Origin of the sequence: Luteibacter sp. OK325 (assembly GCF_003050935.1) — a bacterium.
Classification (GTDB): domain Bacteria; phylum Pseudomonadota; class Gammaproteobacteria; order Xanthomonadales; family Rhodanobacteraceae; genus Luteibacter.
The window spans coordinates 805,431-863,101 of the sequence record NZ_QAOX01000001.1; the positions used below are offsets into that span (position 1 = coordinate 805,431).

General features: G+C 64.8%; 39 protein-coding genes and 1 pseudogene (1 of these 40 only partly in view). 21 read left to right on the plus strand and 19 right to left on the minus strand.

Going from position 1 to position 57,671, the window contains the following annotated elements:
• The first annotated feature begins 91 nt into the window (after positions 1–91).
• Positions 92–1,642 (plus strand): nitric oxide reductase transcriptional regulator NorR, encoded by a 1,551-nt coding sequence (gene norR, locus C8J98_RS03530; protein WP_107910895.1) that lies wholly within the window; start codon positions 92–94, stop codon positions 1,640–1,642.
• A gap of 7 nt (positions 1,643–1,649) precedes the next feature.
• On the opposite strand, the gene C8J98_RS03535 is transcribed toward norR, so the two are convergent.
• On the minus strand, positions 1,650–3,044 hold the full coding sequence (locus C8J98_RS03535; protein ID WP_107910897.1) for a sugar porter family MFS transporter: 1,395 nt from the start codon (positions 3,042–3,044) through the stop codon (positions 1,650–1,652).
• A 288-nt stretch (positions 3,045–3,332) separates the two neighbouring features.
• Between C8J98_RS03535 and C8J98_RS03540 the strand changes: the two genes are divergently transcribed.
• Entirely contained in the window at positions 3,333–4,088 is a 756-nt protein-coding gene (locus C8J98_RS03540; protein ID WP_199229788.1) for a helix-turn-helix domain-containing protein, read from the plus strand.
• A 2-nt stretch (positions 4,089–4,090) separates the two neighbouring features.
• Here the strand turns inward: C8J98_RS03540 and C8J98_RS03545 are convergent, their stop codons facing one another.
• From C8J98_RS03545 to C8J98_RS03555, 3 genes are all read right to left on the minus strand, one after another.
• Positions 4,091–4,516 (minus strand): VOC family protein, encoded by a 426-nt coding sequence (locus C8J98_RS03545; protein WP_233260092.1) that lies wholly within the window; start codon positions 4,514–4,516, stop codon positions 4,091–4,093.
• Positions 4,517–4,568: 52 nt separating this feature from the next.
• Complete coding sequence (gene pbpC / locus C8J98_RS03550; RefSeq protein WP_107910900.1) at positions 4,569–6,935, minus strand: penicillin-binding protein 1C; 2,367 nt, start codon at positions 6,933–6,935, stop codon at positions 4,569–4,571.
• Positions 6,936–7,053: 118 nt separating this feature from the next.
• Entirely contained in the window at positions 7,054–13,086 is a 6,033-nt protein-coding gene (locus tag C8J98_RS03555) for an alpha-2-macroglobulin (protein WP_107910902.1), read from the minus strand.
• 361 nt (positions 13,087–13,447) lie between these two features.
• Between C8J98_RS03555 and C8J98_RS03560 the strand changes: the two genes are divergently transcribed.
• The 6 genes and pseudogenes from C8J98_RS03560 to C8J98_RS03585 form a co-directional block, all read left to right on the plus strand.
• Complete coding sequence (locus C8J98_RS03560; protein WP_107910904.1) at positions 13,448–14,500, plus strand: HWE histidine kinase domain-containing protein; 1,053 nt, start codon at positions 13,448–13,450, stop codon at positions 14,498–14,500.
• 46 nt (positions 14,501–14,546) lie between these two features.
• Positions 14,547–14,978, plus strand: coding sequence for a YciI family protein (locus C8J98_RS03565; protein ID WP_107910906.1), 432 nt, complete (start codon positions 14,547–14,549; stop codon positions 14,976–14,978).
• Between the two features lie 24 nt (positions 14,979–15,002).
• On the plus strand, positions 15,003–15,434 hold the full coding sequence (locus tag C8J98_RS03570; protein ID WP_107910908.1) for a VOC family protein: 432 nt from the start codon (positions 15,003–15,005) through the stop codon (positions 15,432–15,434).
• A 13-nt stretch (positions 15,435–15,447) separates the two neighbouring features.
• On the plus strand, positions 15,448–16,218 hold the full coding sequence (locus C8J98_RS21985; protein ID WP_158272585.1) for a YciI family protein: 771 nt from the start codon (positions 15,448–15,450) through the stop codon (positions 16,216–16,218).
• Positions 16,219–16,269: 51 nt separating this feature from the next.
• Complete coding sequence (locus C8J98_RS03580; protein ID WP_107910910.1) at positions 16,270–17,532, plus strand: RNA polymerase sigma factor; 1,263 nt, start codon at positions 16,270–16,272, stop codon at positions 17,530–17,532.
• A 19-nt stretch (positions 17,533–17,551) separates the two neighbouring features.
• Positions 17,552–17,923: pseudogene (locus C8J98_RS03585) on the plus strand (VOC family protein); the annotation flags it as partial.
• Positions 17,924–18,077: 154 nt separating this feature from the next.
• Here the strand turns inward: C8J98_RS03585 and C8J98_RS03590 are convergent.
• The 7 genes from C8J98_RS03590 to glgX form a co-directional block, all read right to left on the minus strand.
• Entirely contained in the window at positions 18,078–18,554 is a 477-nt protein-coding gene (locus C8J98_RS03590) for a T6SS immunity protein Tdi1 domain-containing protein (protein WP_158272586.1), read from the minus strand.
• A gap of 69 nt (positions 18,555–18,623) precedes the next feature.
• Positions 18,624–19,760, minus strand: a complete 1,137-nt coding sequence (locus C8J98_RS03595) for a serine hydrolase (RefSeq protein WP_233260105.1) — start codon at positions 19,758–19,760, stop codon at positions 18,624–18,626.
• Positions 19,761–19,765: 5 nt separating this feature from the next.
• Entirely contained in the window at positions 19,766–20,710 is a 945-nt protein-coding gene (locus C8J98_RS03600) for a YbhN family protein (RefSeq protein WP_107910916.1), read from the minus strand.
• A gap of 45 nt (positions 20,711–20,755) precedes the next feature.
• Positions 20,756–21,448 carry an ATP-binding cassette domain-containing protein gene (locus C8J98_RS03605; protein ID WP_107910918.1) on the minus strand — a complete coding sequence of 231 codons (693 nt, stop codon included), beginning with the start codon at positions 21,446–21,448 and terminating at the stop codon, positions 20,756–20,758.
• The gene (gene modB / locus C8J98_RS03610) at positions 21,445–22,119 is read right to left on the minus strand and encodes a molybdate ABC transporter permease subunit (RefSeq protein ID WP_107910920.1); all 675 of its coding nucleotides are present in this window, start codon (positions 22,117–22,119) and stop codon (positions 21,445–21,447) included. Before modB ends, C8J98_RS03605 begins: the two co-directional genes overlap by 4 nt.
• Positions 22,120–22,125: 6 nt before the next feature.
• A complete protein-coding gene (gene modA / locus C8J98_RS03615) occupies positions 22,126–22,872 on the minus strand; it encodes a molybdate ABC transporter substrate-binding protein (protein WP_107910921.1) in 747 nt (248 codons plus the stop codon).
• Positions 22,873–22,938: 66 nt separating this feature from the next.
• On the minus strand, positions 22,939–25,041 hold the full coding sequence (gene glgX / locus C8J98_RS03620; RefSeq protein ID WP_107910923.1) for a glycogen debranching protein GlgX: 2,103 nt from the start codon (positions 25,039–25,041) through the stop codon (positions 22,939–22,941).
• A gap of 154 nt (positions 25,042–25,195) precedes the next feature.
• Here glgX and C8J98_RS03625 point away from each other — a divergent pair, with 154 nt between their 5' ends.
• Genes C8J98_RS03625 through C8J98_RS03645 form a run of 5 tightly spaced genes read left to right on the plus strand, consistent with a single transcriptional unit; the run spans position 25,196 to position 32,026 of the window.
• Positions 25,196–26,191 carry an HlyD family secretion protein gene (locus C8J98_RS03625; protein WP_107910924.1) on the plus strand — a complete coding sequence of 332 codons (996 nt, stop codon included), beginning with the start codon at positions 25,196–25,198 and terminating at the stop codon, positions 26,189–26,191.
• Entirely contained in the window at positions 26,188–27,615 is a 1,428-nt protein-coding gene (locus C8J98_RS03630; RefSeq protein WP_107910926.1) for an efflux transporter outer membrane subunit, read from the plus strand. Before C8J98_RS03625 ends, C8J98_RS03630 begins: the two co-directional genes overlap by 4 nt.
• Positions 27,612–29,249: an MFS transporter gene (locus C8J98_RS03635; RefSeq protein ID WP_107910928.1), complete on the plus strand. Its 1,638-nt coding sequence runs from the start codon at positions 27,612–27,614 to the stop codon at positions 29,247–29,249. Before C8J98_RS03630 ends, C8J98_RS03635 begins: the two co-directional genes overlap by 4 nt.
• Positions 29,250–29,298: 49 nt before the next feature.
• A complete protein-coding gene (locus C8J98_RS03640; RefSeq protein ID WP_146171504.1) occupies positions 29,299–29,682 on the plus strand; it encodes a DUF2946 domain-containing protein in 384 nt (127 codons plus the stop codon).
• A 46-nt stretch (positions 29,683–29,728) separates the two neighbouring features.
• A complete protein-coding gene (locus C8J98_RS03645) occupies positions 29,729–32,026 on the plus strand; it encodes a TonB-dependent receptor (RefSeq protein WP_158272587.1) in 2,298 nt (765 codons plus the stop codon).
• Here C8J98_RS03645 and lanKC read toward each other — a convergent pair.
• From lanKC to C8J98_RS03670, 5 genes are all read right to left on the minus strand, one after another.
• Positions 31,996–34,686: a class III lanthionine synthetase LanKC gene (gene lanKC, locus C8J98_RS03650; RefSeq protein ID WP_158272588.1), complete on the minus strand. Its 2,691-nt coding sequence runs from the start codon at positions 34,684–34,686 to the stop codon at positions 31,996–31,998. The two genes, C8J98_RS03645 and lanKC, sit on opposite strands and share 31 nt — an antisense overlap.
• A 351-nt stretch (positions 34,687–35,037) precedes the next feature.
• The gene (locus C8J98_RS03655; protein WP_158272589.1) at positions 35,038–36,456 is read right to left on the minus strand and encodes an ATP-binding protein; all 1,419 of its coding nucleotides are present in this window, start codon (positions 36,454–36,456) and stop codon (positions 35,038–35,040) included.
• Between the two features lie 10 nt (positions 36,457–36,466).
• The gene (locus tag C8J98_RS03660) at positions 36,467–37,843 is read right to left on the minus strand and encodes a sigma-54 dependent transcriptional regulator (protein ID WP_107910938.1); all 1,377 of its coding nucleotides are present in this window, start codon (positions 37,841–37,843) and stop codon (positions 36,467–36,469) included.
• On the minus strand, positions 37,840–40,242 hold the full coding sequence (locus tag C8J98_RS03665; RefSeq protein ID WP_107910940.1) for an ABC transporter permease: 2,403 nt from the start codon (positions 40,240–40,242) through the stop codon (positions 37,840–37,842). Before C8J98_RS03665 ends, C8J98_RS03660 begins: the two co-directional genes overlap by 4 nt.
• The gene (locus C8J98_RS03670; RefSeq protein WP_107911173.1) at positions 40,239–40,970 is read right to left on the minus strand and encodes an ABC transporter ATP-binding protein; all 732 of its coding nucleotides are present in this window, start codon (positions 40,968–40,970) and stop codon (positions 40,239–40,241) included. The genes C8J98_RS03665 and C8J98_RS03670 overlap by 4 nt, the downstream gene beginning before the upstream one ends.
• A gap of 419 nt (positions 40,971–41,389) precedes the next feature.
• Between C8J98_RS03670 and bglX the strand changes: the two genes are divergently transcribed.
• From bglX to C8J98_RS03700, 6 genes are all read left to right on the plus strand, one after another.
• A complete protein-coding gene (bglX, locus tag C8J98_RS03675; protein ID WP_107911175.1) occupies positions 41,390–43,567 on the plus strand; it encodes a beta-glucosidase BglX in 2,178 nt (725 codons plus the stop codon).
• Positions 43,568–43,570: 3 nt separating this feature from the next.
• A complete protein-coding gene (locus C8J98_RS03680; protein ID WP_107910942.1) occupies positions 43,571–44,347 on the plus strand; it encodes a 3-hydroxybutyrate dehydrogenase in 777 nt (258 codons plus the stop codon).
• 142 nt (positions 44,348–44,489) lie between these two features.
• Positions 44,490–46,157: an alpha/beta fold hydrolase gene (locus tag C8J98_RS03685; protein WP_158272590.1), complete on the plus strand. Its 1,668-nt coding sequence runs from the start codon at positions 44,490–44,492 to the stop codon at positions 46,155–46,157.
• A 110-nt stretch (positions 46,158–46,267) separates the two neighbouring features.
• Complete coding sequence (locus C8J98_RS03690) at positions 46,268–47,971, plus strand: alpha/beta fold hydrolase (RefSeq protein WP_107910946.1); 1,704 nt, start codon at positions 46,268–46,270, stop codon at positions 47,969–47,971.
• Positions 47,972–48,162: 191 nt separating this feature from the next.
• Positions 48,163–49,656: an alpha/beta hydrolase gene (locus tag C8J98_RS03695; protein WP_158272591.1), complete on the plus strand. Its 1,494-nt coding sequence runs from the start codon at positions 48,163–48,165 to the stop codon at positions 49,654–49,656.
• A gap of 77 nt (positions 49,657–49,733) precedes the next feature.
• Positions 49,734–51,305 (plus strand): alpha/beta fold hydrolase, encoded by a 1,572-nt coding sequence (locus C8J98_RS03700; RefSeq protein WP_158272592.1) that lies wholly within the window; start codon positions 49,734–49,736, stop codon positions 51,303–51,305.
• Between the two features lie 60 nt (positions 51,306–51,365).
• Here the strand turns inward: C8J98_RS03700 and glnA are convergent, their stop codons facing one another.
• Positions 51,366–52,778, minus strand: coding sequence for a type I glutamate--ammonia ligase (gene glnA, locus C8J98_RS03705; protein ID WP_046965754.1), 1,413 nt, complete (start codon positions 52,776–52,778; stop codon positions 51,366–51,368).
• A 245-nt stretch (positions 52,779–53,023) separates the two neighbouring features.
• Here glnA and C8J98_RS03710 point away from each other — a divergent pair, with 245 nt between their 5' ends.
• On the plus strand, positions 53,024–54,580 hold the full coding sequence (locus tag C8J98_RS03710; RefSeq protein ID WP_107910952.1) for a DUF4034 domain-containing protein: 1,557 nt from the start codon (positions 53,024–53,026) through the stop codon (positions 54,578–54,580).
• A 22-nt stretch (positions 54,581–54,602) separates the two neighbouring features.
• On the opposite strand, the gene C8J98_RS03715 is transcribed toward C8J98_RS03710, so the two are convergent.
• Positions 54,603–55,295 carry an alpha/beta fold hydrolase gene (locus C8J98_RS03715; protein WP_107910954.1) on the minus strand — a complete coding sequence of 231 codons (693 nt, stop codon included), beginning with the start codon at positions 55,293–55,295 and terminating at the stop codon, positions 54,603–54,605.
• Positions 55,288–56,106, minus strand: a complete 819-nt coding sequence (locus C8J98_RS03720) for a hypothetical protein (protein WP_146171506.1) — start codon at positions 56,104–56,106, stop codon at positions 55,288–55,290. Before C8J98_RS03720 ends, C8J98_RS03715 begins: the two co-directional genes overlap by 8 nt.
• A 161-nt stretch (positions 56,107–56,267) precedes the next feature.
• Here C8J98_RS03720 and acpA point away from each other — a divergent pair, with 161 nt between their 5' ends.
• Positions 56,268–57,671, plus strand: the 5' portion of a protein-coding gene (acpA, locus tag C8J98_RS03725; RefSeq protein WP_107910958.1) for an acid phosphatase. 300 nt of this gene lie beyond the right edge of the window; 1,404 of the gene's 1,704 nt are visible here — the first part of the coding sequence; it begins with the start codon at positions 56,268–56,270; its stop codon lies off the right edge, out of view.

Below are 57,671 nucleotides of genomic sequence, written 5' to 3' on the forward strand. Positions count from 1 at the left end.
CGACATGGCTGGAAGTTCATGGAGTTAGAATGGGCAAGGGTCAGAGTGACCCGCATCGCATGTGGGTCACTCTGACCCTACAGAGGTCGAAATGACTACATCGCCCGCCGATCTGGATGCCCTCCTGCCCCTTGTCGACGACCTTTCGCGGGAGCTCCCGGAATTCGAACGCTACCGGCGCCTGCTCGGGACCCTGCGCTCACTGGTGCGATGCGACGCCAGTGCTCTTCTTCGTCTCGACAACGGCGAACTCGTACCTCTGGCAGTCGACGGTCTCACCGAAGACACCCTCGGTCGTCGCTTTCCCGTAGCGGACCACCCCCGGTTCGCCGCCTTGCTGGCCCACGAGGGGCCGACACTGTTCCCGGCCGACAGCAGCCTGCCCGATCCGTACGACGGCCTGGTCGAAGCCGAGCTCCCGCTGGATGTTCACGACTGCATGGGGTGCCCCCTACTGATCGACGGCAAACCGTGGGGCCTGGTGACACTCGATGCGCTGGAAGCCGGACGCTTCGAACCCTCCGACCTCGCCACCGTACGCGCCTTCGCGAGCCTCGCCGCCGCGACGGTCTCCGCTGCCGAGCGCATGCGCGGTCTCGAGCGATCCGCCGAACACGAACGTGCACGTGCCGAGGGCTATCGTCTGGCGGCCGGCCAGGCACCGGGCCGTGTGCTTGCCGGCCGCAGTCCGGCCTTCCGGCGGCTGACCGATGACATCGCCACCGTCGCCGGCAGCGACCTGACGGTATTGATCCGGGGCGAGACGGGCGTCGGCAAGGAGCTGGTCGCCCAGGCCATCCATTCGGCCTCGCCACGCGCCGACCGGCCGCTGATCGCCGTGAACTGTGCGGCCCTGCCCGAACACCTGGTTGAGAGCGAACTGTTCGGCCATGTGCGTGGCTCCTTCTCCGGTGCCACGTCCGACCGGCGTGGCAAGTTCGAGCTGGCCGATCACGGCACACTGTTTCTCGACGAGGTGGCCGACCTGTCGCTCGCGGCCCAGGCCACCCTCCTTCGCGTCATGCAGAGCGGCCAACTGCAGCGGGTCGGCTCCGATCGCGAGCACCGGGTGAATGTGAGGATCGTCGCCGCCAGCAATCGCGACCTTGCTGACGAGGTGCGGGCGGGTCGTTGTCGCGCGGATTTCTACCATCGCATCAGCGTGTACCCGCTGCGCGTGCCGGCCTTACGCGAACGTGGGAACGACGTGCTGTTGCTTGCCGGAACCTTCCTCGAAGAGAACCGGGGACGCCTCGGCCTAAGTGGATTACGTCTGGCCAGCGACGCGCAGGCGGCGCTACTGGGGTGGACGTGGCCGGGCAATGTGCGGGAGCTCGAACACACCATCGGCCGAAGCGCACTGAAGGCGCTGTCGCGACAGGGGACCAGGGCCCGGGCGGTGACCTTGTCGGCTGCGGATCTCGATTTACCGGTGGTGCAGGCCGCAGCGCCCGGGCCGGTCGCATTCGCGGAGGAAGCCAGGGGGCTTTCCCTGCGCGCCGATGTCGATCATTACGAGCGCTCCCTCATCGAGCGCAGCCTTAAACGACATGCCAATAACTGGGCCGCGGCGGCAAGGGAGCTGGGGATGGACCGGGCGAACCTGCGACGATCCGCGGCCCGCCTCGGCATCCCCAGGTAGCACGTGCCTAGCGTCCGATCCTGCGCAGCGGCTTGCCACTCATCAGGTTGCTCTCGATCTGCTCCAGCGTGACGCCCTTCGTCTCCGGCACGAGCAGGAAAGTGATCACGATGAACACCGCGTTGAGTCCGCCGTAAAGCCAGAAGGTCTGCGCATTGCCGATGCCGCTGAGCAGACTGAGGAAGGTGACACCCACCACCCAATTGGTCGCCCAGTTGGTGAAGGTGGATGCGGCGATACCGAAATCGCGCCCTTTCAACGGCTGCACTTCCGAGCACAACGTCCAGATCAGCGGGCCGGCCGACATGGCGAAGCCGACGATGAAGAGCAGCAGCATGCCGACGGTGAAGAACTGCTCACCGCGCGAATGGATACCGAGGCCCATCATCGTGCCGACGACGCCAAGGCCAATCGCCATGATGGTGAAACCCGCATACAGGATGGGCTTGCGGCCCAGGCGATCGACCAGCCCGAAGGCAATGAGGGTGGCCAGTACATTGGTCAGGCCGACGGCGGCGGTAAACCACATCTGCGCGTGCGTGTCGTAGCCCATGTCCTTGAAGATGCGCGGCGCGTAGTACATCACCACATTCATGCCGGTAAATTGCTGCATCGCCTGCAGCAGCACGCCCAGTCCCACCGAACGACGGAAGTTGCCGTTCTGCGAGAACATGCTCCAGCCGTGCTGTTTCGTCTTCAACTGCTCATCGATGGCCGCGATTTCCTTCTTCACCACCGCCTCGTCGCCGCGCAGCTTCGCGAGCACCACCTGCGCGTCCTCGCGCCGGCCGCGCATCAGCAGCCAGCGCGGGCTGTCGGGAAGGAAGAAAAGGCCAATCAGGAACAGGACGCCGGGCGCGGCGATGATGCCAAGCATCCACCGCCAGTTGCCCGTCGAGCTGAATGCCGTGTCCGAGAGGAAGGCGAGCAGGATGCCGGTGGTGATCATCAACTGGTAAGTGGAGATCATCGCGCCACGAATCTTCTCCGGAGCGACTTCGGCGAGATACAACGGTGCGGTGAAGGTGGCCACGCCAATGGCGATGCCCAGCACGCAGCGTGCGACGATCAGGATGGCAGGGGACCCGGCGACCGCGCAGAACAGCGATCCGCCGATGAAAACCACACCGGCGAAGATAAGCGAACGCTTGCGTCCCAGTGTGGCGGACATCCAGCCAGCAGCCAGCGCACCGACACACGCACCCAGCATCATGGAACTGACAATCCACTCGACGACGCTGTCCGATACCTTGAAGTCGGACTGGATGAACTGGGTTGCCCCCGAGATCACGCCAATGTCCAGGCCGAACATGAGGCCAGCGAGCGCGGCGAGGATACACGTAGTGACGATAGCCGCCTTCGGGTGGGCAGTTTTTACTTGTTGTTCGACGACGGCATCCATCGGATCGGTTCCTTCACGACAAAGTAGACGCCCGGCATTGAATGCCTCGACATGTATCCGACTCGTATGCGATGTGTCGCCAGAAAGTGAGTCCGCAAGAAAGTGCGCGGATTCGGCAAGGTCGAACGGCTATCTGCGGCCATCCGGCCCGGATAGCTTGTAGCGTCATTACCGCGTCGCGATGCACGTTTTCCGACATTGCCCACCGAAAAACGCGAGCGTTGCCAAGCGTGACAAGCATTACCCTGTGTTAGCGTCAATACGTTAACCCTTACGCACGTTGCCGCCTTGGTCATACATTCTGTTAGCTCCTTAAAAGACGATCCCACGCTCACCACGCGTGACGCCGCGCGCCTGCTTGGTATTTCCGTCAGCACCGCGCAGAAATGGATCGAAAGCGGTGCGCTCGAATCCTGGAAGACGCCCGGCGGTCATCGCCGCATGCGCCAGAGCGCGGTCATTGCCCTGCTCGAAGAGCGAACGGCCATGTCGGCCGACGCCCTTCAGTCGATGCCCCAGGAGCTGCGCGCCGAACGCGCGCCGCCTTACCCGGTGCCGCACGATGAGGGGGCACGGTTGCGCATGGTGGGTCGGACAGGCTTGCTCGACACGACCGCCGACCCCGCCTTCGATCGCATCACCTGGCTCGCGGGCCTGATCACCGGTACGCCGATATCCGTTATTTCGCTGCTTACGGCGAAGCGCGTGTGGTTCAAGTCGGCACTCGGAACTGATCTTACGGAGACGCCTCGCGAGCAGGCGTTCTGCAACCACGTCATCCTCGGCGAGGACATGATGATGGTGGAAGACGCGCGCGCAGACACACGTTTCAGCGCGAACCCGCTGGTCACAGGGAGCCCGCACATTCGCTTCTACGCCGGTTGCCCCCTACGCGGTCCGGATGGCCATGCACTGGGCTCGCTATGCGTGATCGACCGCACGCCGCGCCGCCTGGACGCAGCGCAGAAAGAAGGTCTTCGCGCGCTGGCGGACATCGCCGAGGACGAGATTCGTCTGTACATGGCGGAGCACGGTCGCCGCTGAAGTCAGCCCGGCTGCGGGGCCCACGGGTCGTAACTTCCGAAGTACCAGAGATGACCTTCAGGATCGCGGGCGGAGTAACCCGCGCCGCCGTATTCCTTTTCTTCGTAATCGTCCACGATGCGCGCGCCATGGGCCTTCGCGGTCTCGTAGTGCGCGCGTACATCGCTCACGATGACGCAGGGGCATTGCGTCTCCCGACCATTGACGTCGTCGGGTTGAACCATGTGCTGGCTAAAGGGCGTGTCGTCACGTACCGAACCCAGCATGATCATGCCGCCGCCCAAGGTGAGCTGCGCATGGTCGACGACGTGCTGGTGCTCCGCATTGACGTATACCGCCTGCTTTTCGAAGCCAAAGGCGGTGCAGAGGAAATCGATCGCCTCGAGGGCACTGCGATAGCGAAGACAGGGAATGATCGTGCTGTTCATGGCGCGGCTCCTCGTCAGGAAGCCCATACATTACGCCATCCCGCGTCCGTTCTTATTCGACGGCGCCGATGCTCAGGTCGCGCGAATCCGTGCGGCCGTGATCGTCCACGACGCGGATGAGAAAACGGCCCGTCCGCTCCGGTGCCCACATCAACGGTTGGCCTGTGGCCACGCTGCCCAGGTAAGCGTCGTCGACGAACCAGTAGAGCGTGCGTGCGCCGGCGTCCGTCGTCGCCGAAAAGCCGATGCGTTCATTGCCAAGGCGCGATACGCGGATCTGATAGGTGCTTCCCTTGAGCGGTGATGTGATCTTTGGGGGATCGCCCGCCAGCTGGCCGCCCCCCTGGCAATCCGGTAACGGCGGCGGAATGCGGCGTGCCATGCCCGCCTGGGCGAACACGCGAGCGAGATCGGACGGCCAGTATTCGTATACGTCGGTCCGCGTGCGTTCTGGGTCATACGGCGGGCAGGCGGGCTTCCCGGTGTCCGTGTCGACCACGATCGGCCGATGGATATTGCTCACGCGGATCGGCGACTTCCCGGGAATGAACCAGGTGCTGCCTATCTGCGGGCACCACGCGTTCGGAAGGTCGCCACTGGCCAGGCAGATCGGCACGCGACGAAGGTTGGGAGGATTGCGGCGAATCGGCTCCGCCAGTCCCGGACGCTCGGCGCGCAGGGAATCGGCGATGCGGAAGAACAAGGGCGCCGCGGCGTCCACGCCGACGAAAGCCGGATTACCGGTACCGTCGAAATTGCCGATCCACACCACCAGGACATACGGCCCGAAGCTACCGGCTGTCCATGCGTCGCGGAAACTCCACGACGTACCGGTCTTCCAGTAAATGGGTAGCCGGGAAGTCTGGGCGGCCACCGCATCGTCCGGGCGCGGATTCTGCCGCAGCATGTCCATGACCATGAAGCTGGCTTCTTCACTGAGCATGCGCGTGCCCCGGGTACGCGGCTGGCTGGCAAGCGTGCGCAGCGGGCGGAGCTCGCCGCGATTGGCGAGCATGGCGTACAGTCCGCCCAGCTCCTGCATGGTGACTTCGCCACCGCCGAGCACCAGCGCAAGCCCGTAATGCTTTTCACTGGCCATGCGCGAGATGCCGGCGTCGTGCAGGAACTGGTAGAGACTCGGATTGGCGAGCTTCGCGGCGATCTGCACGGCCGGGATGTTGCGACTACGCACAAGGGCCTGCGTCGCCGTCACCGGCCCGAGGAAGTGGCCGTCGAAGTTCTCCGGGGTGTACGGGCCGAAGGCCGATGGCACGTCGCGCAATACCGTTTCAGGATGGAGAAGGCCCTGATCGAAGCCGAGGCCGTAGATGAAGGGTTTCAGCGTCGACCCCGGCGAACGCTTCGCCTGCGTTCCGTTGACCTGCCCATAGATCGATGAATCGAAATAGTCGGCGGATCCGACCATCGCCTTGATCCCCATGTCGCGGGTGTCGATCAGGATCGCGGCGGCATTGCGGATACCGCGGTCCCCACTGCGTTCGACGTACTGGCGAACCTGACGCTCCAGGCTGTGCTGGAGACCCAGGTCGAGCGTGGTCGTGACACGCATGTCGTCGCTACCGTCGAGCCGGCGCTCCGCAAGCACCTGCTCGACGAAGTGCGGCGCCTCGAACGGCAGGCGCGAAAGGGGGCGCAATCGCAGAGGAAGCTCGAACAACGGAGCGGCGCTCGCATCCGCGGGGTGCTTCGCGGCCCAGCGGGTAAAAAGACGGTCACGCGAGGCTTTGAGCGCCGTGTCGATCACGGCGCTGCCGTTGACGTTGCCGGGAAGTCCGCGTGAGGGGTCCTGCGGAATCACCGCCAGCGTCAGCGCTTCAGGAAGGCTGAGCCGTGCCGGCGCCTTGCCGAAGTAGGCGAGGCTGGCCGCGCCCACACCTTCCACGTTGCGCCCGTAGGGCGCGGCATTGAGGTAGGCCTCGAGAATATCGTGCTTGGAGTACTCCGCTTCCAGTTGCATCGCGCGCATCGCCTGCACAAGCTTGCCCCGGGGGCTGCGCGTGTCGAGATGCCAGATCAGCCGCGCCAGCTGCATCGTGATGGTGGAACCGCCTTGCGGACTGCCATGCCTGACGTAAGTCACCCAGGCCCCACGCACGAGGCCCCAGGCACTTACCCCGGGATGCCAGCGGAACCAGCGATCCTCGTGCAGCAGCACGCCATCGACAAGAGCGGGCGAGATGTCCTCGAGGGGAATCCAGAGGCGATAACGGTCATCGCTGGCGAGGGTAAGCCGCAGGAGACGGCCGTCGGCGTCGTAGACGGCTGTCGAGGAGGGAAACCACGCGCGTAACGGCGCGTGCGGCCAAAGGCGAATACCCACGGGCAACGCGGCAAGCAGCAGCAACGCCACGAGGGCGTTGTGCCATTTGATCCGGAAGAGGCGGTGAAGGAACTTCATCGGTGTTCTGCGGTATCGCGACGCCTTCGTGTAGGAGCCGATTCATCGGCGATTGGGTGCTGGCCCCATTCTGGCCCGCTGGCGCGGGATCGCCGATGAATCGGCTCCTACATGGTCGCTAAGGCTTGCGCTCCACGGTCATGGCGCCGCCGCCGGGAGCGCGTGCCTGCACACTCCGGTCGTAAAGCGATTCGATCAGTGCCGGCGGAATGACGAACTTGCCGGCATTGGTCGCCTTGATCCGGTAGATGAACTCCTGCACGTCGGTACTTGCCGTACCGTAGACCACGACGCGGTCCTCGCGAACGTCCGCGTACTCGGGTTTCCAGGTCGACTCCGGATTGCCGATGGGCGAACGCCAGGCAGGAGTGTTGTCGTCGGCGCCCTCGGCGGCTCCGCCGTCACCCTCACCATCCGCAGGAGCATCGACTTCATCCGACGCACCAGACGAATCCGACGTGGACTCGTCAGAAGACGGAGTCGCTTCCGCGGCATCGGCCGGTGGGGCGGTATCGAGCACCGGCTCAAAGCCACCAGGCAGCAGGTCCACGATGGCGACGTTGTGCACGTCGTGGTCGGTGGTGGAACGAACCTTCACGTGCACATCGATCTCGTCTCCCGTGTTGACCGTACCGATCGACTTGCCCTTGGTGTCCGTGTAAGTACGGACGATCTCGAGTCCGTCCTTGCGCGTATCGGCCGAAGGCTTCCGGTCGAAGCCGGTCTGTGCAACGCCATACCATGCCGTCGCATCGGCGTCGTTGACCAGACGCAGGCGCTGCGCGCCGGCGGCCCAATGGGCATCGACCAGCGAGCCCTTCACCGCGCCGATCGGGCTGACGGTACCGTTCGCTGCCACCGAGCCGATCGAGAGCTTGCTTACGTCACCGCCAGCCTGCGTGGCCCATGCGTCCAGCGCCATGATGATCATGCCGGAGGACAGCGTGTTGTAGTGACCCTTGCCGAGGGGGCGCACGAGGTTCTCGATCGTCTCCGGCGGCAAGGCCTTTGCCTGTTCCGGGAAGTGCTTTGCCAGCAGGTAGAGCACCGACGCGTCACGGATCGGCGTGTCGTAGTAGTCGCTGTAATCGTAGGTCTCATCAACCGGCTGGCGCGCGAGCAGCTTGCGCGGGCGCGCCATCAGGTCGTTGGCCAGCTTCTCCTGGTGTAGCAGCTGGTACGAGGCAGCCAGCCACGCCGCCGCGAGGTCGTCGTGCCACTGTTTCGGATAGACCTCTTCGAGACGACGCTGCAACGAGGCGAGGTCGTTCGTGGTGACGTTGCCCTGACGCGTGAGCAGATAGATCGCATAGGCACGCTCGCGCATTGCCACCAACGTATCGCCGCCGTCATCGGCGGCGATCTGGCGCAGGGCGTTATCTGCCGAAGCCAGAAGGTCGGCGGGCACGGCCACGCCATGGTCGCCGGCCTCGATGAGGTAGTGAACGGCGTAGTCGGTCGCGAAGACGTGCGTATCCGGCGTGGCCGTCCACAGGCCGAAACCACCCTGCCCGTTCTGGCGCGCACGCAGCACGTCGAACAAGGCCGCGACCGGATCGGCCGGCGGCGTGTCGTCACCGATCATCCGTGCCGGCTTGATGTCGCCGAACTCGGGACGCTTGCCAAGGATCAGGGCCGGCATCGCCGCGCTGATCACCTGCTCGGTGCAGTAGTGCGGGAAGTCGACAAGATAGGCCGCAAGCCCGCGCGCAAGCACGATCGGCACGGTCGAGAACGAGGCATCGCGCTTGGCGTATTCGTCGTGCATGTCGCGCAGTGAGGTCACGTCACCCCGCCCATGGGCATCGACATGGCCGAAGGCGAGATCCGTACGCAACGGCGAGGCCGGTCGCACGGAAAGATCCACGCTCTGCTTCGCGGACTTGCCGTTGAATCCCGCGGTGAAGGTCATGTTGCCCGAGCCCAGCTTGTCCGTGGCACGGACCCGGAAGATCGCCACGCCTTCGCGCATCTCGCCGAGGCTGAGCGTCTTCGCCGCGTCTCCGACGATCTGCAGCTGCGGGCCGAGCTTGAGGTTCACCGCGACCGGCACTTCCTTGCCGCCCAGGCCGGTGAGGTTGTTCGCCACACCCACGCTGATCTCCGCTTCGTCGCCCGGTGCGAGCGTGGTCGGCACATTGGGCGAGAGCACGAAGTCACCGCGCACCGTGGTCGCGCCCTCGAACGTGCCGATCTTCTCCGGCGAGACGCTGACCGCCATGACACGCAGCTTGCCGTTGAAGTAGTCGGGCACCTTGTAGGTCAGGTCGCGCGATCCATCGATGTCGACGATGCCGGACCAGTAGGCCACTGGCTTGTCGCGCTTGCGACGGAACGGATTGAGCTGGCGACCGATGGCGCCGTCCGCATCACCACCCGGTGCCGCCATTGTCATCAGCTTCTGGAAGTCCGGAATGATCAGGTCGAGGATCTGCGAAGTGGATACTTCCAGCATGCGCTTGCGGAAGAAGTACTGCAGCGGATCGCCCAGCTTGTAGTGCGCGACCTGGAGGATGCCCTCGTCCACGGCGAAGACCACTGCGCGCGTCGGCGTCGTGGAAGTCACGTGGAAGGTGACGGTATCGCCCGGTTTGACCAGCTGCGGCGACTCCACGGCGAGCACATTGCGCCGCGCATCCATGTTGACCGAGAACGGCACCACGCCGAACGACAGCGGGCTCATGAAGATCTCGTCCGAGGACGGATCACGCACGTACTGCACGTTGATATAGCCGTTGCCTTCGAAGTCGGCAGGCACGGTGATGTGCTGGACCGTACTGGTCGACTCGGCGTGGAACCAGGCGTGGGCGTAGACCTTGTCGCGCTCGATGGTGATCAGGCCGCTGCCCGCATACGGCGCGCGGATGGCGATGTCCACCGCCTCACCGGGTGCATAGTCTTTCTTCGACAGGGTGAGCTGCAGCTCGGCGTTGCGCTCGAGCGAGCGCGACACGTTGCCTTCGCCAGCCACCGACCAGGCGACGCGATTGACCTCCTTGCCTTCGGCATTCTTCAGTACAAGAGCGAAGTTGCCCGGCTTGTCGGTCGGCAACACGACATCGAGACCGGCCGCCGGGATGACCAGCGGCGTTTCAGACACCGTGGTCTCGCGAGCCTTGGACTCGTATTTGAAGACGCCCGAATCCTGCTTGGTCAGCACGGAGACGAAACGCGTTTCGACGATGGCCTGCTTCAGGCCCTTCAGGTCGATACGCTTTGCCGATGGATCGATGGCGACGAGGTTGACCGCACGCTTTGCATCGCGGCTCACGTAGTCGAGGTTGTCGACGGCCTTGTAGCCGACGAGCCAGTCGTTCGACGACACCATGCCCTGTGTGGCCGCGGCGACGCTGCGTCCGCCTTCGGCCTCGTAGGCCTTGGCCAGGAAGTACAGTTGGTAGGTGGCGTCGGCGTATTTGGACAGATCCAGCGCAAACTCCGCATGCCCCTTGTCGTCGGTTTTCGCGTCGGCGAGCTTCTCCTCGAAACCTTCCTTGGCGCGGCGCACGTCGTAGAAGTGATAGTCCTTGTAGCTGGGGAACGAGGGGAAGGCAGGGCGCAGGGTGAGTGAGCCCTCGACGCGTCGATCCGCCGCCGGTGTACCGAACAGGTTCTGCACGTCGACCAGTGCTTTGAGCTGCGCCGGCTTCACCCACCCTTCCGTCACGGCGGTGGAAAGCTTGGCGGAGACCTTCATGCGATCGGGCTGGAATTCCTTCACCTGTACCGTGGTGCTGCCTATCTGCGAGTACGGTTTACCGTCCTTGGCGATATACAGGTTCACCGTCCAGTTGCCGGTCGGCGAGGTTTCGGCCGTCGTATGGTCGAGCTCGGCGAAGCCGGCCGTATCCATTGATACGGTCTGCTGGCGCACGGTCGTGCCACGTGGGTCGACCACCTCGGCGATCAGTGGCATGCCAGCGACGCTGCGCGTCCAGCTGTTCGCGCGCACGATCATGCCGATGTGGAAGAGATCGCCGGGACGGTAGATGCCGCGATCGGAGAACAGGTAACCGGATAGCTGGCCCTGGCTGTGCGCGTTGGGCTCGCCGCCGATGTCGAAGCGGGAGAAGTCCAGCGTGCGGTCATACGAGGTCACGGGCAGGAAGGAGAGATCCTCCCCCTGGCGCACCACGTACATGGCCGGGGTTTTCTCCTGCGTGAAGCCCTTGAGGTTGGCAAAGTGCGCACGTCCGTCAGCAGCGGTGTTCTGGGTGAATAGCGTGCTGCCATTCTTCGCGATCACCGTGACGGAGGCACCCGACACCGGCGACCCGGTGCGGATGGACTGGACGAAGATGTCCTGGCTGCCATCCATCGACTTCTTCGCGATCACGCCCAGATCGGTGATCACGACGAGCCGCTCGTCCTTCGGCCAGTCGTACGGTGCGTGGCCGCCGTCGTCATCATCCTTTTCCGCTTCGGCCACCATGGCGTCGACGTCGGAGCCCGCGTCACTGGCCGCGGCTTCACGTGCGGCCTTGACCCGGCGCTCGCGCGCTTCCTGCTCGGCCTGCTGGTCGTAGCCCGAGAGCTTGAGCAGGAAGACACCCCGCTTGCCTGCCGCCAGGTATTGGCCAAGATCGAAGCCTTCGTAATGCGCCTTCCCCGGACCTTCGTCCGGGAAGGAGACGTTCTTCACGAAGCGGTCGACGATATGGTCCGGCGTGAAACCGTACATCTCGGGCTTGGTGTAAGTGCCGGAGTTGAGCGAAACCAGATGCTGTAACTGGTCAGGCAGCACCCGGCCGACCTCGACGTGCATGCCCGGCATGTTCCGGGAGACGACGGAAATTCGCTTGTCGCCGCTCAGCGAGAGCAGGGAGCCGTCCGCCATGAAGCGAAGCAGGCGGGGGTAGCTGGGCACCGTGAGGATATCGACGCGCGGTTTGGCCATCACATAACCGCCGAACGAGGTCATCCCCTTGTCCACGCGCACGTAGATGCGCCGACCCGGTTCGGCGTGGTAACGGAAACTCTGCGCGGCCGACCAGTCGTTTTCGGTCGGCACCACTTCCGGTTTTAGCGGCGTGAAGGAGCGAAGATCGCTTTCACTGATTTCGCTGGCCGACCACGCGTGCTGCGTGTCTTTTGGAATGGCCCAGGCGTGGAGGTGCTTGGTCAACTCGGCATCGCTGACCGGGCCACCGAAGGTCATGACGACGACCTGCTCCGGCTCGAAGCGCGCGTTGTCGACCAGGGTAGGTGAGACTTCGTCGAGCGTGAGGCTGTACAGGCCGGGCACGCGCACCGCGGTCTCCAGCGCCTTCTCCGTGCCATCGCCACCACGGCTGCTGCGCACGCCGTCGTTGAGCTTGAGCCCTACCGAGCCATCATCACGGGGGAGCTGGAGTGGCTGGGAATGCACGAACGCGTTGAGGTGGTGTTCGTCGTAGGTGACGCTGAACTTGAGCTCCGCGCCATGTTTTTCGTTGCGATTGCGCAGGTCGAGCGCGAGGTGCTTCTCCAGTTGGGCTGCGTCCACGGGGTAGTTGAAGCCCAGCTGGATGATGGTCTTCTTCTTGGTCGGGTCCTGCGGGTCCTGGTAGAACTCGCCATTGACCACGCGCGCCGTGAAGGGCGCCGTGGCGACGTCGAAGTGGTCATCCGCCAGGAGCACGTGAGGCGCAAAGACTTTGGCCTTGTCGAAGCGAACCTCGATCTTCCGGCCCACCGGCCAGTCGGCCGCTGGAACGAACCGCAGCGTGCGATCGTTCTCCCAGGTCCATTGGCCCGCGAGTTTCGGGTCCATGGCGATGCCATCGGTAACCGGTTTGCCCAGCGACTCCAGCCTGGCGGCCGACGCGGAAAAGGTGACCGTGAGGGGATGGATGGTCACCGGCGCGTGGTCGTAGTCGCTGATGTCCGGCGCCGGCGCCTCGAAGGTGATCCGGTTCGGTTCCACCGGTTTCGGGCGGCTCTCCCACCAGTGCCAGCCGAACCAGCCGGCGGCCGCAAAGATGAGCACGCCGGCGATGGTGCCCGTGAACTTCAGGGGATGCTGGCGAGCGGCCCGCCCGGTCGCCGGCACCCAGGCGGGCGCGGACCAGGACATATTGCCGAAGACGGGGCGCAGGGCCGTGCTAAGCAGCCAGAGCAGGCCGCGCAGCAGGCGGACGGGTAACGATGCGATGAAACGAAGCAGATCCATGTTCCCTTCCGATCCTTTGATTCGTATGACGGCGTGATGCCGTGCCTGCGAATACGTCAACGCCGGCCACGCGCCCAGGGCGGTGTTCCGGCAGCCTTCCTACGTATCCCCAAGGTGATGCTGCGCCCGACCCCTGTCGTGACAGCGTCCGGATTCTGACATAGCGCCGCCATGCTTCGGGAGATTTCGGGGCGCTTGTGCGTGAAGCTGGTTTGCAATGCATTCGCAATAGAACAAATCGGAAATCACTTACGCATTTCACGTCACGTGATCGGTCTCACGCCTCCGCGCTCGAAGCGTTCAACGGACGCATCACTTGCGATATCGTTGGCCGGCACGGGGACGAGCGAAGGGGAAATGGATGTACCACGAGGCCAAGAGTCCTTATGAACGAGCCCTCTCAGCCAGCGACCGCGAGTTTCGCGAACTGGCCGATTTTGCGCCCGTCATGATCTGGCGTTCCGGTATGGACCAGCTCTGCGACTGGTTCAACTTACCCTGGCTAGCCTATACCGGGCGCCCGATGATCGACGAAGTCGGCAAGGGTTGGGCCGAAGGTGTCCACCCCGAGGATCTGCAACGCTGCCTGTCCACGTACGCGGGCGCCTTCCAGGCTCGCGAGCCCTTCTCGATGGAGTACCGACTCCGCCGCCATGACGGCATGTACCGCTGGCTACTCGATAACGGCAAGCCTTTTTATCGCGACGATAGCTTCGCCGGCTATTGGGGTAGCTGCATCGATGTTACGGCTCATCGGGATGCGCAACAGGCGCAACGTATCCTGGTCAACGAACTGAGCCATCGGGTGAAGAATACGCTGGCCGTGGTCCAGGCCATGGCTACGCAGAGCTTCGACACCGACCGACCGGTCGCCGAATCGCTGGAAGCGTTCGAAAGTCGACTCCGGGCCCTCTCCGGTGCACATGACCTGCTGGTGACCCGTGCCTGGGAGGAGGTGGCGTTACGCGGCGTCCTGGAAACCACCATCGCCCCCCACGATCCGGGCCACTCGCGCATCGCCATCGGCGGCCCCCCGCTCATGCTGGCGTCGGCCCCCTCGGTGGCAGTCGCCATGGCGGTGCACGAGCTACTGACCAATGCCGCCAAATACGGGGCGCTGTCGACCTCGTCGGGAAGGGTGGACCTGTGCTGGCGGTTCGATGCCGCTTCGCAGCGGGCGCACATGACCTGGAAGGAAACCGGCGGGCCACCCGTGGCGCCGCCTGCCCGTCGCGGTTTCGGTATCCGGTTCATCGAGCGGGTGCTGGCCAGCCAGGCCGGCGGCGTGGCGACGGTCGCCTTCGAGGCGGACGGCATGCGTTGCAGTTTTGAAACACCCGCGCGCTCGTGGGCACATCCCGCTGAAATATATTCGTACACCGATGTCGATTCGCTGGGGGCACAATCGACGTAGTCATGAAAGCCGGGGAGTGACCCGGCTATGGCAACGGAGAAGGCACATGCGTTTCATGGTGATCCTCAAGGCGACGAAGGCCTCTGAAGCTGGCGAAATGCCCAGCGAGGCCTTGATGACGGCGATGATCAGGTTCAACGAGGAACTGGTGAATGCAGGTGTGCTTCTCGCCGCCGACGGGTTGCGCCCGAGCAGCGACGGCGCACGTATCCGCTTCAACGGCGACCGGCGTGACGTCACCGATGGACCGTTCGCGGAAACCCGTGAACTGGTCGCCGGCTACTGGCTGATCCAGGTTCGCTCGCTCGACGAGGCCATCGAGTGGATGAAGCGCGCCCCGAATCCGATGGAAGGAGACACCTCGGAAATTGAGATTCGTCGCATGTTCGAGATGGACGATTTCGGCGAAGAATCGTTGACCCCCGAAGCCCGCGCAACGGTAGAACGCATGCACGCGGAAGTCGCTTCGAAGTCCTGACCCCTCCTCCAAAGGAACACCGCCATGACCGTTACCCCTTACCTCAGTTTCAACGGCAACTGCGAGGAAGCCTTCGAGTTCTATGCGAAGGTGCTCGGCGCGAAGATCCTCATGATGGGCCGCTACAAGGAGATGCCGCCGCAACCCGGGCAGCCGGCCTTGCCGAAGGAATCTGAAGAAAAGATCATGCATGCCCGGTTGCAGATTGGTAACCAGTGGTTGATGGCCTCGGACTGCCCACCCCATATGCCGTTCCCGGGCATGCACGGTGTCTCGATCGCCCTGGGCTTCGATGAGGCCGCGGAAGCAGATCGCGTATTCGCCGCGTTGTCCGCGGGCGGCAGCGTTCATATGCCGATCGCCGAAACGTTCTGGGCCGAACGCTTCGGCATGTTCACCGACAAGTTCGGCACCAGCTGGATGATCAACGGCGCCGAGAAGCGTCCCAACCCGTAACCGGAGGAAAGGCATGCGCTTCCTGATCGTACGTAAGGCTGACACCGATAGCGAAGCCGGAGCGTCACCCAGCCGCGAGCTGGTCGATGCCATGGCCGAGCATCTCGATACGCTGGCGGCTGACGGGCGCTTCCTGGCCGGAGAGGGCCTCAAGCCCAGCCGCGACGGCGTCCGCATTCATTTCGCCGATGGTCGCCGGCCTGTCGTGGTGGATGGGCCCTTCGCCGAGACCAGGGAGCTGGTGGCGGGCTTCAGCATCATCGAGGCCGATTCGATGGAGCAGGCCGTCGCCTGGGTATCGGGCTGGCCGGCAGAGGACGCCCACGGCGCGGCCGAGGTCGAAGTACGGCCCATCGGTTGCCCGGGCGGGTTATCCGGCTTCGGTGACCCGGCCGAAGGCGACTCGGAGTTGCCGCGCTACATCGTGATGCTCAAGGCCAACGAGCGCAGCGAAACGGACTTCGATCCGGGTCCGGAAATCCTCGGCAAGATGATGGAAGCGAACAAGGCTGGTCACGAGGCCGGTTTCCTCATCGCCGGTTTCGGTCTGTCATCGAGCCGGCACGCGAAGCGGGTTCGTTTTGGCAAGGGCCGTGCCACCGTGTTCGACGGACCCTTCGCCGAGATAAAGGAAATGGTCGCGGGATTCTGGGTACTGCGCGTGGCCTCGATCGACGAGGTCATTGCATGGACGCAGACCTATCCCTTCCCCGACGGCGAAGACGCCCGCCTGGAGATCCGGCCGCTGTATGCCATGCGTGAGTTGCTCGCCACGCTCAGCTGATGCCGCAGCGCGCCTTGCCTCTCATCACGGCGGATGCTTTGATCCGCCGTGATGACTACCCGTGATGCCCACCGCACGATCGATGCGATCTGGAAGATCGAATCCCCGCGGCTGATCGCGACGATCGCCCGCATGGTTCGCGATGTCGGATTGGCTGAAGAGCTGGCCCAGGATGCCCTGGTCGTTGCGCTCGAACAGTGGCCGACCGCTGGCGTGCCTGACAATCCGGGCGCGTGGCTGACGCAAACGGCAAAGCATCGTGCGATCGATCGCATCCGCCGTGAGCGCATGGCCGGACGCAAGCTGGAAGCGCTGGGCAAGGACATGGAAGGCATGCTCGAATCGGCCGATGACGCGCTGATCGACGCCCTGGACGATGATATCGGCGACGACATGCTGCGGCTGATCTTCACGGCCTGCCATCCGGTGCTTTCCATCGAGGCCCAGGTAGCCCTTACGCTACGCCTGCTCGGTGGCCTGACCACGGATGAGATCGCGCGCGCCTTCCTGGTTCCCGAAGCCACTGTCGCGCAACGGATCGTGCGCGCCAAGCGCAGCCTTGCCGATGCGGCGGTAGCTTACGAAGTTCCGCGGGGCGATGAGCTCAAGGAGCGACTTGCCTCAGTACTTCGCGTGGTCTATCTCGTATTCAACGAGGGCTACGCGGCGACCACCGGCGGCGACTGGATGCGCCCGACCCTTTGCGCCGAGGCACAGCGCCTGGGCCGCGTGTTGGCCGGATTGATGCCGAACGAAGCGGAGGTGCACGGACTGGTTGCACTCATGGAAATCCATGCATCACGGACGAGTGCGCGGACGCGCCCCGATGGTGAACCCGTCCTCCTGCTCGAACAGGATCGTGGCCGCTGGGATCGACTCCTGATCGGTCTGGGGCTGAAGGCACTGGAGCGCGCCGAACGACTGGGTGGCGCGAAAGGGCCGTACGCTTTGCAGGCCGCCATCGCTGCCTGCCATGCGCGTGCCGCGCGCGCCGAAGATACCGACTGGGCGCGTATCGCCGCGCTCTACGCCGCCCTGGTCGACGTCGTACCGTCGCCCGTCGTCGAACTCAACCGTGCTGTCGCGGTGTCGATGGCGGAGGGACCTGATGTGGCACTGGATATCGTCGAGTCGCTTGTGGACGAACCTTCGATGAAGGACTACCACCTGCTGCCCAGCGTGCAGGGCGACCTGCTGTTTCGCCTCGGACGTTACGCAGCGGCACGCGAGGCCTTTCTGCGTGCCGCCGGCATGACGCGCAACGAGCGTGAGCGTACGCTCCTCGAAGCGCGCGCGGCTGCATGCATCGAATGAGTGGCGTATTGTCTGGCGGATGAAAATCGACCGCCTGGATCATCTCGTTCTTACCGTTACCGACATCGATGTGACGGTCGCCTTCTACACCCGCGTGCTCGGTTTCGACGTGGTCACCTTCGGCGAAGGCCGCAAGGCACTGACCTTTGGCCGGCAGAAGCTCAATCTTCACCAGCTTGGCAAGGAATTCGAACCCAAGGCAGAAACACCAACGCCCGGGGCGATTGATCTTTGTCTCATTGCAAGCACGCCGCTCGACGAAGTGATGGGTGAACTCCAGGCCTTGGGCATCGCCATCGAAGAAGGCCCTGTCGAGCGTACCGGCGCGACTGGGCCGATACGCTCCGTTTACCTGCGTGATCCGGACCAGAACTTGATAGAAATCTCAAACTACCCTGCTCGCGACCAGAGCGAATTCCTGACACGCGGCATCGCCTCGCGTGACGATGCTGCTCGCACGGGCGTCTACCACAGCGCCGCCGACGTGCATAACGACATTACGGAGCGTCTGGAACATCTTCGAACGGATCAAGACACGCCTTGAGTCAGTGCTTTACCTCGAAGTCGACATCCGCGCCATCAGGGAGATCGTCGAGCTGCTGCAGGATCGAACCGGTGAGTTCGAAGTGTTCCTTCGCAGGAACCGGGTTCAGGTTCTCCACCGTGTACTCGCCTTCGACGAAGATCGGCAACGTGACATAGCTGTAGCACTCGCCTTCCGCGCGTGTCTTGCCGGCTTCGAGCAACGCTTCGATGAGCCCCGGAAGGAGCCAGTCGTCAGCGGCTTCCTCGCGAAGCAGGTTGTTGAACTCCGGCACGTTGTCCGCGACGCGCTCGACTTCGGCCGTGCCGGTGTTCAGCCAGAAGATGCCGCCGGCATCAGCTTCGAAGAACATGTCGCCCAGCGCCGTGAACAGCAGCGGGGTGAACGCGTCACCGATGAGCCAGTTCCAGGATTCGGCGAGCGCATCGATCGCTTCCTTGTCCGGCGTGCAGATGAGATCGTTCCAGGTGAGCGCCATGGGGCTGGCCTTCGTACGTATCGGGGGAGGGTCCGGGGATTTTAAGCCCATTCTCCCGGTCGGGTGGCCTCAGCGAACGAGGCCCGCGATGACGGCCTGGACAAAAGCGGTGCGTGCCCTGGCCTGCTCATCATTCGTGGCCACCGGCCACGCCGCCATCTGCACGATCACCAGATGGCGGGAGGGATCGACGTAAAGCAGTTGCCCGAAGATGCCGATGCCAGCGAAGGCACCGTTGTCGTACGTCCACCACTGGTAGCCGTAGCCGCGACCAGGCACGCCGATGTCTGCGTGCTTGTGCGTGGCGTCGGCAATCCAGCCATCCGCAAGGACAGGCCTTCCGTTCGCGATGCCGCCATCGAGCAGGAACTGACCCAGGCGCGCGTAATCTGCCAGTGTGGCCGAAACACCCGAGCCGCCAGCCTCTGTGCCGTCGATCTCGTCCTTCAGCCAGAGCGCATCGGAAGCCATGCCGTACGGCTTCCAGACCTTCTCGGAGAGATACGCGGCCAGCGTCTTACCGCTGGCGCGAGCGACGAGGATACCAATCAAATCGGTCTCGCCAGTCTTGTAGACCCAGCGCTCGCCGGGTACGAACTCGCGCGGTAGCACCGCCATGTAGGACACCAGCAAGGGCACGCCGGGTTGGCGTGAGCCTTCGTACATCATCGCGACGTCGGATCGGGGATCGACGTAATCCTCGTTCCATCGGACGCCCGAGGTCATCGTCAACAGCTGACGCACGGTGACATCACGATACGCGCCGGCCGCAAGCTCCGGGATGTAACGCGTGACCTTGTCGTCGAGGCTGTGAATGAAACCATCGCGCAGCGCCGCCCCGACCAGGGTCGAGGTGAACGACTTGGCCACGGAGAATGAGGTCCAGCGCGTATCGGGTGTCGCGCCAAGGCCGTAGCGCTCCAGACGCACGCGGCCATCCTGCACGACCATGATGCCGGCGACATGGTGTGCCGCCATATACGCATCGAGCGTGCTGCCATCAACAAAACGAGGCCGCACTGGCACGCCAGGGGGTAACGGGTGCGCGACCCCGTGCCGCACGACGTTACTGGCGTAATGCGTTTCCATGGTGCGGAATGCTGCTTCGCGCTGCGGTTGGTCCCAGAACAGGACGTCGGTACGTCGGGCGTGCGGCGTCGCGCAGGCGGCAAGGAGCATCGCGGCGACGAGGACGAGCCAACGCACGTGATTCAACCCGCATTCCTCGTACGCCGGCGCACCTCGTAGGCACCCAGGGCGATCGACGCCAGCACGAACGGGCCAAGGCCGTAGATCGCGCGGTACGCGAGGAGCGCGGCGAGAACCGGTGCACGCTGTTCCTGCGGGAACGCCGCAAGTGTGATCGCCTCGAACGCGCCGATACCGCCGGGAGTATTGCTGACGATGCCGGCGAGGATCGCCCCCACGTAGATCGGCGCGAAGTCGAGGAAGCTCCCCGCGATGTCGGTCGGCAGGAGCAGGTACATGGCCGTGATCGCGCCGACCATCTCGATCACACCGAGAACGATCTGCGCGCCGGCCGAACGGGCGGAGGGCACCGGCGTGGTGAACTTCCACATCTGCAGTTCGTCGTGCTTGCCGGCCAGCCAGCGCAACAGGAGGACGAAGAGGATGATCAGCGACAAACCGAGCCACCGACCCCAGCCATGGGCGATGGCCGGCTCCAGCATTAAGGCGATGGCGGTGACGGCGGCAAAGCCCATGCCCACCGCGAAGCCGACCAGGCCGACCACGCGCGCAACGTCCGGAGCGCCGACGCCTTGCGTGGATAGCATGCGGTAACGCAACGCGGTCCCGGTAATCGCATGGAAGCCGAGTGCGTTGCAGATGGCGTGCGTGGTCACTCCGGAGAAGACCTTCATCCGCATCGTCACTTTGCCCGGCACAACGGTTTCCACGGCAAACACGTCATAAGCGGTGAGGCAGGCCCAGCTGACCAGGGTCGCCAGGATCGAGCCACCGACATGCCAGCGTGGAATCCGTTCGATCGCGGCAAGCACGTCGTGCCAGGCCATCCTTGCGATATAGCGATGCAACAGGAAGATCGCGCCACCGACGATGGCGGCGGTGAGCAGGTACTTGATGGCGTGGGTCGCGATGACCCTGCCGCCTTGTTTGTCATGCCCTGCCGTCACTACTGTCGCCTGTCTCGCCGGGTGGTCACTCACGAAAGGCGGGCATCATCCCACGAGCGGGGGACGGTCGGGGGTGCCCACCACCCGGCCATCGCGGATCTCGAAGGTGTGGCCGTCGAGCGCCTCGACGTCGGCCGGGTCGTGGGTGATCACCATGAGCTGGAGGTCGAGGCGCGCCTGCAGTGCCATCAGTTCGCTGCGCATGCGGCCACGCAACGCGGGATCGAGCGCCGCGAACGGCTCGTCGAGAACGACGATGCGCGGCCCGGACACCAACGCCCGCGCCAGCGCCACGCGCTGCCTCTGTCCACCCGAAATGCGCGACGGGTAACTGTCGGCGACATTGCCCAACTCGAAGCTGTCGACCCACCGGCGCACGCGCTCGTCGTGTCGGCGCCGTCGAGGATTCAGCCAGCCACGGTCCAGGCCGAAGCCAATGTTCTGCGCCACGGTGAGGTGCGGGAACAGGGCGTAGTCCTGGTACACATAGGCCACTTCGCGCATTCGCGTGGGCAGGTCGATACGGGCCGCCGAATCGTAGAGAACGCGCCCATCGACGAGCACATGACCGGTATCCGGCGTGAGCAGGCCGGCCACGGCGCGAAGTGTCAGGCTCTTGCCCGAGCCCGACGGCCCGAACAGCACGACCCGTCGCTGTTGCGACACGATGGCCACATCGAGCTCGAAGTGACGATCGTCCGAGCGCAGTGTCTTGCGGATCGCGATATCCACGCTCATGGGCGCGACCGCCGCAGGTGGTCCGGCGCCAGCCATCCGGCAAGCAGCAAGGCGATCACACAGGTTACCGAGGTCACGGCGACCATGATGCCAGCGGTGGTGTCGTCACCCGATTGCACGGCGGCATAGATCGCCACCGACAGCGTCTGCGTACGGCCCGGCAGGTTCCCGGCGATCATCAGGGTGGCACCGAATTCACCGAGCGCCCGCGCGAAGGCAAGCAGCGCGCCTGCCGTAATGCCGCGTGCGGCCAGGGGCAGGGAGACCCGGAAGAACACGGCGGCCTCGCGCAGCCCAAGCACGCGCGCGGCACTCTCCAACTGGGGGTCCACCGCTTCGAAGGCCGCCCGCGCGGCTTTCTGCACCAGGGGAAAAGCCACCAGGGTCGAGGCGATCACCGCTCCTTGCCAGGTAAACACCAGTTCGATGCCAAGCCGATCCAGCCATGCGCCGAAAACGCCGCGTCGGCCCAGAAGCACGAGCAGGTAATAACCCAGGACCGTCGGCGGCAGGACCAGCGGCAGGGTGAGGATCGAATCGACCACCTCACGCGCAGGTGAGCGCCAGCGCGACAACCCAAAGGCTACGGCCACACCCAACACGAGGTTGATGGCAGTCGCCCACAGCGCGACCTTGAGGGTGAGCGCGAGCGGTACCCAGATCGCGCCCACGAGGCCTCAGGGTGCCTGGAAGCCGAACCCGGCCAGAATGCCGCGCCCCTGGGTCGACAGCACGAAGGTTTCGAAGGAAGCGGCTTCCTTCGCCTGCTTCGATCCGGCGACGACGGCGATCGGGTAGGTAATCGGCTTAGGCGTCGGCACCGTGGCGGCGATGTCGACCTTGTCCTTCATGATGGCCGCGTCCGTTGCGAAGACAAATCCGGCATCGACCTCACCACGTGCCACGTAGTCGAGGCTCTGCCGGACGTTCTGCGCCAGCACGCCCTTGGCTGAGACGGCGTCCCACAGGCCCTGCTGCTCGAGGGCCGCCTTGGTATATCGGCCCACCGGCACTGAGGCGGGGTCACCATAGGCCACGCGCTTCACGGTGTCGGCCTTGAGGTCGACCGGCGCGGTCACCTGCGTCTTGCTGCCTTTGGGCACGATCAGGACCAGGCGGTTGGTGGCGAAGTCCTGGCGAGTGGCGGGGTCGATCGCCTTCGCCGCCACGGCCTTGTCCATGGCGGTCTCATCCGCGGAGGCGAACACATCGGCCGGCGCGCCGCTGGCGATCTGGCGACGCAGGACGTCGGACGCGGCGAAATTGAGCACGACATGGGTGCCCGGATGCTTCGCCTCATAGGCTTTGCCGACGGCCTGGAAGGCGTCGGTCAGGCTGGAGGCTGCCGATACGACCAGGTCGGCGGCCGCAGCACCGCCCGAACCGACGAGGAGGATGAGCGCAACGAGCGGACGAAGGCGCATGGGGTCGGTCCTTGGCGGAAGGTTTCGCAATATAGGTAGGCCCACGCCGCAGGGTCAACGATCCCCTTACCCTGCGGCGAGGACCACGAAGCTGCGCGGCGGCGCTATCAGCTTGCCGTCCTCGGCCGGCGTATCGACAGACAGGTCGAGGTCGGTGGAGAAGGCCACGGTCCATGCACCCTGCGGCAGCGTGAACTCCACCCCGCCGTCGAACGCGTTGACCAGGATAAGCACCGTCTGGTCGTTGCCGTGTTCGCGCACACCCGAGGCCTGGCTGCGTCCATCCAGGAGAATGCCGATGGAGCGTGCCCGCGGGTCCTCCCAATGCTCCGGCTGCATCTCGCCACCGCCAGGATTGAGCCAGACGATATCGCGCACCTCGGCCACGTCGTCATAGCGGCCGTCGAGAAAGCGGCCGCGACGCAGGATAGGAAAGCGGTCACGGAGGGCGACCAGGTCGCGGACCGCGGTGGCCAGACCGCCCTGGGTAGGATCGTCGCTCCAGTCGATCCAGCTGATCTCGTTGTCCTGGCAGTAGGCATTGTTGTTGCCCTGCTGCGTGTTGCCGCGCTCGTCGCCGGCCAGCAGCATCGGCGTGCCCTGGGCGAGGAAGAGCGTGGCGAGCAGGTTGCGCGACTGTCGCTGGCGCATGGCACGAATGCCGGCGTCCTTCGTGTTGCCTTCGGCACCGTGGTTGAACGAATGATTGTTGCTGGAGCCGTCCTGGTTATTCTCGCCGTTCGCCTCGTTGTGCTTGTCGTTGTAGCTGACCAGGTCGCGCAGCGTGAAGCCGTCGTGCGCGGTGATGAAATTGAGTGACGCGTACGGGCGGCGGCCGCGCTTGTCGAAGAGGTCCGCCGAGCCGGTGAAGCGCCGTGCGAACTCGGCCAGTTTGCCGCCCTCACCTTTCCAGAAAGCGCGCACGGTGTCGCGAAACTTGTCGTTCCATTCCACCCAGCCCGGCGGAAACTCGCCGACCTGATAGCCGCCGGGACCGCAATCCCAGGGCTCGGCAATCAGCTTCACCTGGTTGAGCACGGGATCCTGCGTACAGGAATCTAGGAAGCCGCCGTTCTCGTCGAACCCGTAGGGCTCGCGCCCGAGAATGGTGGCGAGGTCGAAGCGGAAGCCATCGACGTTCATTTCGGTCGCCCAGTAGCGCAGCGAATCGTTGACCATCTGCAGCACGCGCGCGTTGCTGAGGTTCACCGTGTTACCGGTGCCGGTGTCGTTGATGTAATACCGCTTGTCTTCGGCCAGGCGGTAATAGCTGGCGTTGTCGATGCCCTTGAACGAGAGCGTCGGACCCATCTCGTTACCTTCGGCCGTGTGGTTGTAGACCACGTCGAGGATCACTTCGAGCCCTGCCCGGTGGAATGCGGCGACCATGTCCTTGAACTCGCGGGGATCGCCACCGGACATGTATCGCGTTTTCAGCGCGAAGAAGCCGATGCTGTTGTAGCCCCAGTAGTTGCGCAGGTTCTTCTCCTGCAGGTAGTGGTCGTCGAGATAGGCATGCACGGGAAGCAGCTCGACCGATGTCACGCCAAGCCCGCGGATGTAGTCGACGACCGCCGGCGTGGCCATGCCGGCAAAGGTGCCGCGCAGGCGTTCGGGAACGTCGGGGTGCCGCATGGTGAAGCCGCGTACATGCGTCTCGTAGATCGCCGTGCGGGTCCACGGGACCGATGGCTTGCCGTGCTCCACCCACTTGTAGGATGGATCGATCACCATCGCCTTGGGCATGAACGGGGCGCTGTCACGCTCGTCGAAACTCAGGTCGCCATCGGGATGGCCAACCGTATAACCGTAGAGCTCGTCGGCCCAGGTCAGGTCGCCGACGATCTGTTTCGCGTAGGGATCGAGCAGGAGCTTGTTGGGGTTGAAGCGGTGGCCGTTTTCCGGCTCGTACGGTCCGTGGACACGGTAGCCATACAGCTGGCCGGGGCCCACGCCCGGGACATAGCCGTGCCAGACCTCGTCGGTATATTCGGGCAGGTCGATGCGCCCGGTTTCGATGCCGCCTTCGTCATAAAAGCACACTTCCACACGGGTGCCGTGTGCGGTGAACAGCGAGAAGTTCGTGCCCTTGCCGTCCCACGTGGCGCCGCGCGGAAAGGGGGAGCCTTCGCGCACAGGGGAGGCGGCATCGTAACGGGCATCAGGCATGGAAGTAGTCTCGTGGCGGCTCGACAGCATGGCCATCGGGGCGAAAGGAAAACGTGAGGACCGACCCGGATCGTGCCCGCTCCCGCACGATTCGCCAAGCAAGTTGACGGGGGCGGTGGCAGCGTGACGCCGTGTCCGTGGAGGAAAGGCAGGAATGAAACACGCGTTGCGCATCATCGGAGGCCTGCTGGTGGTCGGCACGATCGTCATCGTGCTGTTCTTCTGGCTCGACCGCACCGAAACCACCACCGACGCCTATATCACCGGACGCCTTCATCCGATCGCCCCGCGGGTCACTGGCACCGTGGTCGCCCTGCACGTGGACGATAACCAGCACGTCAAGGCGGGCGAGGTATTACTGGAACTGGACACCCGCGACTTCGATGTCAGGGTGGAACAGGCGCGTGCCGAGATCGACCGGGCCAAGGGGCAGGTGGCCAGCGCCGACGCCCAGATCGTCGAAGCCAACGCCTCGATCGTGGCCGCCCAGGCCAGCGTGGAGAAGACCGTCCTCGACCTGAAGCGCGCCAGCGAGCTGGTCAATGAAACGCCCCGCGGCGTTTCCCAACAGGAATACGACGCGGCCAAGGCAGCGTCCGACTCCGCGCGGGCGAACAAGGCGAGTGCGGACGCACGCAAGGTCGCCGCGACGGCCGCGAGCGAGTCGGCCCGGGCGCAGGTGGCCACTGCCGAAGCCTCATTGCACGACGCCAACCTGGCCTACGGCTATACCAAGGTACTGGCTCCGGTCAGCGGCTACGTCGGGCGGCGGTCGGTCGAGGTGGGCGCACGCGTCAACGCAGGCCAGACCCTGCTTTCGATCGTCTCCGACCAGGTGTGGGTCGTGGCCAACTTCAAGGAGACCCAGCTGCATGGCATGAAGCGGGGCACCGAAGCCCGGATGACCATCGACGCACTTCCGGACCTCACCTTCATCGGTCATGTGGACAGCCTCTCGCCCGCCTCGGGCTCGCAGTTCGCACTACTGCCGCCGGACAACGCCACCGGCAACTTTACCAAGGTGGTCCAGCGCGTTCCGGTGAAGATCCTGTTCACCGACGATGACCTGCGCCGCTACCGGGAACGGCTGGCTCCCGGGCTATCGACCATCGTCAAGATCCGTGTGCCAGAAGACGGAACCGGGTTATGACATCGCGGGCGCTCGTGCTGGCGTTACTCTCCACCTGCCTGGGCGGCTGCGTGCTGGGCCCCGATTACCAGCGGCCGGATACCCCGGCGCCGCACGCCTGGAAACAGGCTCCGGCCGACACTGCGCCACTCCCGGACGCCTGGTGGAACCTGTTTGGCGACGACGAGCTTGGTCGGCACGTGACCGCCACCCTCGCCGCCAACCAGGACCTTGCCGGGGCGCTGGCCCGCTTCGACCAGAGCCGGGCCTTGCTTGGTGTCGCGCGGGCGGATGAATTCCCGGACGTGTCGTTTGGACCCGGCTACTCGCGGGGCCGTACCTCCGGAACGGTCGCCAACCGGTTCCCGTACCTCGAGACCACGGTGTGGCAGGCACCTGTCGAAGTCGCCTATGAAGTGGATCTGTGGGGTCGCGTAAGGCGCAGCGTGGAGGCAGCGGGCGCCGAGATGCAGGGCAGTGCCGACGCGATTGCCGCGGTGCGCCTGAGCCTTGCCGCATCCACGGTGTCGACCTATCTGTCCTTGCGCAGCAGCGATCGCGAGATCGACATCCTTTCACGCACCGTCGGCCTGCGCGAGGACGAACTCAGCCTTGCCGATCGACGAGCGCGCGCCGGCGTCGTGAGCGACCTGGACGTGCTGCGCGCCCGCGCCGAACTGAGCCAGACACGTGCCGACCTCGCCGACGCGCGTCGACGCCGTGACAACCTCGAGCACGCGCTCGCTGTTCTCGAAGCACGCAACGCGGCGGATTTCACCGTGGCGCCCGTCACGTGGACGCCCAACGTGCCCGACGTGCCTGCAGGCCTTCCTTCGACCTTGCTGGAGCGGCGCCCCGATGTCGCCAGCGACGAGCGCGCCCTGGCCGCCGCTAGCGCACGAATTGGCGTGGCCAGGACAGCATTCTTTCCTTCGGTGAGTCTCACGGCGACGGGGGGACTGGCCAGCGGCCGGCTGGGCGATTTCACTAGCAGCGACAGCCAGATCTGGTCGATCGGTCCGGTCGTTAATCTGCCGATTTTCGAAGGCGGGCGCAATCGTTCACGCCTGGAAGCTGCGGAAGCCGCCTACCGCGGCGCGGAGGCCAAATGGCGCCAGACCGGCATCACTGCCTTTCGGGAAGTACAGGACGCACTGGCCGATACCACATGGTTGCGTGAGCGCGGCGCCGCACTGGATGCCACCGTCGATGCGTCAACGGCAGCGGCGAAGCTTTCCCGATCACGCTACGACCGCGGCCTGGCCGGCTATTTCGAGGTGGTGGATTCCGAACGCCAGGCGCTTGGCAGCCAGCGCGCCGTCGTCGAGAACGACCAGCAGCGACTTCTCGCCGCCGTCTCGCTGATCAAGGCCCTCGGCGGGGGCTGGAAGGAGGGCGATGCGGTGCCACGCCAGCCCGACACCGCTGCGTCCGCCTCGCCATGAACGCAACCGCTTCCACGGCAACCGCAGCGCCCGCGCCCCCGGCCAACCTCCCCTGGCTGGGCATCGTTGCCGTGCTGGTCGGTGCGCTGGCGACCACGCTGACCTCGCGACTCACGTCGATCGGCCTGGCCGATGTGCGCGGGGCCGTCAGCGCCGGCTTCGACGAAGGCGCGTGGATTCCCACCGCATTCACCGCCTCGCAGATGATGATCGGACCATTGTCGATCTTCCTCGGTCGCGCATTCACGCCACGCCGCGTGCTCCTGGTCGGGTGCGTCGTCTACGGCGTGGCGTTGTTCCTCATTCCCTTCGCGCCGGACCTGCGCGTGCTGCTCGTGCTGCAATGCCTGGCGGGGCTCGGGTCCGGCACGTTCATCCCGCTGACGGCCGCTTTCATCCTGACCGCGCTGCCGAAGAGCCTGTGGCCATGGGGCCTGGCCGCGTACGCGATGAACATCGTGCTCGGTCTCAACCTGGCCTCGACCCTCGAAGGCTGGTACGTGGAACACATCACCTGGGACTGGATTTTCTGGCAGAACACCGTCGTCGCCGTCCCTCTTTTCGTGCTCTATTGGTTCGGGCTACGACGACTGCCGATCGACCGCGACTACCTGCGCAACGGCGACTTCCGCGGCATGCTCATGGGCGCCGCAGGGTTCACGCTCATCTTCATCGCCCTGGACCAGGGCGATCGCCTTGACTGGTTTTCTTCCACGTTGATCGTCACCCTGCTCGCGCTGGGCGTCATATGCATGGGCTTGTTTCTTCTCCATGAATCGACGCTCGATACACCTAGCGTGGACTTCGGCCTGCTCGCGCGGCGAAATTTAATCCTGCTGATCGTGCTGGTGCTGGCGACACGTTTCATGGTTACCGCCAGTAACACGCTGGTCGCGAACTACCTGATCCAGGTGCGCGGCCTGCGTCCGGAAGAGGTCGGCAATGCGGCACTGTGGGTCGCGCTGCCTCAACTGGTCATCGCGCCGACCGTCGCCTGGCTGCTCAACCGCGTGGATGCGCGTTTCGCGATCGGCACGGGCTTCACCATCGCTGCCACGGGCTTTCTTCTGGCCACCGGCATCACCTCCGAATGGACGGAATCGAACTTCAGTCTCGCCCTCCTCCTGCAGGCCATCGGCGAAACACTGGAACTCACGGCCGTCATCTACTTCTTCGGCCACCATGTCGGGCCGGCCGATGGCATCACCTTCGGGGCGATCATCCAGACCGCACGCCTGTTCGGCGGGCAATTGGGAACATCGGTGCTGGTCACGTTCACGCGGAAAGCCGAACAGTTGCACTCGAACCTCATCGGCCAGCATGTCATCGCCGGGGAACCCTTGACCGACGCCCGGATCGTCGCCTACACGCAGATTTTCGGCGCATCCACCCAGGGCACCGGAGCGCCCGCGGCGCGAGGGACCGGACTGCTGCTCAGCGCGGTGCGTGGCCAGGCCTACACCTTGTCGATCCTCGACGGCTTTCTCCTCGCCGCCACGGTCGGCACCGTCGCGGTCCTGCTGGTGCTGTGCCTGCGCGAGCCGCCCGTGCTCGTCAATCCCGTGGCCGTGCCGCCACTACCGCCACCGGAGGAACGTGACACCGTGTCGCACTCCGTTCACCCCGCTTCGTGACATCATCCCTGGACCCACGTCCAGGGTATGAAACATAGGGGACGCCGACGTGCGTCGTGGTCTGGCACGAAACCGCTGGTTGGGATGGATGGCGCTGGTCGCCGTCTGGCTCACCGTGCTGGCGCCGTCGGTCTCGCGGACCGTGTCGGCAGCTTTCGTGTTCCCGGACCTCGGTGCCTGGTGTGAAGGGGCGCCGGGCGAACACCACGGTGCCACGGCCACCCACGATTCGGGTGCCATGGGAGATGGCGCTGCCTGCGGCTACTGCACGCTTTTCGCGCAGACGCCCGCGCTGGGTGCCGTTTTCTACATCGGCCATGCCCCGCCCTCTCCCGGCTACGTCCCCGCCGACCTTCCGGTCGCACGGGCGCATGTGCCAGTGGCCATCCTGCACGCCCCACCACGAGGTCCGCCGGTCGCCGCGCACGCCTGATCGCTTCCGATCCCGCCGTACGCCACCGACCCACGGACCTATCGCCATGACCCTGTTCCCCACGGATGGACGCGCCCTTGCGCGCGCCGTCGCCTGCGCCATCGGCGCTACCTTCCTGCCTGTCCACGCCGCGGACGGCCCCGATGATCCGCAACGCGCGACCACGCTGCGCGAGGTGCGGGTATCGGCTGCGAGCCACGGGACGCCCGTGGACCCCGATCTGCCCTCCGCCGTCGAGACGATCACCGCCGCACAGCTCGACCATCTCAACGTGATCAATGCCGAGGATGCGTTGAAGTACCTGCCCTCCTTCGGCATCCGCAAGCGTTTCACCGGCGACGAGAACGCGACCTTCTCCGTGCGCGGCACCAGTAACCAGCAGAGCGCGCGCGGGCTGGTCTACCTCGACGGCCTGCTGCTCTCCAACCTGCTCGGCAACAACTGGGCGAACCCGCCGCGCTGGTCGATGGCCTTCCCGCAGAACCTGTCGCGCGTCGACGTGATCTACGGCGCTTACTCGGCGCTCTACCCCGGCAACGCCATCGGCGCGACCGTGCTGATGACCACGCGCATGCCGGAGAAGCTCGAGGTCACCGGTGACGTGCAGGCGTTCACCCAACACGTACACACCTACGGTGTGGATCGCGACTACGGCGGCAGCCGGCAGACCGCGACCCTCGGTGACCGCGACGGTCGCTTCGCCTTCCTGATCGGGGTGTCCCATCTTCAGGCCAACGGTCAGCCGCTGGTCTACGCCACGCAGAATCGCTCTACCTTGCCGGGCACACGAAATCCGGTCACCGGCGCCATCGGCGACTCGGGTGCCAGTGGCCTGCCGCGAGAAGTACTCGGCATCAACAGCGAGGGCCAGGAGGCGAGCAGCCAGGACGAAGCGCACGCGCGCCTGACCTATGACATCACGCCCGAGCTCACTGCGGCGATCACTGCCGGCTACTGGAAGCAGGATCTATCGCACCGTACGGAATCCTTCCTGCGCGATGCGAACGGCCAGCCCGTGTTGTCGGGGCCGGTGACGATCGGCGGGCAGCAGTACACCGTGCCGGCCAACTTCTTTGCCCCGAGCACACGGCAAAGCCGAAACTATCTGTACGGCGTGTCACTGGGAACCCATCGTGATAGCGGATGGAACATCGAAGGCGACGCGTCTTACTTCGACATGGACCGAAACCGCGACCGTGTGGCCAATGCCGTGACCGACGATGGCACGGGATTACTCACCGCTGGCGACGGTAGCCGCTGGCGCACCTTCGACCTGCGCGCCAGCCACACTCCCGATAACATCGAACCCAACACGCACTCGGTAAGCTTCGGCTATCACTTCGACGGGTATGCGCTGGATAACGCCACTTACAATCTTGCCAACTGGCGTAACGGCGACGCGGGCGCGCTGACCAGCGCGAACGGCGGTAGCACGCAAACGCAGGCGGTCTATCTGCAGGACGCGTGGCAGCTGATCGAACGCTGGCGACTGACCGTGGGCGCGCGCTATGAGCAATGGCGTGCATTCGACGGGTCGCGTTCCACGTCGACGGCCACGGTCGCTTACCCCGAGCGAAAGGAATCGCATACCTCGCCCAAGGCCTCGCTGGCCTATGACGCCAGTGATACCGTGACTGTTCGCCTGTCCGCTGCGCGGGCCTACCGCTTTCCGACGGTGAACGAGCTGTTCCAGGGTACGTTCAACGGCATCGCACTGATCAACAACGATCCCAACCTGAAGCCTGAGAACGACCTTTCGCGTGAGTTGTCCACGGAGTGGTACCGACCCAACGGCGTGGCGCGATTCACGGTCTACCGCAGCGATACACGCAATACGCTGTTCAGCCAGACCGACACCACGGTGTTTCCAAATGTCACCAGCGTGCAGAACGTCGGCCTCGTGCGCACGCGCGGCGCCGAAGCCAGCTACGACGGCAGTGGCGTCTGGTGGTCGACATTCGACCTGAGCGCCAACGCGGCCTATACGCAGGCGACAACGGTGAGCAATGCGCGAAATCCGGCATCCGAAGGCAAGCAGTTCTATCGGATTCCGCGCTGGCGCGCGAACCTGGTCGGCACGTACCACGCCAGCGAGCATGTCGCCATGACCCTCGCCGGGCGCTATTCCGGTCGTCAGTACAACACCCTCGATCACAGCGACGTTCATCCGGATACGTTCGGTGGCGCGAGCGCGTTCCTCACCTTCGATGCCAAACTCACGTGGAAGGTGAGCGAGCACGTGGAGCTAGGCGCCGGCGTCGACAACCTCACGAATCGTCGCTACTACGTGTATTACCCCTACCCTTCGCGAAGCTACCTGGTGGAGGCGAAGTTCCGGCTCTGACGTACCGGTGCCGGCAGGTGTTCGTCCAGCATGAAGGCGGCCGGAGCCCCGTGCTGCAATCGGTCGAAGAACGAGGCGACGCCCGCCCCTCCCGTGGCCAGATCGCAACTGATGCGCAGCAGTTCGGTGCCCGGTACGGCGAGCCCTCCATCGCGCCGGATGAGGAAGGGCTCGATGCCGTGTGCGGCGTGATGCGCCGCATCGCGATAGAACCTGCCGCGCTCAGGGACAAACTGCGCGAGGTCGAGAAGGGTCTCGCCGATGCCGGCCAGACCATCGAACAGGCCCGGGCTGACCGCGTGCCGGCGTAGCAGGTCGCCCTCGCTGGCGAGCAGCACGTCCCGATAATGCGGGTCGCCGGTGCAGGCGAGGAACCGGGCGACAACGGCGAGGATGCCAGCCGTGCCTTGACAGAGGTACGGAACCCACGTGGAAGAGCCAATGAACATCGGCCACGTCGGGGCGCCATCGGCGTTCTTTCGCCGCTGCGCGAGGTCGAAGGCGAGGCCACCTGTGGCTCCGCGCAGGAAACGTTCGTCACCCACGGCGACGTGCAGATGAAGAAGGAAAAGAGCGATGCCTGCGGCGCCGTAGGCGAGGCCCACGGGCTGTTGTATACCGTCAGGCCATCGCAGGCTGCCATCGTCTTCCTTGATCGCGACAGACAGCAAAGCGTCCCCCGCCTGCCCCGCCGCCGTGAGAAAGTGCTCGTCGGCGGTTTCATGCCAGGCCTTGATACGAGCCAGGCCCCAGCCCGCGATGCCCTCGTGCAGGCCCGGACAAGAACGAATCGTGTTCGCGGAAAATTCGCCGCGCAGCAGATCGGTCGCGCGGGTCGTCTCGCCGGCCTCGAAGAGCACCCACGCGATTCCCGCGTCGCCCGACATGAGGCTGACCCCGCGTCGGTGGCCCGCATCGACGCCGGCGAGCAGGTAATCGTGCAGTCCTTCGGGCGGCTCCCTCTGGCTACGCAGGTACGCATGCAGGACGCCGGCCGCCCCATGAGCCACACCCCAGGGATGGCTTTCGAAGACCTCGGGGGCGGCGGGCACGAACCGGTCCGGTCGGGCACGTTCGGCCTGCGCGGTCACATAGGCGAACAGCGCATCCGCTTGAGCGGGTGGGTGGGGGACCGCGTCGTTATGATGAGGCACCGACATGGCGCCTGTCTGCACGCACGCCAGGGAGCCACGTAAGGTCACCATCACCGACGTCGGCAGGGGTCGTTTCCAGGGGTTCGGATCCAGCAGCCGAGCGATGGCCTCGACGACGGCGGGCGGATAACCCATGTCGTCACTCATCCATCGGGCGAAGCGCAACGCGACATCGCGGTCCAGAGGCAGCATCGCGTTGACCGGGATCATCGCGGCAAGCAGGTTGGCCCCGAAGGCGTAGACGTCTTCGCTTTCCGCCTCTGCGTGGTCCCGGGGCGCCGGGCTCCCTGAAGCGAAGCCCGGCGTGCTAAGCAGCAATGGGGCGTCGAGCCGCTGCTCGACGGCAGCTTCCAGGTCGATCAGGCGCACTTCACCGTTGGCGTCCACGATGATGTTGTGAAATGAGAGGTCGCCCAGCGATATGCCGACGGCATGCACCTTCGCGATCGCATCGGCGAGGCGGCTGAATACCGCGACGACATCGGCAAGGAAGCGCGCCACGTCATCTCGCGTCGCCTGCGTCTTCAGCCAGGGATAGCGCTTGCCGAGCCAGATTCGCAGGGTGTCGCCACGCAGGTATTCCTCGACCAGGAAGCTGTGTTCCCATTCTTCGAAGTACGCGATCGGCTGGGGTGCGACGCGCAGGGCAGCGAGGCAACGCAGCAGACGGAATTCCTTGCGCAGGCTCTCCTTTGCCGTCTGCCGATCGCCAATGAACGGCCTGGCTTCCTTGATGACAACACGCTGGCCCTCGTCGAGATCGTCAGCGAGATACACGCCGCCCGCGGCGGAGAAAGCCAGTGCTTTGTAAACACGGTAGCGACCGGCTCCCAGCAGGACGGAGGACGCCGGAGCCGCGGGAGCTGCCGTTCCGAAGGGATCGCGCAACCAGTCGGGAAGGCGGAATCGCGGCGACCGGTCATCCTCTTCGACGTCGTCGTCCGGCCGTCTCAACAGCCATTCAACACGCCCGCCCGCCGAGATACGAGAGTCCGACACGATGCCGCCGTAGCGGTAGTGGAGTACGCGAGAATCCGCGTAACGACGATCGGTAAGCACATACGGGCCGACGTAGCCGGACAACGCTGCGTGGAGGTTCGCAATGACCTGACGAAAATCGTCGACATTTCGCGGATATACCGTGATGAACTTGCCCGAGCCACCTCGGGGCCACCGCTTGCCGTTGATGGCGCCGAGCATCCTGTGGTCGGCGGCGAACTTGAACGCCGTGCCGGATGTGCCGAGTGTGGCGGCGGTGATGGACAACACGATATGCGCGGTGGAGGCGATCGAGGATATGTGAATCTTCCAACCCTGCATCGGCAGCACGGTGTCCGGTGCCTGGCAGTGCACCCAGATTCCGGACCGTTCGATCGTCCAGTGTGCCGCCAGCGCTCGCCGTACCGGAACGATGAAGTCGTCCTCGAGCACGGGGCGACTGGCATAGGGTTCAAAGAACTCCCGATCGACCGCGGTGTACTGCCATAGCTGGGCCCTTCGTTCCATAACGTCCCGTCTCTCCATGTTCGGGTGCAAACCAGCACACGAGGCGACCCGGACGTCACCTCGTGTGCCGTTCTACTGCTTTCTAGCCTGCGAATCCGTCCATCTGATGTTTCAAGCAACAATGCATACTGGCGGTCGATCCGCACTGACCGGTGTTGCCGCGATCCCAGGCCGGGTCGGTCGGCAGGTTCTGCAGGTCGAGTATGTTCGGCATGGCTCCTCCTTTGATTGAGCGATGAGACGCACTGCGCATAAAGCGCGGGGTGCGATCCGAATCTAGGGTGCGTCTATGTCGCGAGACAGTGTCGCGATGGGATCGGGAGGGTACGGTCGGGTGTATGTCGCGACTTTCTACCCGGCATGACCGGTTTCGGTCGCTTTTGCTGTCCGGAATCGGACAGTGTCGTCCGCACCCGGACGCATGGGCAAGCGCACGGTGGCCACCGCACCTCTTCCATCGCAGCGCGCCGCCAGCTCTACCGTTCCGGCATGCGCTTCGACAATGAGGCGCGTCAGCGTCAAGCCAATACCCGAGCCTTCCGGTTTGGTGGTGAAGAAGGGAACGAAGATACCGTCGCTCGGCGGCAACCCGATACCGTCATCCTCGATCGTCACACGCACATGATCGCCCTCGGTGCCCCAATCGACACGGACGCCACCGTCCGTGCCCAGGGTTGCTTCGACCGCGTTTCGCAATAGATTGATGAAGGCCTGGCCGAGCTGGTCCTCGTCGCCGTCGAGCGTGATCGGCTCACCACCGTTTATATCGATCGGCTTGCGTTGCTCAAGCAGCGCGAAGCGCCGCAGGGCGACGTCCAGGCGGAACGGATGCCGTTGTAGCGGAGGCAGCCGCGCGAGCCGGCCGTAACCGGAGAGAAAGCGTGTCAGCGAGTGCGCGCGCCGGCCGATCACCTCCAGGCCGAGACGAAGTTCTTCGTCGAGCGTGGTCCGATCCTGTGCGTCGAGCAGGGCCGACAGGCTACCGGCTAGCGAGCCTATGGGGGCGAGCGAGTTGTTCAGCTCGTGGCTCAGCACACGTATCAGGCGTTGCCACGCACGGCGCTCCTCCTCGCTCAGCGCGGCGCTCAGATCGTGAAGGATCACCATCGTGTGCTCTCGCCCTTCGCTGTACCAGACTGCCCGGCGCACAGCCCATCGACCATTCGCCGAAGAGAACCGATGTGTGAGGATGGCGCCATCCGCAGCGCCCAGGGGCTCCGCCAGGCCCAGTGACGTTACGTCTCGTCCGACCACGGCGGCGCGTTCCGCGCCGATCAGGCGGCGGGCAGCCGAATTGATAAATGTCAGGTGGCCTTTCTCGTCGACCACGAAGACAGCGCTGTGCAGCGCGACCAGGGTCTTGCCCAGGAACCGGGACGTCTCCGTACGTTTGCGCCTCCCACCACGCAGATCGTCGGTCAACAGGTTCATGTCAGCGATCAGCCCCTGCAGCGGGTCGCGTCCGGGACGGACCCGTCCACGCATGCTGTAGTCGCCTTCGCGGATAGCGAACAGGAGGTCGAGAACGGTACCGAGTGTGGTCACCAGGCGGCTGCCACCTATCCATCCGACGAGAAGACTCAGGCAGAACCCGGCACCGAAGATGCTCCCTCGCGCGCCCACCGAAAGACCATCGAGGAAGACCACGAGCGTGCCACCTGCGACAAGCGGGGTCGCGAAAATCCCTGCCCACAGTGCAGCGTCGATGCGCAGCGTCACGGAACGGTCGCGCACCGTCGTCGTCTCACGGGGGTGCTGACGAAAGGTCATGCCCGCCCCCTCACTCGACGGGTTCGAAGCCGTAGCGGACGCGGTGTTTGTCGAGCCGGCGATACAACGACTGCCTTGAGATGCCGAGCGCATCGGCGGCACGCTGCAGATTGTGGTCGTTTCGATCCAGGGCGTTCCGTATGAGCATTTCTTCCGCTTCCGGTAGTGTGAGCCGGTCCAGCAGGAGCGGGGCGTCCGCGGCCCGGCACAGGTTCAGGCCGTCCACGTCGATCTCATCCCGTTCGGCCAGCAGGACCGCACGCTCCACCGCATGTTCCAACTCGCGGACGTTGCCCGGCCACTCGTAGGCACGCATCGCCCGCTCGGCGGAGGAGGCCAGGAACATGCTGCCGCGGCCGCGGCGACGGCATTCGCGCAGCATGAAGTGACGCGCAAGCGGAACGATATCCTCCGCCCGCTCGCGCAAGGCGGGCAAGCGTATCTGCATGGCATTCAGGCGATAGAGAAGATCCCGCCGGAACCGGTCGGCGCGAACCGCGGCATCCATGTCTGCATTGGTCACCGAAATAACGCGGACATTGACCCGGTGCGTGCATGTCGAGCCGGACCGCTCCAGCTCACCTTCTTCAAGCACACGCAGCAGCTTGACCTGATGGGGGATGGGAATATTGCCAATCTCCTCCAGGATCAGGCTTCCGCCTTGCGCCAGCTCGAAGCGACCCGGGCGTGGTCGTGGTTCGTTGTCGCCGAACATCTCGTCAACGAAGCGCGATTCGGGGAGGCTACCCATGTCCACCCGGATGACCGGCCCTTCGGCGCGGGATGACATGGCGTGGATCTCGCGCGCCAGCAAGGACTTTCCGGTTCCGTTCTCACCCAGGATGAGGACGTTCCCGTCACCGGCCGCAAGACGCGATGCCAGCTTCATCACCTCTCGCATCGCAGACGATTCCGAGGTGCGCAGCACGTCGTTCATGTCCCTGCCTAGTGCGTTCTCTGCGCGAAGACGCCGATTTTCTTCGCGGATATCGCGCAATCCGATCTGGCTGCGCACCGTATGCAGGATGCGCTCGTTGCTCCAGGGTTTCTCGATGAAATCCGCCGCGCCCAGTCGCATGGCACGTACGGCCAGTTCGACGTTCCCCCAGCCAGTCATCGCCACCAGCGGAAGGTCGGGTAGCTCTTCGCGCAGGCGCGCGATGAGCTCGAGCCCTTCGTGGCCGGAGGTGGTGTCCGCGGTGTAGTTGAGGTCGAGTACCGCGCAGGAGAACTCGACGCGCGATACCGCGTCGAGGGCCGCACCTGGCGACGCAACCTGCACCGACGGGATGTTCGCGGACTTGAAAAGAAGGCGCAGCGAAACGAGAACATCGGCATGGTCATCGACGATGAGCACGGGGAGGGCGAAGGCAGGACGCTGGGTCATGAATGGGTTCCCTCGTTGCGCAGGATCGAGGCGGGTCGCACGACGGCAGCACGCAACGACGGCAACGCCACCGCCGTCAGAGCCGCGACCATCACCAGCAGGGCGACCGCGGCGACCACGCCGACATCGATCGACCCGGTCTCGACCGCCGGATGCGCGAGGTTGCGTTCGAGAATAATGGCGGCAACCAGGCCGAGTGCGATACCGGGCATGGCCATGCCGAGGCCGCGTGACAGGAGACGGCCGAGCTGGTCCATGGGCGTCGCGCCGAGCGCGTCGCGCAGGGCGATGTCACGAAGGCCGCTGGTCACCTCCAGTGACTGGACCGCGTACAGGCCAATGCATGCGAGCGCGAGTGCCATGCCGGCGAACACTGCGGCGAGCGCCGCATTGCGCCGCGTCTGTGCGGTCGCCTGGCGGGCGAGCTGCCGGAACGACTGCCGGTGCCCCGTTGCAAGGCCAGGAGCGGCTCGCCGGACGAGCTTCTGTAGATCCTGCGCAGCGACGGCCTCCTGGCCAGACCCGCGAACGATGACGAACGTCGGTGCGAAGCGCCGGACGAACGCGTAGACATCGGTGTCCACCTGGGAGAAAGGCAGGAACACCGCTGGCAGCACGGCCTGTTCCGCACCTGCGAGCCGCGTGTCCGCCACCACGCCCACGATGCGCATGGGTCGGTTCTCGCCATGCGGCGAAGCAGGTGTCACCCAGCCGCCTATGCCGCGACTATCGACGCGATCGAGATAGGCCTGGTTGACCACCGCAACCGGTGGCGTCGTCGCAAGATCGCCAGCTCCGATGGGACGACCGGCAATGAGGTTGATTCCCATGGACTCCATGGCCCCTGGCGAGATCAATCCGTATTGCAGGTACGACACCTTACCGTTCGGCAGACGGAAGGGCATGAAGAAGCCGCGGCTGACAGGCAGCCAGGTGGACAGCCCCGCCGAGTCGACCCCCGGCTCACTCATCGCCTCGACGCGGATGATGTCGGTAGCGCGGCGCACGTCGTCGATCTGCGGAAACTGATTGGCATCCGGATTGATTTCGACAAAACTCGCACCAGTCTGCTCAAAGCCCAGGGATATCCGCATCACTCGCCACATATGGCTTGAGGTGGCCACTCCAAACACCAACAGCAGGGTTGCGATTGTCGTCTGCACCAGCACAAGCAGGCGACGCGCGCGCTGCGCCAGGCCGACCAGCGATGTCTTACCCGACGCAAACTGCATGCGCAGTAGCTGATCCGGTCTCGCACGCAACGACCCGAGCATGGTCGACATCGCGGCGACAGTGACGGAGGCGAGTGCGGCGGCCGCGCAGGCGCGCCAGTGCAGATCGATCGGTAGCGCCGAGAGGAGCCATGACTCCGGCACGACAGGACGAACGGCGATGACGAGGGTGCGGGCAATCGGCAGCCCGATGACTAGGGCGCCGATGCTGATCGCGACGACATCCAAGATCGGCAGAAGTCTTGGGCGCCAACCCAGCCCACCGAAGGCTATTGTCAGGCAGGTTTCCTGAGTGCGCTGCAACGCCCGGGTGAGCATGAGGTTGGATAGATTCATGCCGGCGATGGCCAGGACAAGCAATGAACAGCCAAAGAAGATGAGCACCACAGGCCTTGCGTTGCTGGTCAGCACAACGTCGAGCGGAGTCGTGCCGTACATCGGGACACAAAGGCACCCCGGACGCTGCGGCAGATTGCTGGCCAGGAGCGTTGCCCTTATCTGGCGAGTCACGCTATCGCCCGAAACCCCGGGAGCCAGTCGTGCGACAGCGATCAGGTTCGCGGCGCTGTCACGAGACATGTTTGCCGCGGAGAGCGGTATCAGGAGGTCGATGTCGGCCAGGAGCCGGTAGTCCGACGGCAGCACCCCGCGTACGATCATCGCCGTACCATTGACCCCGACAGGACGCCCCACCACGTGCGGGTCGGCGCCGAACCCATCACGCCACAACGCGTGAGACAGCATGATTCCGCGTTCGAACGCGATCGAGGGATCCTCCGGAAGCACCGACGGTACGCCCAGCGTCGGCAGGAAACCCGCGTCGACACGCTGGGCGCGTGCAAGCCTGACGCGTTCGCCGAAACGAAGGTTCACCGATTCCGGCACCTGGGCGGCACCATGTGAGGTCGCGCCTGGCGGAAGGCCGATGGCGTCGTAGAACATCGGCGATGCCGCGCGACTGGCAGGGTCGCGATCTTCCTCGCCGTACATGACGATCCTGGCGTGATGGACGAACGGTGGCGTCCTTAACAGGGATTCGACCATGGTGAGGGCGCTGGTGAAGGCGGCCAGGCCAATCCCGAGCGTCAACGAGGCAAGTGGAAGGAAGCATCTCGGACGCCAGAGGGCGCGCCATGCCCGCGGCAGCCCGTCGACCGGCGACCTCACGGAAACGACTCCGTGCTTCGACGTTCGTCCAGACCCGCCTCGGCTTCGCGCTGGCGCTGGCGGTACGTCGTTTCGTCGATGATGCAGCCGTCGAGCAGCCGGATGGTGCGGTCGGCCACACTGCTGAACCGCTCATCATGGGTGACCATGCAGATCGTCCGACCCGACGCGTGCAGGCGACTGAGAAGGGCCATCACCGTCTCGCCGTTGCGCAGGTCGAGATTGCCCGTTGGCTCGTCGGCAAGCAGGATGGACGGCTCGCCGGCGAGCGCCCGGGCGACAGCCACGCGCTGCTGCTGCCCTCCGGAAAGCTGATCGGGATAGTGGCGCGTGCGGTGTGCCATGCCGACATCGGCCAACGCGCTGGCTGCACGATCCGCACGCTCGCGGCGACTCATGCCATCGCGGAACGACAGCGGCAATTCGACATTCTCAATAACCGTCATGTCGCCGATCAGGTTGAAAGCCTGGAAGACGAAACCGATGTGCTGGTTTCGCAGGCGTGCCCGGGCGCGTCTGCCCAGGCCGGACATCGACTGTCCCAGAAAGCGAAATGTCCCGTAGGTCGGTATGTCGAGCACGCCCATCAGGGACAGCAGCGTGGTTTTCCCGCAACCGGACGGCCCGGCGATCGAGACAAACTCGCCCCGACGAATATCGAGGTGGATGTCGCTGAGGACATGGACTTCCATCGCCCCTATGTCGAACACCTTGCCGATGCCGCGCATCTCGATCACCGCGGGAACGAGAGCCGATTGCACCGTCACCACCTCACCGCTTTGACCCCCGTCGATCGATTGTGACGTGCCGCTAAAGCCAGGGTGAATCGCGGCGCGATCATTTGCCGGAAACGCTTTGCGATCGGAGCTTTCCAATCAATATTTTCCGGCAACTACGTTACGACTTACGTTAAGCGTTCGGCTGCGGAGTAGCCGGGCGGCGGCGGCCATTGACCCAACCACGGGATTTACCCGAGTGGGAGGCGGCCGCGGACGGTTGCTCCGGCCATGACGAACGCTTTGCGCCCCAACGCCGTAATCGTTTACGTGTAACGCTATTTACATGCCCACTTGGAGCGCCGATGCCGGTATCCTTGCTCGCTTACGGCGCCGAGATGCGTGCCGACAGTCTCCAGGCCAAGACCACCATGATCCGTGACCCCCGCATCGAAGACCTGATCGCCCGCATGACCGTCGAAGAGAAGGTCGGCCAGCTGGGTGTATTCGCCGATGCCGTGCGCCCGTTCGCACCCGATATCAATCCCGAGACCAACGCGCGCGGCGCCACCGAGGTGCTCGAGCAGGTGCGCGCGGGACGCGTAGGCGCGCTGTTCAACGGCGTGGGCGCCGTGGAAGGTCGCGAGGCCCAGCGTGTCGCCGTGGAAGAGAGCCGCTTGGGCATTCCGCTGCTGCTTGGCGCCGATGTGATCCACGGCATGCGCACCGTGTTTCCCATTCCACTTGGCGAGGCGTCGACCTTCGAGCCGGACCTCGCCGAGCGAACGGCACGCGCGACCGCGATCGAAGCCACCGCCGCGGGCATCCACTGGACCTACGCGCCGGCCGTCGACATCGCCCGCGACCAGCGATGGGGGCGCGTGGCCGAGGGTGCGGGTGAAGACGTGGTGCTGGGGTCGGCTTTCGCCGCGGCGCGTGTGCGCGGCTTCCAGGGCACCGACCTCACGGCCGATGACTCGCTGCTCGCGACGCCCAAACACTTCGCGGCCTACGGCGCCGTGGCCGGGGGTATGGAATACAACTCGGTGGACATCGCACCACAGACGCTGCGTGACGTTCACCTGCCGCCCTTCAAGGCGGCACTCGATGCAGGCGCGCTCACCTTCATGAGTGCCTTCAACGATATCAACGGCGTGCCGGCGTCGGCGAACCGCGAGCTCATGACCGACATCCTGCGAGGTGAATGGGGATTCGAAGGCTTCGTCGTTTCCGACTACACCGCCGACATGGAACTCATCGCCCACGGCTTTGCCGACGACGAGCGCGATGCCTCACGGCTGGCCTTCCTCGCCGGCGTGGACATGAGCATGCAGAGCGGATTCTATGCCGCCCACCTGCCCGACCTCGTCGAGAAGGGTGACGTGCCCATGGACGTGCTGGACGAAGGCGTGCGCCGCGTCCTCAACGTGAAGAACGCGATCGGACTGCTGGACAATCCGTACCGCTCGCTCGATCCCGCCGTGGAGGCGGACACCTCGAAGAACGCCGGGCACGCCGTGCTGGCTCGCGACGGTTCACGACGTTCCATCGTCATGCTGAAGAACGACGGCGTCCTGCCGCTGCGCAAGCGGGGCCAGAAGATCGCTTTGATCGGACCGTTCGGCGCGGACGTCGACAATCTCGAAGGTTGCTGGACGCTTTTCGGCGACAAGACGCGCCACGTGAATATCGAAACGGGCCTGCGTGATGCGCTGGACGGGAACGCCGCGCTCGAAGTCGTCGCCGGCAGCGGTATCGAAGAGCCGACCGATGGGGGCATCGAAGCTGCCGTTGCCGCGGCACGACGCGCCGACGTGGTGCTGCTCGCCATCGGTGAGCCGCAGGTGTATTCCGGCGAAGCGCAATCGCGCACGCAGATCATCGTGCCGCCCGCTCAGCAGGCCCTGGCCGAGGCCGTGGCGGCCACGGGCACGCCGTTCGTCGTCCTGCTGAAGAACGGCCGCGCGCTCGCCCTCACCGGTGCGGTGCGCGACGCCAACGCCATCCTCGTCACCTGGTTCCTCGGCAGCCAGACCGGCCCCGCCATCGCCGACGTCGTCTTCGGCGACTACAACCCGGCCGGACGCTTGCCCGTCAGTTTTCCGCAGGACGCTGGCCAACAGCCTTATTACTACAACCATCTGCGCACGGGCCGCCCGGAACTCGCCGATCAACCGCCCGCGTTCAAGTCGCGCTATCGCGAGATCCCCTTCGACGCGTTGTACCCCTTCGGCCACGGTCTCAGCTACACCACGTTCGCCTATACGACGCCGGAGGTGAAGGCTCAGGTGGGCTGGAACGACACCATCATGATCCGTGCCACGGTCACCAACACGGGTGGCATCGCGGGCGAAGAAGTCGTGCAGCTGTACATTCACGACCGCGTCGCCAGTCGCGTGCGACCGGTCCGCGAGCTCAAGGCCTTCCGCAAGATCCTCCTCGCGCCCGGCGCGTCCGAGGAAGTGTCCTTCGAGCTGGTCCGCGAGGACCTCGCCTTCACGCATCGCGATGGCAAGACGTTCGAAGCCGAGCCGGGTGACTTCCAGGTCTGGATCGCCGGATCGTCCGCGCAGGGTGAGGCGGCGACCTTCGTACTCGGGAAGCCGTGAGCCATGCATGACCTGACGGGCAAAGTCGCTCTCGTCACCGGTGCGGCAAGCGGCATTGGCCGGGCGATTGCCGAGGCCTATGCGCAAGCTGGCGCGCGCGTGGTCGTCGCCGACATCGCAGCCGACAAGGCAAACGATGCCGCAGCGGCGATGGGCCACGGCGCGGTTGCCCTCGCCATGGACGTGACCGACGAAGCCCAGGTGGACGAAGGCTTCGCGCACGTCGAGCGCGAACTGGGTCCGGTCGATATCCTCGTCAGTAACGCGGGCGTGCAGATCATTTCGCCGCTGGTGGATTTTCCGTTCGCGGACTGGAAGCGCATGCTCGCCATCCACATGGACGGCGCGTTCCTGACTTCCCGGGCCGCCATGCGCCAGATGGTCACGTCCAGGCGCGGTGGCTCGATCATCCTGATGGGCTCGGCGCATTCGCACGTCGCCTCGAAGTTCAAGGCGCCTTACGTGGCGGCGAAACACGGGCTGCTCGGCCTTGCGCGGGTCATCGCGAAAGAAGGCGCGAAGGACAACATCCGCTCCAACGTCATCTGTCCGGGTTTCGTGCGCACGCCGCTGGTAGAGAAGCAGATTCCCGAACAGGCGCGTGAGCTCGGCATCAGCGAGAAAGACGTAGTTCGCAACGTGATGCTGCGCGACACCGTTGATGGTGAATTCACCACGCTTGGCGATATCGCCGACACCGCACTCTTCCTCGCCGGCTTCGAATCGAATGCACTCACCGGGCAATCGCTCGTCGTGACACACGGCTGGCATATCCAGTAGCAAGCCATCCTGCCGGGCACAAGCCGGGAGATCCTTACAGCCGACCCGACGAAACGCCAGGGTCGCAGCGTCGCACACCGATATGGCCGGCGGTTCCCGCCGCGTAGTTTCGTGGTCCCCTCGTGCACGAGAACCACCAAGCATGCCTGTCTCCCGTCGCCCGCTTGTCGCCCTGGCCGCGCTTGCCTGCCTGCCCGCCGTTTGCGGCGCCACGTCGAATCTCCCCATCGTCTGGAACACGTGCCCCGAATCGTGGGTGGGGAGGGCGTCCGGCGTACTCGGTGCCCGCCTGCAATGCGGCCGCATGAGAGCGCCGCTCGACCACGTCGCCCCCGACGGGCGCACGATCGACGTCGGCGTCATCCGCATTCGCGCCGCCGAGACGACGCAGCGCGAAGGCGCCGTCTTCTTCCACGTAGGCGGACCAGGGGAACATCCGGGCAAACTGCTTCGGTCGATGGGCGAAGGCTGGTCGCGCATGAGCCTCGACGATCCGGATGAGGGCGACAAACGCCGGCTCGCGGACCGCTACGATCTCGTCGCCGTGATACCACGCGGTCTTGTGGGCAGCGGGGCCTATCGCTGCGAGGGCGATCAGCCACTACCGCATGCCTTCCTTCCCACCCATCCGGACGATGCCAACTGGCAACTGGTCGTCGAGGAAGCCCAGGCCACGGTGAATGCGTGTACAGCACCGCCGCAGGCCCGCTACGTCAATACTGAACAGCACGCCCATGACATGGACATGGTTCGTCGCGTCCTCGGAGACGAACGGCTCCATTTCTATGGCATCTCCTACGGCGGAATGGTCGGCGCGTGGTACGCCTCCATCTATCCGACGCACACCGGTCGCCTGCTGCTGGATTCACCCATGGATTTCATCCACGGGTATCGCTCGGCCGCGCTTCTGGCATTGGTTGCACGGCAGCGCGCCTTCACGGAGAACGTCGTCGCGCCTTTGCTACGCGATCCGGCCCGCTACGGACTGGGCGAAAGCGCTGACACTGTCGCCACCGCCATCGACGACCTTCCTGCGCGCGCACGCGAAGCGTGGGCGAGGCAACTGGACTCTCCGGCCCGACTTGCGGCCGCCCTGCGATTAGCGGGATGGCTGGATAGCGATAACCCGCCGACGCTGGAATCCATGACACGGTTCATCGACCGCGCAACGTTCAGTAGCGACCAGGGGCTGGATCGACGCCTGCGCCTTGAGGCCGGCCAGCTGGCCAGGAGGCTGTACGCCGTGTCGTCCGCGGACTCTCCGGGTGAGCCCGAGGGCGACTTCGTGCGCATCGCCATGGGCTGCAACGACGTGCCGTGGCCGAGGAGCGAAGCCGAGATCCGCGAATCCTCGCGGCGCTACGCCGGACGATTCCTTGGCTTCATCGGCGACGAAACGCTCGAAGAGCTCACCTGCTCGCGCTGGGGTGGCCCGACAGCCCGACAGCCGGATCTCACGGCACTGGGACGTGCATCACCGTTCCTGCTTATCCAGTCCGAAATGGATACATCAACACCGCTGACGGGTGCCAGCCACATCCTGGATGCCTTCACCAACGCGCGCATGCTTCTGGTTCGCGGCTCGAGCCTGCATGGCGTGTTCAACTTCACGACGTCTTCTTGCATCGAGCGGACAGCAGCGCGTTACCTCTTGACCGGCGCGCTGCCCGTGACACGTTCGCGCGCGTTCGCCTGCGACGAGTTCTTTGCCAATCCTCTGGACGCCCTACCCGGCCGCACGCCGCCGGCTGCCGTCGAACCCTCGCCGATGGACGGCCCCCTCGCACCAGTAGGTCACGAGGAGTTCTGAAGAGTCCGGCTTCATCTGAGGGTGGCGGCCCACAACCATCCACGGCGTGCGCCGCTCCCTCCAGTGGCCACGTCTTCCTACCGTAACGATCCCCCCAAAGGAGCGTCACGATGAAGAAACGAGCCACCTTCGCCACAGGGGCGATGCTGCTATGGCACGGCGCGTCTGTCGCCCAGGATGACCCTGGCTGGCGCCTTCCCGAGCTCCGTCCCGCGACGATCCAATGGGCGGCATGCTCGTCGTCCCTCGTACGGCAAGGCGCCTTCCGATTGGGCGAACGACTGCGCTGCGGCACGATGGCCGTGCCGCTCGACCATCACCATCCAGAGGCGGGAAGCATCGACGTCGCCCTCATCCGAGTGGCGGCCAGAGACCCTGCGAAACGGCAGGGCGCAATCTTCTTCAACCCCGGCGGGCCGGGCGAAACACCGATGGATTACCTCCCATCGCTGGCCCAGTACTGGGACGACGCCTACGCCGACCACCCGGTGCACGGCACGAAGAAACAGCTCGCCGAGCAGTTCGACCTGGTCGGCGTGGTTCCCCGCGGCCTTGCCGGCGGAACGCCGTTTGCATGCACTTCCGAAGCCGAAGCGACCGACTACAACGACATCGTCGCCGACCCTTCCCCGGCGAACGTGCAGGCCATGGAACGCTACATGCGTGCGACGGCGGCTGCCTGTCGCGCGAATCCCATGCATCGTTTCATCAACACCGAGCAGACAGCCTACGACATGGAAGCCGCGCGTCGCTCCCTCGGCGAACCACGACTGCACTACCTGGGATATTCCTACGGCGCGTGGCTGGGTAGCTGGTATGCCGCAGCGTTTCCCGCACACGTCGGGCGCATGGTGCTCGACTCCGGCATGGACTGGACGGCCGATTGGGACACGAATGTCACCCGTAACAAGGAGGCCTCGCAGGCTCGATTCGATCGCCTCGTCGGCGAGCCTGCTGCGAATCATCCTGATCGCTACGGGCTGGGCGCGGATGTCGCCGCGGTCGTCGCCAGAATCGATGGACTGACCTTTCCGGTGCGACACGCCTGGGGCGGTCTCTGGAAAACTCCCGAGAATCTGCTGGGTGCGCTGACCGTGTCGGACTGGCTGCGCGCCGACCCCGATATGAGCCTCGAGACACTAATCGCACGCATGCTCAGACATCGATTCCATACGGAGGACACGATCGACACGGCAATACGCGACGAGGCCATACTCTCTTCCTGGCGCCTGTTTCCCGCGACCCACCAGCCCGAGCCGTTTCGGTTCGACGCACTCGATTCCGTGTTCGCGGCCGTGATGTGCAATGACACCCCGTACACCGGCGACACCGCCCATCATCAGTCCAGAATCGCGAGGCTCGTCCGGACCCTTCCCGCAACGAACGGGCGCGGGCTGCAATATCACTGCGTGTACTGGGGTGGCGCGCAGGCGATACGTCCACCGCTGAGCCGGATCGGCGCCGCGGGCGACATCCTCATGGTCCATGCCGCGCTGGATCCGGTCACGCCGCTACGCAGCGCCACTGCCGTGCTCGAGCGAACCTCGATGACGCACCTCCTCATCGCCGACGGCATCGATGAACATGGCATCTTCGGTTTCACCGACTCCGCGTGCGTCGAAGACACCGTCGGACGCTACCTGCTCACCGGCATACTGCCGGCCGGACGCGAATACCGTTGCGCTGCCACCCAGGCAGCCCATGGCGGACCTGGACACGGATTCACGCGCCCGGGCGTGGCGGGGACGTTGCGCTCGGAGCTTTCGGGCATGCGCAATGCCTCCTTTGCCCGCCAGTTGGGGGGCCGTCCATGAACCCATCCCTCGTACGTCGGAGGCATGCGCGCGCGTGCCTTTTCGCGTTCTTTGCCATGCCTTGCTGTGGTTTCGCCACGGTCCTTTCTGTGGACGCTGCCGTGTCGACGATTTCCTGGCGTACGTGCACGCCCGAACTTGTGGATGCGAGCTGGATAGCCGAGCTGGGAAAACGACTGGAATGCGGCACCATGTCCGCCCTGCTGGACGCGGACGCGCCTGGCCTTGGGTCACTCACGGTCGGCCTCGTGCGATTCAAGGCCGGGGACCCCGCCCAGCGCCAGGGTACGATCTTCTTCAACTTCGGCGGCCCTGGCGGCAATCCGCTGGATTTCCTCCCGGGCACCGGATACTTATGGTCGACCCGCTCTCTCGACCATCCGCTCGACGGCGATAAACGACGACTCGCCGACCGCTACGATCTGGTCGCCGTCATTCCTCGTGGGCTGCGCGGTGGAACGCGGTTCGCCTGTCGCTCGGAGCAGGCAAGCGACGGACACGACCCCACTGTCGACCTCGCCGACTGGAACTGGGATGGCTTCGTCAAGGACGCCAAGGCCTACGCTGCCGGTTGCGCCCTGGACCCGTTGCATCCCCACGTGGGTACGTTGCAGCACGTTCGCGACATGGAACAGGCACGACTCGCCCTGCACGAACCGGTTCTGAATTTTGTCGGCATCTCGTACGGGACATGGGTCGGTGCGTTCTATGCGGCCGCCCATCCCACCAAGGCGGGTCGCATCGTGCTGGACTCGGTCATGAACTATGCCGGCACGTTCGAGGGCCAGGTGGCGAGGGAGCCTTATGAGCGCCAGGCGTTCTTTACGCAGGCCGCGTTGCTACCTGCCCTCGCCGCACCGGCGAAGTACGGAATCGGTACGAATGCGGATGAGGTCCTGGCTCGTCTCCGCGACATGCCCCATCGGGCACGGGAAGCCTGGGCTTCGGCTATCGACACTCCCGCGCAACTCGTTGCCGCACTGACCATGGCCGATTGGGTCCGCATTGACGGGGAGGGTAAGCGCGACCGTCTTCTCGCACGGATCGAGGGCCACGCCTTCAGCACCGACACTGTCGTCGACGGTGCCATCCGCGCCGCCGCGATCGACTTCACCGCGTCGATGGAGGGAGGCCGGGTACCCGATCCTGTAACAGCCCGCCTCGTCGATTTCTCTGTCTACGATGCCGTCGTGTGCGGTGATACACCGTGGCGAAGTGATGCGAAATCCCTGCGCGCCATGGCTAACCACATCGCCGCCCGTTACCCGGCCGCGAGCGGCGATGCGGTCACGATCGGCCTCACATGCGTGAACTGGCCGACGGGACCCCGGTGGCGTCCGCCCATGACTGAACTCGCCAAGGCGCCGCCGATGCTCCTGATCCAGGCCGAGTTCGACCCCGCGACACCACTGAGGGGAGCGTTTCGGGCGTTCAGCGCTTCGACCAATACCTACATGGTCGTGGCCCGTGACATGAAAGGTCACGGCGTGTTCGGTATGTCGGCGACCCCGTGTGTCGAACGAGCCGTCGGCCGCTTCCTGCTTGACGGTGAGTTGCCGGAGCAACGCCTGTCCGGATGCGACTTCGTGCCGGCTTCCCCTTCGCGCTACGCCCGTGATGCAAAGGGCACGCGGGGCGAGGGCGCTGTCCGCGATGAGCTTGCACGGCGCCTTCGCGAAAGCTGATGGATGTCACGCAAACAACCGAACGCGCAGCCGATCGTTGGCTGCGCTCCCCGAAACACACTCGCCATGGAATGCCGATGAAACCGATCTCACTCACGTTCCTCGCCGCTGCTCTCGTCGCGGCTTTGCCCGCCTCGGCGGAATCCGTTGCCCCGCTCCGTTGGACCGGCTGCGCCGCGTCGAACACGTCGCCGGGCGACACAACCGCGCGTACCGAATGCGCCAGCCTCGTCGTACCGCGTGACTATGCCAATCCGAACGCCGGCACCCTCAACCTCGACGTCGTGCGAGTCATCGCCACCGGCGAGCGTGGCGAGCGTCACGACGGCGCCTTGCTGCTGGAACCCGACGAGTTCGATGCGTCCATTGAGCGATCCGTGCCGGCCATGGCGGCAACGTGGCTAAATGGCGGCGGTAGCTGGCACAACGTCGCGCGCCGCCTCGATCTCGTGGGCCTGGCAGAGCGTCGCATGGACGATGCCGGCGGTCGCGACTGCCTGTCGGCGACCGCGCGACTGCCACGGCACGCATCGCTCGGTACCGATGCTTCCTTCACGAACTTCATGGTTGCGGAAGACCTCGCCCGGGCTATAGCCACGGCATGCCAGAACGATCCGACGCATGCACACATCGGCATGCGCCCGCGCGTCGAGGATATGGAGAGGCTGCGCGAAGCACTCGGGCAGCCGAAGCTGCATCTGCTTGGCGTCGGTCGTGGTGGCTGGGTTGCAACCCGTTATGCGGAGCGCTACCCGCAGAACGTGGGTCGCATGGTGCTCGATAGCAGTTGGGATGCCGACGGATCCATCGCTGAGGCAGTAGAGGCGCGTGTCGACGAGCGCGGGCGCACCATCCGTCGAGCCGTTTCTGCACTCGTCGCGGAGCCTGATCGCTTTGCCTGGGGCACCGACGCGGCCGTCATCAATCAACGGTTGGGAAAGCTACCTTCGTCGGTGTACGCCACCTGGATCCGAAGCATTCGCTCGGCGGATGACTTGTCGGCCGCGCTTGCCATGGCTCGCCTGCTGGAACGTGACGCCGCCATGTCGACACAAGGCCTGCGCGACTCGCTGCCGACGATCCAACTGGCGACCCACCACAGCGATGATCGCGCCGTTCGGGCCGCAGCGAATCGATTGCTGCAGGCACTCGAGGCCGATCGGACCGGCGACCCGTATGGATTCGGCCCGCGCGCCCTCGGCCTGGCCCCCGCGCTGGTCGCCACCGCCTTCGCGGCGCGCTGTAACGACGGTGCCTGGGGTACGACGCATGCGCATTGGCGCGAGCGCACGCGTGAACTGCATGCCTCGTGGCCGGCGGGCGTGGGTAACGAGACCTTTCAGGGCATGGTCTGCAGTGAGTGGCCGGGAGCCTTCGGGCACACGTCGGTGCCCGTACTCGATCACGCACCACGCTTTCTCATGCTGCATGCCGAGTTCGACGATGAGGCGCCGTTTCGCAACGCGGCAATGATGCTACAGGGGCACGGCAATGCGAGCATGGTGGTCGCCCGCGGGCTGCATTCGCATGGCGTCATCACGCGAACCGACCGTCCATGCCTTTCCGAGGCGGCGGGTCGGTTTCTCGCCGACGGCAACCTTCCCGCCGCCAAACTGACCAACTGCAGGCTACCCATACCTACGCCGTGATAGACGTTAAAAGGGGGCGCCAAGGCGCCCCCTTTCTCCTCACCCCGCGTTGGATCGCGATCAGATCGCGTAGTACATCTGGAACTCGAGCGGGTGCGTGCTGGCGCGGTAGCGAGTGACTTCCTGCATCTTCAGCGCGATGTAGCCGTCGATGAAGTCGTCGGTGAACACGCCGCCGGCCTTCAGGAACTCGCGATCCTTGTCGAGGGCGACAAGCGCTTCGTCGAGGCTGGCGCAGACCTGCGGGATGTTCTTCTCTTCTTCCGGCGGCAGGTCGTAGAGATCCTTGTCGGCCGGTGCACCCGGGTCGATCTTGTTCAGGATGCCGTCCAGGCCGGCCATCATCAGCACGGTGAAGGTCAGGTAGCCCGACTGCATCGGATCCGGAAAACGGATTTCGATGCGACGGCCCTTCGGGCTCGACACGTACGGGATACGGCAGGAAGCCGAGCGGTTACGCGCCGAATAGGCAAGCATCACCGGCGCTTCGAAGCCCGGGACCAGGCGCTTGTAGCTGTTGGTCGTGGAGTTGGCGAAAGCGTTGATGGCACGGGCGTGCTTGAAGATGCCGCCGATGTACCACAGCGCCGTCTGCGACAGGCCACCGTAGAGGTCGCCGGCGAACAGGTTCTCGCCATTCTTCGACAGCGACTGATGCACGTGCATGCCCGAGCCGTTGTCGCCGACGATCGGCTTCGGCATGAAGGTCACCGTCTTGCCAGCCTGGTGGGCGACGTTCTTGATGACGTACTTCATCGTCATCAGTTCGTCGGCCTTCTTCACCAGCGTGTTGAAGCGCGTACCAATTTCGCACTGGCCCGCGTTGGCGACTTCATGGTGGTGTACTTCGACCACCTGACCGAGCGACTCGAGCACCTTGCACATATCGGCGCGCAGGTCGCCCAGGCTGTCCACCGGCGCAACCGGGAAGTAACCACCCTTCACACCCGGACGGTGGCCGGTGTTGGTGCCGTCGTACTTGTAGCGCGACGACCAGGCAGCTTCTTCGGAGCCGATCTCGTAGAACACGCGGCCCATGTCGTTCTGCCAGCGGACCGAGTCGAAGATGAAGAACTCGGGCTCCGGGCCGAAGAAGGCGGTGTCGGCGATGCCGGTCGACTTCAGGTAGGCCTCGGCGCGCTTGGCGATCGAGCGCGGGTCACGGCCGTAAGCCTGCATGGTGCTCGGCTCGAGCACGTCGCAATGCAGGATCAACTGCTTGTGGGCGCTGAACGGATCGAGGTGGGCGGTTTCCGGATCCGGCATGAGCACCATGTCGGACTCGTTGATGCCCTTCCAGCCGGCGATCGACGAACCGTCGAACATCTTGCCGTCTTCGAAGGTGCTCTCGTCGATGGCGTGAGCGGGAAACGTCGTGTGATGGTGCTTGCCGAGGATGTCGGCGAAGCGAAAATCAACAAACTCGATTTCTTCGTCCTGGATCAGGTTCAGCACTTTCGAAGCGGCGGACATAAAAACCTCGGGTAGGTGGGCGGAGTCCATTTAGCAAGCGCCATGCCAGCAGCTCCGCCATCGACGGGGCGGCCAGGACCAAGCTTTCGCATCATAGAACGGGTTTACGACAGGTGTGCAAATGCACCAAAGTGGTGCATTTACTACCCCGTTGCACCAGTGTCCGGCCCGTGAGTCGCGACGGTGGCCCGTCCCACGGAGGATGGATATGATCCAGCCATCGCGCCGCCGACAGGGATGGGGACATGGCAGGACAAGGGGCTCGCATCGTAGTCATCGTTGCCGTTGGTTTGGCTGCCATCGGCGGGGCACTGGCTGTACGGGAAACGCGAACGCGCGAAGCAGTCGTCCCCATGGCGGTGACAAGACCGGCGCTGCCGTTCCGAAGTTTCATGGCCCGGGTCATCGAGACGTCGAGAATCGCCGATCCACTGCAACGCTGTCTCAGGATGCCCGACCCGCCCGATTCGCACTGGCACGCTGAGGGCGTCGCTGCTTACTGCCGGTATAGGTATCGACCGACCATGACGTTGACGGAGTTCCGTCAACTGGTCGCCGACGGCAAAGCAGCGGAAGTCGACCGCGTCATGGGGGATTATCAACATACCCAGTCCGAAGACCCGACGGATCAGTCACGGCTTGACGGTGCGTTCTACCGGATGGGATTGACGGAATTCACGCCGGAAACCCGCCGGGCCGTTGACGCTTGGAAGAAGCAACGTCCACAAAGCGCATTCGCAGTAGCTGCCAGCGGCTTTCAGTACCACAGCGCCGCCTGGGTAGCGCGTGGCGAGGATGCAGCCAGCGACACGCCGGAAGAAAAATGGGTCGCCATGCGGAAGCTCGCCGCTCTCGCCCGCGCGGAGCTGGATCGCGCGGCGAATATGCAGCCGACGATCCCTCTCGTGTCTGCCGACAGGTTCAGCCTGGGTATTCTGACTGGCGACGAAACATACGCCGAAGAAGCCCTGGCGAGTGGCCGTATCGCTTCGCCAGGCGCCATGTCACCTCGCCTGATCCAGTCGTCCATGAGCGGGAGTAACTGGGGCGCTGGCGCTCCGGCCCTTCTGAGCCAGGCAAACGACGCTGCGGCAATCGCGAATCGCTTTCCGCTTCTCTGGGTTGTCGTCGGGCGGGCGAGAATGAAGGCGGCGACAGACCCGTCCATTCGGAACCGTGCAAAGACGGACTTCCTGGCCGCCGCCGTGGAGGTTGCGACGGCCGTGGATCTCGGTGCGTTGGCTAACCGGGCTTACCGCGACGGGGAGTTTTCCCAGGCGTTGATCCTTGCCGTCGAAGCCTGGCGCTTCGACGACGGCGAACCAAACGCGCTCTATGTCATCGGATTCGCATCACAGCACGCGCGCTACGAGGACTGGGCTCGAACGACGCTCAAGAACGCCGCGCGCAACCATCCGGATGCCATAGAGGTCGCCCGAAATGCAGGCGTGGCCCTGCTGGCACTAAAGGAGTCCGCAGAGGCGGAACGGCTGCTGTCGTACGCTATCCAGCGCAATCCCGACGATGTGTGGACGCTGACCCAGTTGGGCTTCCTCTACTTGAACTCCGCACATCGGTACGACAGGGCCAAGACGATCGCGTCGTCGCTCATCCGGCTTGATGACGACAACCCCGACGGTTACGCGCTCCGCACGTTTGCGCAGATCGAGACCGACGACCCGGAGCGCTACACGTCGATCCACGCTTTCCTGGATCGCTTCGAGCAGCGCGATGGCGAGCAGTATGCGTCGGACAGCATGCGGCAGTACCTGGGTGAACATCCTGAGCCCTTGAAGCGCTAAGGGGAACGCCGGTTGCGCCTGACTAGCGATGGCTGGACACCGAAGCGACGAAGTCTGCAACGAGTCGGCTGCAATCGACGGGTGACGCTTGAAGTAGTGCATGCGGCCCTACGACATCGACAATCCGCGCGGATGGCACGACATGCCTTATCCACTGGGCAGCGGATCGCGGAACGAGAAGGTCGTCGGTCGCTCGCAGGCACAGCACCGGCACTTCGATACCCGAGAGGTCCATCGAGCCGTCGGCAGACAACACGGATCGCAGACGCCCCCGTAGGGTTGCCGACCTCATGCTGCCGACGGAATCGACAAACTGCTGCCGAAGTGCCGCGTCATGCCTCCTGCCAAGAAGCGCTGATGCCACTATTCGCGCGGTACTTCGAGAGACGTGAACCATCCCGGCCAAGGGCAAGAGGTGGCGCGCGATAGGTCGCGGATTTCGCAGGAAGGTCGAGCAGAGAACAAGACCTACGAGGCCGTCGGGACGTTCTGCGGCCAGGCTCGCCGCAATGGGTCCGGAAAAGGATTCGCCCAGCAGCACGAACTCGCCATGAGGCAACCTCTGGCGGACCCAGGCGGTGAGTTCCCGATAATCGGTTGCACCGGCCGGATAAGCGAGCGAGCGCGTCGGGATGCGGTCATTCAGGGCAGCAACGAAGGGACCGAAAAGCGCCGCCGTGCCGTCCATCCCCGGTAGTAGGATCAGTTCAGGCATGCAGCGCGATGCCGGGTCCGACGGCGAAGACAAAGAGCGCCGCAACGAGGACAGCACCGCCGACCCACGTCCATGAGAATCCCCAGGGCACCTCACCAGCCGCTTCGGCCGCGGCGGGTTCCAGCAAAGCCGGTACGAATACCATCCCGAACATGCAGCCGAAGCCACCGCTGACCCCGACCAGAAGAACGAGATTCGGTATCGGGTTCATCGCGGCACCGGCAACGAGCAGCAAACCACCAGCGACGTAGCCCGGCCAGGTGAGACGTGGGATGACCTTACGGCGCACACCGCCGGCATCGAGCCAGCGGGCCAACGATGCCGAAGCAACGCGAAGGGCCAGGTAATAGCCGGCCGCACCCAACACAGCCAGCCCGGTGCGCCAGAGCAGGTGGGGTTGCCATCCGGCGATCACGGCAGCCATGTCGCCGAAGTCGAGGATGCCCGAGTACATCGGGTAGCCGGTGCCATTGAGTAGGTTCACCGTCGCGAACAGCCACATGAAGAAGGTCCCTGTCCCGACCGTTGTGCGGCGGCGAAACCAGGCCATTGCGAGCACGCCCAGCACTAAGTTCATCAGCGGACCCGCCAGCGCGACCAGGCGGCTGGCACCCTTCGAACTCAGCGCCACCGTGGTCAGCGAGACCGGGGTCACGTCGTCCACGAACAACGTGGCCACACCGTGTCCCAGTACTTCATGGCACATGTCCATGGCGGCATAGGCGACGATGGCGATGGCCGCTGTCGTTGCGCCCCGCCCCAACACACTTCCCCGGCTAGAGCGCCCGGCCGTTCCCGTCACAGTATCCATCCCTGTCCCCTGAGGTTCCAACCGATTCTGTCGCATCGCCCCGCGGCCGCCTAGAGAGAGGTTTTGCCTGAAACCTACATCGATTACCCTGCCGGTTCCCCGTGGTCGAGCTCTCCCCCTCAGGTGCTCGCGCCTGCCACCCCGCCATCGCGAACGACTCCATGACTAAGAAAACCGACAACAACACGCCGGACGCCGGCCGCCGACGCCTGCTCGGCGGCATAGCCACCACCGGCGCCGTACTGGCACTAGGCGGCGTGGCCGAGGTCGCTGCCGGCGAATCGAAAGGACTTGCGCCGCCGCCCGGCGGCGAGGAGCTCGATGCACTGCTCGAAAAGCGCATCCAGCACGTCGTCGTGATCTATGCGGAAAATCGCAGCTTCAATAACCTGTTCGCCGAGTTTCCCGGTTTGCAGCAACCGCTGGGCGCCGTGCCGCCGGAGCGCTACCTGCAGCGCGACCGCGACGGCAAACCGCTGGTCACCCTGCCACCGGTATGGGGCGGCCTGGTGCCGCACCAGCAGGTGGTCGACCATAAGCCGTACAAGGTGGGCGAGCAGGACATCACCGGCGTTCCGAACGCGCCATGGGCGCTGCACACGGGAGACGGCACGCCGTTGCCGCACGGCGTGGTCACCCGCGATCTCGTGCACTCGTTCTACAACAACCAGCTGCAGATCAACGGTGGCAGGAACGATGGCTTCGTCGCCTGGGGCGACAGCGGTGCGATGACCATGGGCCACTACGCGGCGGCGCCGGTACACCTGCGCCTGTGGCGTCTCGCCGAGCAGTACACCCTGTGCGACAACTTCTTCATGGGTGCCTTCGGTGGCTCGTTCCTCAACCATCAATACCTCGTGGCCGCGCAGCCGCCGTTCTATCCGGACGCCGACAAGAGTCCCTCGCAGTTCGGTATCGCGGTGACCGAGAGCGGTGATGCGCTCGACTATCGCCTGAAGATGGCGGAAGAGTCGCCAGCCAGCGCCATGCAGGGCAAGCCGAAGTTTGCCCACCACAGCCAGCTAACGCCCGACTTCTTCGCCGTCAACACCATCGGCCCGCCCTATTCGCCCGGCTTCAACGTCGACCCGAGGAACCCCTTGCTGGCCGACGCGACGAGCGCCAATACGCTCGTCCCGCAGAAGCACAAGCACATCGGCGACGTACTCTCCGCCAAGGGTGTGGACTGGGCCTGGTATGGCGGTGGCTTTCAGGCCGCGCTCGAGGGCAAGGGGGACGGCGACGCCGATGAGAAGCATTTCCCGCAGACGCCGAACTTCCAGCCGCATCACCAGCCGCTCAATTACTTCGTGACCCTCGCGCCAGGCACGGACGCACGCAAGCGGCACCTTCGCGACGGTGGCCTAGGCGAAACCGCAAAGACCAATCTTTTCCTGGCCGATGTCGTTGCGGGCAAGCTGCCACCGGTGTCGTTCTACAAGCCGCAAGGCGACCTCAACATGCACGCCGGCTACTCGGACGTGGAGGCCGGCGACCGCCACATTGCAGGCGTGGTGCATGCGTTGCGCACGAGCCCGCAGTGGAAAGACATGCTGGTCATCGTC

Bases quoted from the DNA above. Each gene is read 5' to 3' on its own strand.
- C8J98_RS03670 (WP_107911173.1), bottom strand. From the start codon at position 40,970: ATGCGCGGCATCGGCAAGGTGTTCGACATAGGGGCGATGGAAGTCCAT.
- C8J98_RS03700 (WP_158272592.1), top strand. From the start codon at position 49,734: ATGAAACCGATCTCACTCACGTTCCTCGCCGCTGCTCTCGTCGCGGCT.
- C8J98_RS03645 (WP_158272587.1), top strand. From the start codon at position 29,729: ATGACCCTGTTCCCCACGGATGGACGCGCCCTTGCGCGCGCCGTCGCC.
- modA (WP_107910921.1), bottom strand. From the start codon at position 22,872: ATGCGCCTTCGTCCGCTCGTTGCGCTCATCCTCCTCGTCGGTTCGGGC.
- pbpC (WP_107910900.1), bottom strand. From the start codon at position 6,935: ATGAAGTTCCTTCACCGCCTCTTCCGGATCAAATGGCACAACGCCCTC.
- glgX (WP_107910923.1), bottom strand. From the start codon at position 25,041: ATGCCTGATGCCCGTTACGATGCCGCCTCCCCTGTGCGCGAAGGCTCC.
- norR (WP_107910895.1), top strand. From the start codon at position 92: ATGACTACATCGCCCGCCGATCTGGATGCCCTCCTGCCCCTTGTCGAC.
- C8J98_RS03545 (WP_233260092.1), bottom strand. From the start codon at position 4,516: ATGAACAGCACGATCATTCCCTGTCTTCGCTATCGCAGTGCCCTCGAG.
- C8J98_RS03625 (WP_107910924.1), top strand. From the start codon at position 25,196: ATGAAACACGCGTTGCGCATCATCGGAGGCCTGCTGGTGGTCGGCACG.
- C8J98_RS03535 (WP_107910897.1), bottom strand. From the start codon at position 3,044: ATGGATGCCGTCGTCGAACAACAAGTAAAAACTGCCCACCCGAAGGCG.
- C8J98_RS21985 (WP_158272585.1), top strand. From the start codon at position 15,448: ATGCGCTTCCTGATCGTACGTAAGGCTGACACCGATAGCGAAGCCGGA.
- lanKC (WP_158272588.1), bottom strand. From the start codon at position 34,686: ATGGAACGAAGGGCCCAGCTATGGCAGTACACCGCGGTCGATCGGGAG.
- C8J98_RS03680 (WP_107910942.1), top strand. From the start codon at position 43,571: ATGCATGACCTGACGGGCAAAGTCGCTCTCGTCACCGGTGCGGCAAGC.
- C8J98_RS03690 (WP_107910946.1), top strand. From the start codon at position 46,268: ATGAAGAAACGAGCCACCTTCGCCACAGGGGCGATGCTGCTATGGCAC.
- C8J98_RS03555 (WP_107910902.1), bottom strand. From the start codon at position 13,086: ATGGATCTGCTTCGTTTCATCGCATCGTTACCCGTCCGCCTGCTGCGC.
- C8J98_RS03565 (WP_107910906.1), top strand. From the start codon at position 14,547: ATGCGTTTCATGGTGATCCTCAAGGCGACGAAGGCCTCTGAAGCTGGC.
- C8J98_RS03605 (WP_107910918.1), bottom strand. From the start codon at position 21,448: ATGAGCGTGGATATCGCGATCCGCAAGACACTGCGCTCGGACGATCGT.
- C8J98_RS03720 (WP_146171506.1), bottom strand. From the start codon at position 56,106: ATGGATACTGTGACGGGAACGGCCGGGCGCTCTAGCCGGGGAAGTGTG.
- C8J98_RS03590 (WP_158272586.1), bottom strand. From the start codon at position 18,554: ATGGCGCTCACCTGGAACGATCTCATCTGCACGCCGGACAAGGAAGCG.
- bglX (WP_107911175.1), top strand. From the start codon at position 41,390: ATGATCCGTGACCCCCGCATCGAAGACCTGATCGCCCGCATGACCGTC.
- glnA (WP_046965754.1), bottom strand. From the start codon at position 52,778: ATGTCCGCCGCTTCGAAAGTGCTGAACCTGATCCAGGACGAAGAAATC.
- C8J98_RS03570 (WP_107910908.1), top strand. From the start codon at position 15,003: ATGACCGTTACCCCTTACCTCAGTTTCAACGGCAACTGCGAGGAAGCC.
- C8J98_RS03685 (WP_158272590.1), top strand. From the start codon at position 44,490: ATGCCTGTCTCCCGTCGCCCGCTTGTCGCCCTGGCCGCGCTTGCCTGC.
- C8J98_RS03635 (WP_107910928.1), top strand. From the start codon at position 27,612: ATGAACGCAACCGCTTCCACGGCAACCGCAGCGCCCGCGCCCCCGGCC.
- C8J98_RS03715 (WP_107910954.1), bottom strand. From the start codon at position 55,295: ATGCCTGAACTGATCCTACTACCGGGGATGGACGGCACGGCGGCGCTT.
- C8J98_RS03655 (WP_158272589.1), bottom strand. From the start codon at position 36,456: ATGACCTTTCGTCAGCACCCCCGTGAGACGACGACGGTGCGCGACCGT.
- C8J98_RS03660 (WP_107910938.1), bottom strand. From the start codon at position 37,843: ATGACCCAGCGTCCTGCCTTCGCCCTCCCCGTGCTCATCGTCGATGAC.
- C8J98_RS03630 (WP_107910926.1), top strand. From the start codon at position 26,188: ATGACATCGCGGGCGCTCGTGCTGGCGTTACTCTCCACCTGCCTGGGC.
- C8J98_RS03560 (WP_107910904.1), top strand. From the start codon at position 13,448: ATGTACCACGAGGCCAAGAGTCCTTATGAACGAGCCCTCTCAGCCAGC.
- C8J98_RS03695 (WP_158272591.1), top strand. From the start codon at position 48,163: ATGTCCGCCCTGCTGGACGCGGACGCGCCTGGCCTTGGGTCACTCACG.
- C8J98_RS03580 (WP_107910910.1), top strand. From the start codon at position 16,270: ATGACTACCCGTGATGCCCACCGCACGATCGATGCGATCTGGAAGATC.
- C8J98_RS03710 (WP_107910952.1), top strand. From the start codon at position 53,024: ATGGCAGGACAAGGGGCTCGCATCGTAGTCATCGTTGCCGTTGGTTTG.